The organism is Chryseobacterium sp. Leaf405 (assembly GCF_001425355.1).
In the GTDB taxonomy this organism is placed as follows: Bacteria; Bacteroidota; Bacteroidia; order Flavobacteriales; family Weeksellaceae; genus Chryseobacterium.
Window position 1 is genome coordinate 1 of record NZ_LMQN01000015.1, and the last position, 57,671, is coordinate 57,671.

The window sequence follows — 57,671 nt, forward strand, 5'->3', positions numbered from 1 at the left end:
AAATTTTAATAAATGTAGAATTCAGAACATTTGCATTTTTGACGGATGGTGCAAAGGAGGGAGAAATTTTGCTCTGAATATTTATCTACAGAAGGTTGACGAAATTGAATTTTAAAACCTAAGTTTATATCATATAGCTCCGTCCTAGCCCAGATTGAAACGGCATCCTTTTAGGCGGCGGGCGGAGCAAAGCGTAGACCGCCGCCTAAAAGACACAGTGGAAAGCTGGAAAGAGCTACTGAAAATTCATTATCATAAAATATTGCAAACTGAGATCGTTTTGCAATATCTTTGTTGCTTCGTTTTAAAACAATAATGGAATGGGCAGTTTGAAGAAATTGGAGATCAAAAAAAATATTCAGAAGGAGGAAGATAAAAATCTGTCTTTTCGGGTTTTTGATTTAAATGAAGAAAATTTAAAGGACTATTTTAAGCCTCATAAAAAAGATCATTTCTTAATCATTATTATTAAAGAAGGAACCTTACAACTTCATATTGAAGAAAAGATTAATTATCTGAAAGCCGGAAAAATTTCTGTGGTATTTCCTGAGCAGGTTCATTTTATTTCTGATTTAAGCGAAGATTTGAAAGGAAAAATCATTCTGTTTGAGGAAATATTATTCTGCTCAGATATTTTAAAAAATGAATTGAGTACTTATAATGTGAATCTTTCCACACAACTTAACTGTACCATTCTTACTCCAGAAGATTTTGAGCAAAGTTTACAATCAATTCAGATTATTCAGGGAATTTATCAAAAGCCGAGTTTAATAAAAAAAGAACAGGCGAGATTTCTTATAAAGATTTTCCTTTTAGGATTGATTGAATCCGTTCACGGGTTACATCCTATTTTACATAGAGAAACTGCCGACAAACCTATTTATGTTAAATTTAAAAAATTACTGAACGAACATTATAAACAATACAGAACCGTTCAATATTACGCCGAAGAATTGGCAATTACTCCGAAAAAATTAAATTCAATCACCAAAAAACATTGTGGAGAAACCGCAATTCAGGCGATTCACAACCGAATTTTAATGGAAATAAAGCGTCAACTGATGTTTTCTGACCTTTCACATAAGGAAATCGCTTTTGACCTGGGTTTCAATTCCCCTTCTGCGCTCAATAAATTCGTAAAATCAAAACTCAAAGAAACGCCTACGGAACTTCAGCAGGAACTGGCGCAAATGTATAACGCATAGTCTTATTTGTATAACATCATTCCTTTTGCTGTTTTTAATTTTGCATCATTAAATTAAAGAATAAAAAATGAGCAAATTATTTATTGCAGGAGAGGTTTTCCATGGTGCAGGAACTCTTTCTGAATTAGCAAATATTAAAGGTAAAAAAGCAGTAATCGTAACTGGAGGAAGCTCGATGAGAAAAAGCGGAACGTTGGATAAAGCAGTTGCTTTTCTTACTGAAGCAGGAATCGAAACTCAGATTTTCGATGGTGTGGAAGAAGATCCATCATCTGCAACGTGTATGAAAGGTGCTGAAATGATTCAAAATTTCCAACCGGACTGGATTATCGGTTTAGGAGGTTGTTCAGCAATTGATGCGGCAAAGATTATGTGGGTTTTCTACGAATATCCTGATGCGGATTTCGATGCGATGATCAAACCTTTCACTGTACCTGTTTTAAGAAACAAAGCTAAATTTATCGCTATTCCATCTACAAGCGGAACGGGAACTGAAACGACAGGTTTAGCAGTAATTACAAATCGTGAAAAAGGAGTAAAATATCCAATTGTTTCTTATGAATTGACTCCGGATATTGCGATTATCGATGGTGAAATATGTGCTTCAATGCCGGCTCACGTTACAGCCAATACAGGTCTTGATGTTTTAACTCACTGTGTTGAAGCTTATGTTTCTAATATCGACAACAATATTGCAGATGCACTTTCTAAAGGTGGTTTGGAATTGGTTTTCGATAATCTAAAAGAAGTTGTAGAAAATCCAACTAATATCGCAGCTCGTCAAAATATGCACGATGCGTCATTTATGGGAGGTTTGGCTTTCAATAATGCATGGTTGGGAATTGTTCATTCTCTGTCTCACCAGGTTGGTGCTTTGTACGGAATTCCTCACGGTGCTTCCAATGCGATTTTCTTACCGAATGTTATCCGTTTTAATGCTCAGGCGACTGAACGTTATCCTGATTTAGCAAAAGTAATCGGTAAAGAAACGGCTGAAGAATTGGCTCAGGCTATCGAAACTCTTCGTTCGGAAATTAACAATCAATCTTCTATCAAAGAATTCGGAATTTCAAGAGAAGACTGGGATAAAAACCTTGACTATATCGCCAACAATGCTTTGGTAGATCCTTGTACAGGTTTCAACCCAAGAGTTCCTACTCTGGATGAATTGAAAGCGATTTACAATGCTTGTTATGAAGGTGTCGTATATGCTGAGGAAACAGTTGTTGCAGGATAATTTTATAATTACATTTCAACATAAAAAAACAGGAAGTCAAATTGATTTCCTGTTTTTTGTTTTATTGATAGATAACAACATCATCTTTTTTAATCTGGTAACCTGTCTTTTTGTAAGGAATTAAAACATAACTTTCTTTAATATGAGTTCCGCTTTTCCAAATTTTCCCTTTTCCCTGTCTGTCGAGAATAATGCTTTTGGCACTTCCATCCGGAATGAATATTTCAGCTTTTTTCATATTCTTGCTGAAAATCACTGCTGTCATTGAAGTGGAACTTCCGGCAGGATTAACTTCTTTTAGTTTAATTTTCTGTTCGAAAACCCGTACGCAATCATTTCTAAGTTGGGAATAGGTGTACCCTGCCGAACCTCTGCAGCCGTGAACATCTTTGTCACCTCCCACCATCGGAGCTTTTTGTGCAAAAGCAAAAGCACCAATAAACAAAGCGCTGAATAAAATTGTTTTTTTCATGGTATCATTTTTTAATAATAGTTTACCCTAAGATACGAAAATGCTACTTTTCTGAATGACTTTACTTAATTTATTTTGTTCTGTTGACTTTTGGATGATATTATAAAACAGTACTTGTATATTTTGAAAAATTGATTCGTCGGTTCGAGTGTTTTTCGCAGCGGAGCGTAGAAAAATGTACCGAGAACTGTGAATGGCAAACTTTGGTTGTTTAATTAGGAAACTTCTCGATACGATTTTTTACAAAAATCTACTCGAAGTGACGAAATGAAGGAAAAATGTGAAACGGGTTATAAAACAATAAAAAAATTATTATAAACCCAACCTCAACTGATTAAAGAGGATGATTAACTAATGTATAATGAAAATCAACCGTTCAATTGAAGCAATCAACCATTACGATGAAGTATTTTAGTATTTCAACATAACAACCAACTGCTCCGTTGAAACAATCAACTACTTTGAAGAAGCAATCAACCATTCCGAAGTGCCAGTCAACCAGTCCGAAGAGGCAATCAAGTACAATTCATTAAATTTTAATACTTTACAAGAACATCTAAATCTTTTCTCAGCACTCTTTATTATTTATTAAACATAAAAAAGCCACTCTTTCGAATGGCTTTCAGAATGATTTCTTTGAATATCTTATTTTGTCCAGTTGATTTTTGAATGTTTTACTTCTTCGGAATTAGTTCCGATCATCACATCAAATTCTCCTGATTCCCAATCATACTTCAAATCTCCGTTGTAGAATTTTAAACTTTCCGGAGTAATGTCAAAAGTAATTTTCTTAGACTCACCTTTTTTCAACATCACTTTTTGGAAACCTTTCAATTCTTTTACCGGTCTCGTGATGCTTCCCACCATATCTCTGATGTACAACTGAACTACCTCAGCACCATCATAATTTCCGGAATTCGTAACCGTTACAGAAGCCTGAATCGTTTGATTTCCTTTTGGATTGGCATTAGAAACCGTAACATCAGAATAATTGAATTTTGTGTAACTCAACCCAAACCCAAACGGATATAAAGGCGTGTTACACTCATCCATATAATTGGAACGAAATCTTTGGTATTCGCATTTATCAGTTAATTCCTGACTTAAAGGACGACCTGTATTTTTCGCATTATAATAAATCGGAACCTGTCCTAAACTTCTTGGGAATGTCATCGGCAGTTTTCCTGAAGGATTTACTTTTCCGAAAAGAACATCAGAAATTGCGTTTCCAGCTTCAGAACCTGCGAACCAAACGTTTAATATGGCATCAGGCGTATCTTTTACATTCGTTAAAGCCAGAGGACGACCCGTGAAAAGTACCATTGCGATTGGCTTTCCTGTCTTTTTTAATTCGTTTAATAAATCAACCTGAGATTGAGGAATCGTAATCTCCGTTCTTGAAGAAGATTCACCACTCATTTCCGCAGATTCTCCAATTGCCAAAACAATAACATCTGCTTTGTTGGCAATGTCTACAGCTTCTTTTAACAAAACTTCTTTTGAACGGTTATCTCTGTCGGTTTTTTTACCATGCGCAGCATAAATATCTTCCAGTTTTGCATCATAATCGATGTTGGCACCTTTAGCAGAAACAAATTTCACATCTTTGCCAAAGTTTGCCTGAAGACCCTGCATTAAATTTACCGCTTTGTCATGCTGAGCAGCAACACTCCAGGTTCCCGCCATATTCAAAGAATTATTTACCAACGGTCCGATCACGGCAACGGTCCCTGATTTTTTCAAAGGAAGAACCTGATTGTCATTTTTCATTAAAACCATCGATTGTGCTGCGGCATTTCTGGCAATATTTCGGTTTTCCATGCTGTAAACCTCTTTTGCTGCCAATTTTGCATCACCGTGTTTGTAAGGATTATCGAACAAGCCTAAATCATATTTTGCTTCCAAAATTCTTTTTGCAGCCATATCGATTTCAGCCTGAGTTACTTTTCCTTCAGATAAAGATTTTTTAAGCGTTGTTAAAAATCCTTCACCCACCATATCCATATCAATTCCTGCTTTCAAGGCTAAAGCAGAAACCTGCTGAAGATCTCCCATTCCGTGATCAACCATTTCGTTGATTCCCGTGTAATCGGTCACTACGAAACCTTTAAAGTTCCATTTATTTCTTAAAACCTCAGTCTGAAGCCATCTGTTTCCTGTTGCAGGAACTCCGTCTACTTCATTGAAAGAAGCCATCACAGAAGCTACTCCTGCATCAACAGCTGCTTTGTAAGGTGGGAAATATTCATTGAACATTCTTACGTGGCTCATATCAACCGTATTGTAATCTCTCCCAGATTCACCAGCTCCGTATAATGCAAAGTGCTTTACACACGCCAAAATATTGGTTCCGTTTGCCAAGTCTTTTCCCTGGTAACCGTACACCATATTTTTAGCAATCTCACTTCCCAAATACGGATCTTCACCGGAACCTTCGGAAACCCTACCCCATCTTGGTTCGCGTGAAATATCGACCATCGGAGAATACGTCCAGTTTATTCCGTCAGACGCTGCTTCTTTTGCTGCAACTCTTGCTGACTGCTGAATTAAATTCATATCCCAGGAAGCCGCCAATCCTAATGGAATCGGGAAGGTAGTTTCGTAACCGTGAATCACATCCATCCCGAAAATCAAAGGAATTTTCAGACGGCTGTTTTCAACAGCAACTTTCTGAACTGCCTTGATTTTATCTGCACCTTTTATATTGAATAGTCCACCAACTAAACCTTGTCCAACTTTTTTTCCGATGTCGGAACTTTTAGCCAAACCTGTAGTAAAATCTCCTGAACTTGGTAAATTCAGCTGTCCGATTTTTTCATCTAAAGTCATTTTCGACAAAAGATTATCTACAAAATCTTTCTTTTTAGTCTGATACTGAGCCGTCTGATAAGACTGAACGGGTTTCGTGACCATTTCCTGCGCCGAAAACACAGGTGCCAATGCTAAAGTGGCGATTACAATTAACTTTTTCATAGGTATCTTCTTCTTATAAATTATAGTTCTATTTTTTTGTCTAATTTTTTTAACAATGAAATATTTTAACGCAAAGATCATTAAGATTTTCTTTAATAAATATTCCGTTTTTAAGATCACAAAGGCGTTTCACTTAAATAAGATCGCCAAGATTTTTCTCATTATTATTAATATTAAATGAATTATTTTTCTTTCCTTTTTGACAACATCCATTCGTATAATTTTGGATTTGAATACGTAGAATCCCAAGAGTTGTGGTTATCATTAGGAAAGATTGTTAATTCGCTGGTTGAATTTACCGGATGTAATGCCTGATAAAAATTCAATGCATTTTCAGGTAAAACTACGTCATCCATTCCGCCATGAAAAATTTTCATGTTTACATTCTTATATTGATCGATGTTCGCATACATTACTCGATCAGTCGGTGCGCAAACTGAAACTACTGCTGCGAACATCTCTGGATGCTCCATTGCCAGTTTTAATGTTCCCCAACCTCCCATTGAAAGTCCGGTAAGGTAAATTCTGGAAGCATCAACTTTATATTTTGACTGAATTTCTTTGATTAAATTATAAACCGTCACCGTATCCCACCATGTGTTTTCAGGACATTGCGGTGCCAGAATTGCAACCGGTTCTTTGATGAGATTTTTATACGTAAACGGGCTGTGCGCTTTTACAATCTCTAAATTATTTCCTCTTTCTCCCGAACCATGAAGAAACACGATCAAAGGGACATTTCCTTTGGTATTTTGAGGATAATCCAGTATATAAGAAATTTTTTCCTGTCTTTTGACTTCTTTATTTAATTCTGCTTTGATTTCCTGGGCGTTTACACTTAGGGATAATGGGAGAAGTAATAGTGGAAGGTGTTTTAGTTTTAATTTCATTTTAATATTAGGTTTTGGCTAAAGCCATTTGATTTTGGTTTTATTCAAACGAGCTAAAGCCCGTTCCTATTGATATTTATTTGATATTATATTTTTCAGATTTGAAGCTTAATTTTTTCAATCCCTGTTGAATTTCGGGAGCATTCATGAATAATTTCCATAAAAATCCGGTTCTGTAGTTTTCAATCATCGGACCAATAGTTCCCTGATCGATTGCTAAATATCTTGGCGTTGTCCAATTATTATAATTAATTGAAGTGGCATCAAAAGGTCCCGCAGAACCGATAAATTCAGGCTTTTGAGTATACATAAATCTCAGAAAATCCATGGATTCTTTTGGTGAATACGGAAAACTGCTCAATGCTGCAGTAGGAGTGATTACTCCATGGTCATTTTGCGGAAAGTGAGCGTCATAACCTACACTTCCATCCTTGTTTCTTGAATAACCTGCCGTTAATCCCCAATAATTTGGTCCGTATCCTTTCCATCCTTTTGGGTTTTCGACGCAGTATTTGTAGTCGATTAAAACCTGATTTTTATTTAAATCAAAGTAATTTTTAATTAATTTATCCGATAAATTGGTAGGATCTAAACCGATGTAAGAATATTGTGTCCAAAATAAAGGTCCGCCATATTCTTCGGCTCCGTTGTGTTTTACATACATTGGAAGTCCGTATTTTTCTTTATCTGAAAGGTAGGTTCCGTTTCTTGTCCACCCTTTGTAATAGGTTTCGGCATCAATTGAATACGTTGGAGATGAAGCGGCTAAAATATATGTAATCAAACATTCATTATAACCCTGCAGTGGAAAATTCATTTCCCATTGGTATTCCGGTGACCAATGCCAATATAATACTTTTTCGCCTCCTTTTGTGTACCAGTTCCATTGAATTCCTTTCCATAGTTCGTCGCATTTTTGAGCTAAGGCTTTTTCTTCAGCATTTCCGTTTTTAAAATATTCACGAACCATTAAAATTCCTGAAGTTAAAAATGCTGTTTCCACTAAATCTCCTCCATTATCTTTCTTTCCAAAAGGAACAGTTTTTCCTGTTTCTCCATTAATCCAGTGTGACCAGGCTCCTTTATGACGGTCTGCTTTTGCAAGGAAATCCATCATATTGGTTAATCTTTTCACCGCTTCCTTTCTTGGAACAAAACCTCTTTCGACTCCGACCAAAATAGTTGCTAAGCCAAATCCTGATCCACCTGTTGTAACAACGTGTTTATCATTATCCGGATAGATATTGTCTTCGTGATAGCGCTCTCTTCCCAACATTGAATTCGGTTCGGCATAGTCCCAGAAATATTTTAAAGCATCTTTCTGAACTTTGTCCATGAGTTGCTCATCAGTAATATTACTTTTTACCGTTTCAACTTTTGAAATTTTGTGATTGACACTCTGAGAATTTTTGCATGAAACTGCCAGTAATGATATTGCCGTAATCGATAATATTATCCTTTTCATTGTAACATTTTTTAAACGAAATACTAAAAGAAAAGGAGAACTTTCATTCTCCTTTAAGTTTTATTTATTTTTAGTAACCTGGGTTCTGCGTTAAAATACCTTTACTATCTGTAATTGCTCTTAAAGGTATCGGAAATAACTCATTTTTACCGGTCTGAAATCCTAATGGACCAAGGAAAGTAGCAGCTTGACCTGTTCTCACTAAATCTGGAAATCTATCATTTTCCATAGCCAACTCTACTCTTCTCTCTTGCCAGATTGCAGTTCTAAGAGCAGTCTGACCAGTTGCAGTTGTATTCGCAAGCTGAGCTCTGTTTCTTACTAAGTTGATATCAGTAATCGCAACCGCAGTATTTCCTAATTCGTTTGCTGCCTCAGCATTGATTAAAAGAATGTCTGCAAATCTCAAGATTCTTATGTTTTGGATTGATCCATATCCGCATGCATTATTGTTAAGTGATGAAGGAACATAAGTTTTATAATTCCAGGTATTGCCTGCTTGTGGATCTCCTTTTTTGATAAGATCACCTTCCGGTGTAGTTTGACCTTCTCTAAGAATGGTAAATTGTTTTCTGATATCACCAGGCTCAAATGCATTCTCTAATGCTAGAGTTGGCGTAAAGAAACCCCATCCGTACTGATTTCTTACCCCCTGAACTTCTGCATACTGACTCCCACCAAATTCTGGAGAACAACCACAATTAACTTCGAAAACTGACTCAGTTCCAAATTCACCTGCCGGTCTAAATAAGTGATTAAAACTAGGATCTAAAGAATATCCCATTCCTTTTACTTGAGTTGAAATGTCATAAGCCTTTTGGTAGTCTTTCATATAAAGATAAACTTTTGAAAGTAATCCCAGAGCACCACCTTTTGTTACTCTTCCTTCCTGACCTGCAGGATATGTTTGAGGTAAAATTGCAGATGCTTCAGTTAAATCCTTTACAATAAATGCATATACCTCTGCAGCAGTATTTCTTGGTTTATTAATATAATCAACTTGTATCCCATCAAAAATAGGAACCCCTCCATATATTCTTACTAAATTAAAATAAAAATAAGCTCTCAACATTTTAGCTTCTGCAACCAATCTAGTTCTAAGAGTTGCATCCATATCAATGTTCGGAACATTAGTAATAACCTGGTTTGCTCTTTGAACAGCTTGCCATTGGCCAGTCCAGTATCCATTAACTCCGTCATCACTCGTTGTAAAAGAAAAATTATCATATGCATTGATAAAAGATGCGTCACCTGGATTTGATCCTTTTTCAACGTCATCTCCAGTTACTCCGAATACAAATTGCGCAGGAAAACCAGAATTTTCCCAACTTCTTAGGAAACTGTATATAGCATTCGTCGCTTTCATAGCATCAGCTTCTGTTTTAAAGAAGTCCTCCGCTACCACTACCCCTTCAGGTTTAATATCAACAAAATCATTATTACAGCTAGCAAATATTGAAAATATTGAGATTGTTAAAAATATTTTTTTCATGATTTTTTAATTAAAATGTTAAATTCATACCCATTGTATAAATAGCAGAAATTGGATAAATATTATTATCTATACCCATTTGCACTCTATCAGTATTCATAATTTCAGGAGAGAATCCATTATATTTGAAACTTGTAAACGGGTTTTGTGCACTTAGATATATCCTCAGTTTTTTAACGGATAAAGATTGAGCAAGTGATGAAGGTAAATTATATCCTATCTGAATATTTCTAATTCTAAAATAGCTACCATCTTCTACATAAAAGCTACTTGGTAAAATAATAGATTGGTTTGAAGTAATCATAGAATTGGTGTTGGAAGTACCTGCACCTGTCCATCTGTTATTATACATATCAAGATCCCAACTTTCATTACCGTAACGTTGCTCACGGTTATAATTATAAATTTTATTACCAAATACACCTTGGAAATCTATTCCAAAATCAATTGAATGAATCGCCAAGTTTATTCCAAATCCATACGTTCCTTTAGGGATGGGGCTACCTAAGAAAGTTTTATCTCTGGTATCAATTACTCCATTTCCATCAAGATCCGTAAACTTGAACCATCCTGCTTTTGCTCCGTTCTGCCCAGATGCAGCCGCTTCGGCATCAGTTTGAAACACGCCTGCAACTTCGTATCCATAGTAAGAACCAACAGCTTGCCCAGCTTGTAATCTTACAATTGAATTACCAAATAAACTAGCTCCTGTTTCTAAAAATGAATCTTGATAAACGTTTGTGATCTCATTTTTAAGAGTTGTGAAGTTACCATAAACTCCAAGTTTAATACCTTCACTAAGATTTGCATTATAATTTACAGATACTTCAAAACCTTTATTTTTAAAAGAGTAAGCATTCGTGACATAATCATACGGATTACTAGCTCCGGAAATCGTAGCTTGATTAATTGCATAAACAATATCTTTCGATTCTTTGTTATAGTAAGTTCCTTCAACTTTTAATTTATTATTTAAAAATGCCATCTCAACACCAAAATCTGAACCTGTTGTCGTTTCCCAACCAATTGACGGATCAATCACTCTGTCAACCGTTCCTGCTGGATATCCAGTGTTACCATAATATACACCACCACCGATATTAGTTACAATTGGAGAAAAATCTCTTTTAACTTTCGGGTTACCTAATTTACCCCAGCTTGCTCTCAATTTCAACAAATCAAAAACATTCTGCTCACTCATAAAACCTTCTTTTGAAACTACCCAACCAATACTTACAGCAGGAAAAGTTTTATATCTGTCTGTTGATATTTGCGAACTAGCATCTCTACGTACAGAAGCATTTAAAAGATACTTACCCGCATAGTCATAATTTATCCTTCCAAAAAAAGATTCTATTCTTTGCTGATCTTGTGTTGCTTCTGGTCTACCATCAGTAACTGCAGCAGCAGTATCATGATAATTAAAAATATCTGTACCGTTACTAATATTTAGAGAACCATTGGTACCGTTATAATTTACATTTTTAGCAGTCCATACATCTTCTGATCTGGAATCTCTAATTCTGGAAAAACCAGCTAGCAATTCCAAATTATGATTCCCAAAATCTTTTTTCCAATTAATAGTATTATCCCAAACATAGTTTCTATATCTGTTATCTCTAGTTATTAGTGTGGATTGTTTTTGGCTACTAACAGGAACATAAAGTAATGTTGGTGTATATTCATACTGGCTCGGGCTATAATTATCGCTGGTATAACTACTTCTAAAAGTAAAGTCTTTCAAAAATTTAATTTCTGCCCAAACATTATTAAGCAATCTTTCCTGTCTTACTTGAGAACGATAAAGATCGAGCTTTGCCCTTGGATTAGGTACATTTAATAATGTAATATATTGATAATCTCCAGTCGCAGGATTAATAACATCAAATACTGGAGGTGCATTACGTGCATCTAATAAAGGATTTTGTGCTACATCAGTACGCGTTTTGGAAAAAGAAAAATTATCTCCAATCGTAATATTATCTGTAATCTTATAACTAAGGTTTAATTTGGTATTAAATCGGTTAAAACCACTTCCAGAATTAATTCCTGTACCGGCAGCTAAGTTCCCTTCATCCTGCAGATAACCTACACTACCATAATAATTAAGTTTACCTAGACTTCCTGAAGCAGAAAAATCATTTGAGTTAATAATACTTGTACGTAAAATCTCTTTAAACCAATCTGTATTACCGGAATACTGGGATTTTGTTATAAAATCTGAAGGTTCGGGATTAGGTACATCATTGCGAACTTTTTCGTTATACAATTCAATATATTGATCTCCATTTACCATTTTAGGAACATTGGTAACAGTTTTGATTCCCAAATAAGAATTAACATTGAAAACCGGTTTCCCTCTCCCTGTCTTAGTTTTGATAATTACGGCTCCATTTGCAGCTTTAGCTCCAAAAATTGCCAAACTTGAAGGATCTTTCAAGACACTCATAGATTCGATATCCTGAGGATTAAGGAAAGAAATGTCTTCCGTTAACATTCCATCAACAATGAAAACTGTATTACCAGACAAAGATCCAACCCCTCTAATATCTACCCGAGGAGATCCACCTGGTGTACCTGATGTAACAATATTTACCCCAGCCAATTTTCCTTGCACAGAGTTTAGTGGATTTGCATTAGGTTTATCTGCTAAATCTTTAGCAGTCACTATACCAATACTCCCTGTAACATTTTCCTTTTTCTGCGTACCATAGCCTACCACAATTACTTCCTCAATTTTCTGCTCTTTCGTTGCAGAGTCTTTTGGAGTAACCTGGGCATTGACATTCATACCAAAGTATAGAACAGCAATGAGACATGAATACTTTAAATCACTTTGTTTCATATAGTTTAATTTTATTCGTACAATCAGTTAATATAAGGCCTTCACAAAACCTTATTTTTAATATCTTAATGAAAGAAATAATGTATTTCTCAAAAAAAGACATTAAACCAAAAGTATAAAAATTTCTGCAACATTGTTAATGTTTCTTAAAAAATAAATAAAAAAGAAAATTCATATCTAAAAGTTTAATAATATTCAAAATTTAACTATGTTTCGCCAATATTAACTGAATTTTAAATTAAAAAATACAATTGATTCTTTATTCTATTATCATAAATATTCCCCATTTTAAGCCTCTGAGATTTTAAATTTTGTTAAATTAAATAATCATTATAAATTTGGCGTATATTTTGAAAATATAAAGAGTAATAAAAAAGTATGAAAAAATATATTATTGCTGCAGCTTTAATAATCGGGACGGGTGCCATTATTAATACGACAATGCAGTCTTGTACGACACTGGCAACTTCAGATATAGGATTATCCATCATTAAAAGACTCCTTCTAAACGGAATCGATAAAGGAATGAATGTCTACAGTAACCGAGATGCTTTCCTTCAAAACAATATGGTAGACAAGGCTCTTCCGAAACATTTGAGAGACATCAATTCTATGTTAGAAAAAGTAGCTCCGTCTTTGGTGGCAAAAGAAAGAGCATATATTGCGGATGCTGCCGTGTATACCGTAAATATTTCAAAACCAATTTTGACAAATGCAGTAAACAGCTTGAATGCACAGGATGTAACAAGGATTATTAATGGTGAAAAAGGAACTGCAACTCTTATTCTAAAAGAAAAAACAGCCCAACAATTGATTGCTGCAATCGCTCCGAAAGTTGATGAACAGTTAAATCAATATGGAATCGTTAAAAGCATTAATACTGCCTTATCAGGAAGTAATTTATTGGGAAGTCTTCTGGGTGGAAATAAAGCTACGGTAAACGCCGGTGGTTTGAGTCAACTTGCTTCTGAGCAGCTCGTAAACGGTATCTTTAATATTGTTGAAGACTACGAAATTCAAAACTCAAAGGCATTACTGGGGCCACTTGGAAAATAGAAAAAAATTCACTATATTTATTATAGATTATTTAAAAGAAGATGGACATATTACAAGGAAATCAACATTCGAATCCTGAAGAATTTTACAGTTCTTTAAAGGAGAAACTGGAAGGTCATCATGATTTTCCGGAGGATTATTTATTCAAATTTATCATTCCGACAGATCAGGCAAAATTAACGGAAATCTACAAAGTTTTCGATGGTGTAAAATTCACCCTAGGAAACCGAGAAAGCAAAAACGGGAAATACACAGCCTGCAATATCAATGCATTCGTTCTGGATGCTGATCAGGTGGTAACTATTTATAAAGAAGTAGCTAAAATAGAAGGAGTTATCCTTTTATAAAAACAGAAAAGTCAGCGATAAAGCTGACTTTTTTTATTTAAATTTTAATGTACTTATTATTTTTCGATAAAATATTTCACATTTTCAATCGGTCTTCCCAACATTGCCACAGAACCTTTAATGATAATCGGTCTTTGGATCAGTTCAGGATTTTCAGACAACACTTTTATCCATTCTTCTTCCGAGAGATCTTTACCCGCAAATTTTTCGATATACAGTTTTTCCGTTTTTCTGATGATGTGAAAAACGCTTTGGTTTAATTTCTTTAAAACCGTTTTAATTTCAAGAGCACTTAGAGGATCTTCCACAATATTAATGATCTCAAACGGCACTCCATTCTCATCCAGATATTCTAAAACCGCATTTGATTTTGAACAATTTCCATTATGTAAAACCTTAACCAACATCTATAATTATATTTAAAAATTAAACTCGTTCTTCAAATTTAGAAAGAAATCAATATACTTTAAGTTTAATTTATCCTAAATCTTTGTTAAACAAACCATTCAGTTCTGCTTCTATTTTTTCCAGAACAAATCCGAAATCCTCCGGTCTTTCAACAAAATCCAAATCATCGACTTCAATTACCAAAAGTTTTCCTTCCGTATAATTAGAAATCCATTTTTCGTATTTCTGATTCAATTTTGAAAGATACTCAATGCTGATTGATGCCTCATATTCTCTTCCTCTTTTATAGATCTTTTTAACGAGATTCGGAACATCAGATTTAAGATAAATCAATAAATCCGGTGCGGAAACAAAAGATTTCATCAGACTGAAAACGGATTCATAATTTTTAAAATCACGATCCGACAGAAGATTCATATCGTTTAAGTTCTCTGCAAAAATATGTGCATCTTCATAGATCGTACGATCCTGAATAATGTTTTTTCCACTTTCCCTAATCTCTTTAACCTGACGAAATCTGCTTCCCAAAAAATAAATCTGCAAAGCAAAACTCCACTTGCTCATGTCAGCATAAAAATCCTCCAAATAAGGGTTATGATCTACATCTTCAAATTGGGCATCCCATCCGTAGTGCTTAGAAAGCATCGTAGTTAATGTCGTTTTTCCTGCTCCGATATTTCCTGTAACTGCAATATGCATATTTCTCTTACCTATTTTTGATTTTAATAACTAAACGCCTGCCGACTCAACTTCCGAACTTTCTTCAATCAGTTTCTGCAACGAACTTTCAGCAGGATTTTTGCTTTCAATTTCCTGTGTTTTCTTTTCCAGTTTTTCTTCCTGACTGTCTGATTCCGAAGGTTTTTCTGCCGATTTTTCTACATCCTGTTCTGTAGCTTTTGGCCTAGCATCAGGCTCTGTCTGCAGTTTAGTTTCTGTATTCTTTTCTAAGCTGTAAAGATAGAGTTTGTTGTCTTTCATTTCAAAATAAGAAAGCGTATTTTTATCCACAATCTTTGCATCAGAATCCCCGAAAATCTTAACCATTTCTTTTTCCGGAATGTATTTTAAAATCGAATTATTTGTTATGACTAATATAAATTCATTTTCTCTTCTGAAACGTTTTCCATTATCGATCGGCGCTTCAAAGATTTTTTCAAATTTAAAATTATATACTCTGATAAACTTTCTCGTTAATATATACACTTTGTTTTCATACACCAAAAAATCCATAAGATCATCAAAACTATCTCCGAAAGGATAAGAATTGATCATCGTTTCGTTTCTGAAATTATACTGAATCAATCGTTTAGAACTTTCATCCAACAGCCAGATCTGCTGTAGATCTTCGGCATATACCATTTTTATAAATCCGAATTTCTGTTTAAAATCAACCTTCTGAATTTCATTCATATTTTGATCGACAAACTTTAACTCCTGAGCATTTTCAGAAAACAAAGGAACCGTTAACGGATTTTGCACAGTCTGTACTTTGAAAGGCACTGTAAACATCAGTTTACCAATCTGTTTCCCTAAAGAATCATACTTCGTAAAACTAAAATCTTTATTTTTATAGATATACAGATTTCCGTAATCGTCTGCAAACATATCTTTAACTTCCTTGAGCTTTAAAGTATCAAAAGGGAGTGTTTTCTGCGCAGATAACGAACAGAAAATCAATACAAATATAAAATATAATCGTTTCAAATTCTTTTACTAAAGATAGCGCTCCTAAGGAACGCTACCAATTTAATTAATTTATTTTTATTCAACTGAAGTTGTGACAATTTTTAATTTATTTAATGGCAACTTCGTAAATTTTGGACCAATTCTTACCGGTTACCAACATATTATCACCTTTAAAAGCAATTCCGTTTAAAACGTGTTCGGTGTCATTTTTGGTATTTTCTTCCGTAATTTTTGTAAAATCAAACTTTCCGACCGTTTCTCCGTTTGTAGGATTTATCTTTAAAATATACGGTTTGTGCCAAACATTTGCATAAATAAATCCATTATGATATTCCAGTTCGTTGATTTGACTGTAAATCTCTTTATTTCCACCAACAGCAACGGTTTTTACTACTTTTGAAGGATCATTAACATCTAAAAAATATAAGTCATTTGAACCCGTATCTGCGATAAGATTTTTCCCGTCGTAAGTCAATCCCCAACCTTCTCCAAACTCATTAGGCAAAGGAAACTCTGAGATTTTTTTCAATGTATTTTTATCGTAAACAAAACCAATCTTATTCTGATACGTTAACTGATAAATTTTGTCACCGACAATTGCACAACCTTCAGAAAAAATATCGGCAGGTTGCTTTTCTGTGATGATCGGAGTCGTACTTCCTAACGTATATTTTATTAATTGAGAAGCTTTTGCCAAACCGTCACTTTCATATATTGTATTTCCTTCGATAAGAAATCCTTCCACAAAATTATTCGGATCGTGAGGATATTCTGCTACGATTTCGTAGGCAATATTCTGTTCCTGATTTTTTGTAAAAACATTGATGGTTGCATCCTGATTGAGAATTTCGCCACCTTTTGTTTTGATATTAAAAGTAACTTCGTTATCACCAAAAGTAAAAAACTTAGGATCAATCATTAAACTGGAAGTTTCCTTGTCTCCAAAACTTATGGAAATACTTTCTGCATTATCGGTCACTTCTTTCGGAAGATTTAATTTATCTCCAAAATGATACCCTTTCTCCTCCATCGAATTGTTGTAATCCGCCAGAGCATTCAGAATATCTTCATCATTTGTACAAGATGCCAGCAACAAAATAGCTGCGAAACCTGCTATCAGATGTTTCTTCACGTTTAAATTTTAATATAAATCAAAAAATTATTTGATCGCAACTTCATAGATTTTCGACCAGTTTTTACCCGTCACCAACATATTTTCGCCTTTAAAAGCAATTCCGTTCAGTACATCATCACTTCCTTTTGTATTTTTTTTTGCAATTTCTGTAAAGTCAAATGTTCCGACAACTTCTCCGTTGGCAGGATTAATTTTCAGAATAATCGGTTTTTGCCAAACGTTTGCGTAGATAAATCCGTTATGAAATTCAAGCTCATTTAATTGATCGTAAATCTGAGAACTTCCCGCGACGGCAATATATTTAATTAACTTTGAAGGGTCATTTACATCAAGAAAATATAGTAATTTACTTCCGTCTGAAGCGATCAGGTTTTTTCCGTCATACGTTAATCCCCAACCTTCTCCCAACACATTAGGATAGGCAAATTCAGATAACAATTTTAATGAACTTTTATCATAAATGTAACCTTTTTTACTTTGCCAAGTCAGTTGATACACTTTATCACCAGCAATCGTACTTCCTTCAGAAAAATCTTCCTGAGGCTGTTTTGTTGAAGCCAGAGGAGTTGTGGTTCCCAATGTATATTTTAGAATCTGAGAAGATCCGTTTTGTCCGTCACTTTCATAAATAGTATTCCCTTCGATCTGAAAACCTTGTACGAAATTTTTAGGATCGTGAGGATATTCTGCCACAATTTCGTAGTTAATTTTCTGTTCAGGATTTTTAGCAAAAACATTGATGGTCGCATCCTGAGTTAATGTTTCACCTCCTTTTGTTTTGATATTGAAAGTAACAGCATTGTCACCTAATGTAAAGAACTTAGGATTGATAGTTAATTCAGAAGTTTCTTTGTCTCCAAAGCTGATGGAGATGCTTTCCGCATCATCTGTTACTTCTTTTGGCAACGTCAGTTTATCTCCGAAATGATACCCTTTCTCCGTCATTGAATTGTTATAATCTGCCAAAGAATCCAAAACTTTTTTATCGTTCTTACAAGCTACCAACAACAAAACTACTGCAAAACCTGCTATTATATTTTTTTTCATTGAATTTCTAAATATTTTCATCAAAATTAGGAAAATTTATTCCTCTGTACTAATTTGACCGATATGTTGACCAAATTGTAATATGTAACCAATAATAGATTTAAAATTAAATATCATTTTCCTTTTCAAGATATGATTTCAGACTTTTACCGATAATCTCATGCCAGCCTTCTTCAAAAGCTTCTTCAGAAAAACTTTCCCCTAAATCCTGTAAGTTTTCAATTTCATCATGAATTAATCTTATCAAGACTTCTTTTTCATCAGTTTGAAGTTCCCAGCTTACCAATGTTTTTCCTTTTGATAATTCGGGATAATACCATGTGTGTTTCAGTTTCTGATTCGGGATTATTTCTAAAATCTGTGCCTGATGATGATATTTTTTTTCCTCTCCCGGTTCGTAGAAATTAAATATTTCAAAAAGCCCTAATTTAAAATCAGGAATATCGAAATACCAGTTTTTCATTTCATCTTTGTCGGTTAATGCATTCCATACTTTTTCGACAGGTGCATTTACCTTGTACTGTATGATAATTGGGTCATTCATATGTGTTTTTATTAATTTTACTAATGCAAATGTAAAAATTATCCGTGGGAAAATCCGGTAATTTTTGCTTCATCAAAATCCAACTGCATTTCGATGGTTCTCATGACGTGATCGTCGAAAATCTTATCCCGTTTCATACGGTGAAGTTCGTTTCTCTGCGCCTGAATAATCTGCCTCATGACATCTTTATTTTCATTCATTGCCTTTACATAATCTCCTGTAGAAGCCATACACTGCGCTTTATCTGCCATCATCATCATTTCATTCTGCAGTTTATGTTTTTGATGCTGTACAAGACTGTTTTTTTCTGCCAACTCTGAAAAATCATTTTCCAGTTTGTTCAGAGCGGTTTCTTTTAACTTTCTCATTAAAATGACTTCCTGTTTTTCTTCTGGGAGCTCACTTCCTGCGTCATCTACTTTTAGAAATTTTAAAATTGGAGTTAATAATAATCCCTGTCCGACCAAGGTGATCAAAATAATAACGAACGTTACAAACAGGATGATATTTCGGTGTGGGAAAGCATCGCCGTTTGGTAAAAATGCCGGAATTGATAATGCCGCAGCTAAAGAAACTACTCCCCGCATGGCAGCAAAACTGATAATAAAAGGTTCTTTCCAATCGGGTTTAGGATTTTTTGCTCTCACTTTTTTCGACAAAAACCAAGGAAAGTACATGATGGCATAACTATAAAACAATCTTGTGAAAATAATAGCGCCACCAATCACAATACTATAAAAAATACCTTCTGAAATGGTGTAATCTTTCATCGCCGCAACGACAACCGGTAATTCTAATCCTATTAAAATGAAAATAATGGTATTCATTAAAAATATCAGAACACTCCAGACATTTCCTGACTGAATTCTTGACGTATGACTTAAATAACAATGCGAATTATAAGACATCAGCAAACCTCCAACCACAACTGCCAACACTCCGGAAAAATGAAAATGCTCCGCTCCGATGTACATAATGTAAGGAACAATCAGTGTAATAATGGTGTCGATATTTGAATTGGAAGGAATTAATTTTAATAATTTACCAAACAGAAGTCCAACACCCGCTCCAACTGCAATTCCTCCAATCGCCATAGTGAAAAAATCCTGTACTGCTTCTCGAAAAATGAATTGTCCGGAAATTACAGCTGCCAAAGCAAATTTAAATACAATTAAACTCGATGCATCGTTAATCAAACTTTCTCCCTCCAGAATCGTAGTAATTTTTTTCGGAATTTTCATGTGCTTCAATACTGAAGTTGCCGCAACTGCATCTGGTGGAGAATTAACTCCTCCCAACAAAAATCCCATTGCGACTGTTAAGCCCGGAATAATTGATGAAGAAAGATAAGCAACCACAATGGACGTTAAAAACACTAACCCGAAAGCCATTGAGAAAATCTGTTTTCTCCATTTATGAAAATCCTGCCATGAAGTAAACCAAGCTGCTTCAAACAAAATCGGCGGAAGGAAAATCAAGAAAACCAAATCAGGCTCTATTTCAATATTTGGCATTCCCGGAACCAGGCTTATCAATAAACCTGCAATTACAAGGAAAATCGGATAGGCAACTTTCAGTTTTTGTCCTATCATTACGAGTATCATTACAGACAACAGTACTGCAATAGATATTATAACATAACTGTGAATCATTATTATTACTTTTAAAATACTTGATTATTTAAGATTTCTTTTATTTAGTTATTAGTTGTTTAAAATCCATTAAAATGGGATTTTTTTAATTTTTTGTAAACGGAATATTATTATAAAAACCAATCTGAATCTGTCCGCGGTTTCTATTTTCCTGAATCTGATTCATATACCCCGCTTCAATTCTCATATTTTTATTAATCATATATCCTAATGCTCCGTAGACTCGGTTTCTATCGAAAGTCGGACTGTTTAAATGGAGAAAAATCTCATTATAAACAGAACCATAAAATGTTTTTGGCAACATTTCTTTGTTATTGATTGGAATATTAACGCCCAACAAATAACGAAACCTCATCCTGAAATCATCTTCTAAAAAGCGTTCCTCTAATCTGTAACGATGCTGAAGATAAAAACGCCCGAATTTCTGTTTTGTAATATACTGCTGGAAAATACGATGCTCAATGTTTTCAGTTTTTTCACCTTTTACGTAAGGCCGACTTAATATAAAACCATAACCTAATAAAATGTTGTTATTATTTTCCGTTAAATCATATCCAATTCCGGTACGGATTAAAAGTTGTTCCAAGTCTCCAATTCCATCAAAATTTCTATACTGAATTTCGTTATGAAAATTTAGTTTCTTGCTAATCTTATTGTTTCCGAAATACATATACCAAGCTCCCAAATCGTTTTCCTGAGCCTGTAAAAATGTTGCACCTAAAGTAAAAATGCTCAAAGCCACCTTCGTAAAAATCCTTTTCATAGTTTTATTAGTATTATCTATCGTTTTCAACAAATTTAATACTTTAAATCAATAATAACAAAATCTCTATATTAGAAAAATCAATCCTCTTATTTGTAAATCAGCTTTTTAGAATTATTATTAGATTTCAATTAAAAAAACCGACAGAATTCTGCCGGTTATGTAAAATTAAGGATGTTGCTCCATTTTTGCAGGATCATCGTAATTTACCATCCAGTTGATTCCGAATTTATCGGTAAACATTCCGAAGTAAGCTCCCCAAAATGTATCTTCTAACGGCATTGTAACCATACCGCCCGCAGAAAGTCCGTTGAATAACGTATCGGCTTCTTCCTTAGAATCTGTATTAATAGAAACCGCAATATTATTTCCCTGCTTGAAGTGAGAAGCCCACTCTCCGCCTGTATCGCTTCCCATTAAAACCGTTTCTTTAGAAATCGGAAGAGAAACGTGCATAATTTTGTCCTTATCATCCTCTGAAGTTTCTTTGCCTTCCATCGGAGGCATTTCACCAAAAGTTCCAATGTAAGGATATTCTCCGCCAAAAACAGATTTGTAAAAATCAAAAGCTTCTCTGCAGTTTCCGTTGAATGTTAAATAAGCGTTTACTGATGCCATAGTTTTGTTTTTATTTAAAGTTTAGTTTTAATTTTGATATCATATTATCTGTGCTGATCGATCAAAATCATATTTCCATCCGGATCTTTAAGATAAATATGCTCTGGACCGGAAGTTGATTCATCGGCACTTTTCTCTATTTCGATACCTTGCTCTTTTAATTTTTTCTGAATATCGCGCACATCATCAAAAGATTCAAGGTTCTGTGCATCCTGATCCCAGCCGGGATTGAAGGTTAACATATTCCCGTCGAACATCGCTTTGAAAAGCCCGATAATATGATCTCCGTTTTTCATGATCAGATAATTATGTTCCATATTTCCTGCCATTTGGCTGAATCCCAGTTTCTCATAAAAGTCTTTTGATTTCTGAAGATCTTTTACACTCAAACTGATTGAAAATGCACCTAATTTCATATTCTTAATCTGTAATTATTGATTTTTTATCCTTGTTTTAAAATCCAGCGTTCCGTCGTAGCTTTTCCAGTCGCCTGTTAATTCTATCTGTTGAGATTCTACTTTTTCTTCCGTTTTATTCCATTTAAAAGTATACATAAATTTCCCTTTAAAAAGTCCGGAATGTTTGCCTTTATTTTCTTCGGCTAATTCATATTCGCCATACACAACTCCTTTCTTCTTGGTATTTCTGTATTTAGTTATGGTCATTTTGCCTTCAAACTTAGTATAATTTTTATCTACAAGTGTGTATCCTGAAACGAAATATTCCTGATCATTTTTCTTATTCTGTTCCGAAAGATTAATTTTAAGTTTAATTTCCTGATTTTTATTTCCGATTGTTCCAGTGTAAGCCTTGCTGTCGTTAAGCCAAATATTCGAGATGTTGGGCATCTGGGCAAAAACGAAATTGGAAATAAGAACGAAGGCTAATAAAAGTTTTTTCATATCTGTTTTGTTTAAATATTTATACTCCGAATTGTGAAAGGTGATGATTCAGATGTTTTGCAAACATATTGTTCCATTCCTGAGCTTTTAATTTCCCGAAAGAAAAAGATTCTTTGCCTTCGAAAGCCGAAGTTCCGAGTTGCTGTGTTTTCTGAATAAACCCAACCAATCTCTTCTTTTCCTCTTCAAAATTCTTTCTGTCTGCAATAATAAACTGAGGTGCTGTCGGTCCGTTCTGGGCATACGCTTTTTCGCCCACCACTTTAGATTTCACAAATGATTTTAAAATAAATTTCGCAATGGCTCCCGGTTTTTTATGCTTTTCGGGTTCATAAACCATTTCATAAGATACATTACAGTGCGCCAACATCTGATCAACCATCATTTTGCCCCACAAACCCTGTGTTTCAGGAGTCAGTTTATTAATTCTATCAATGTAATTCTGAGCATCTTTTGTATCGAATACGTTTTCCATAGCTTATCTAAATGTTAAAAAACAAATATATCAGATAAATTTAAATTATGAATTATTAAATATCATTTAGATGTTAAATTCACATTCAAAGTTATCATTATTCACTTTTCTTAATGTCTTATTTTAACTCCAAAAAAACTCTCCAACAAGTTGAAGAGTTTTAATTTAAAAATTATAGAAGTCTCATTATTCCGAAATCTGAACATTCGTTCCTTTCGTGTGTGCATTCATCTGTGGCGCATAATAATTCTGAATTGTCGTAATTCCGTTTGAGAATTTTCCGGATGCATTGGCTACATAATCGTATTCAAAGACATATTTTCCTTTCGGCATATTTTGAATATAAAAATTGGTTGAAGCATCTTTTGTCGATTGATAATATCCCAGATTATTTTTCCACTGATAGCCAGAAAGCACATCTACAGGCTCAAATCCTGCTGCTCTCATATCTTTAATTTGAATAAATTCCATTGCCCGGTCTGTATTTAAAATCATTCGTACGGTTACTTTATCACCTACTTTCAACGGAGTTTCCAAAGATATTTTCTGTAATTCTTCTCCATTTACTGTTTTGATTTTTTTGTACAGTTCTTTCGTTACAGAAATATAATTTTCAGAAGATGTAATCTTATCTAAATCTTCATAATACTGCCAGAATAATCCTCCCTGAACAATTCCCACACCAGGTTTTGTTACGGTAACTGTCGCTAATTTTTTATCAACCACATCAGTTTTTACAGTAGATTTTACATAACCCGTTGCCTGAGTTTCAGGTTTCAATTCTTTTCCGCCCCAAATGACAATTGCCTTATCGCTGTCTGTGCTCGTCCATGATTTTCCTGAATTTAATATCGTAAAAATCACTTCCGATGTTCCTCGTGAACTTCCCCAGGAATTCACTTCTTTTTGGGTGATTAACCAGATTTTCATTTCTTCGATGAATTTCTGATCGTTTGGCTTTAATTTGTTGAAAGCCTCCAAAGCTCCTGCGTGATTCACCACTTTTGAACTGAACCAACCCCAATCATCAAGATTCTGTTTCCAATACACCCCCTGTGTTTTTGAATCTACAGAAGTTTCTTTTAAATAAGTCATCAACTTATCTGAAACATCTTTTAAGCCATAATCGCTCATCAATAAAGCCGCACGATGAAGTCCGAAGAACGTAAAATCTGTGATTCTTGCTGTTTTTGCTTTTTGTTTAACCAAAGATTTTAAAGTTGCTCCATTTCCTTTTAACGGATATTGTTTTTCCCAATAATTTCTGGTATCAAGATAGTCCAACGTCCAGTTTGTCCAGATATTTTTTTCTTTTACATCCGAATATTTATTGATTTCATTATCTACATATTTCAGCATGTTTGCAATCAATTTATTTTGTTCGGAGCTTTGATAATCCTTCACATTATCCTTTAACCAAGAATTGATTTTTCCTAAATTTTTCAAGATATATAACGAAGTCGAATACGAGCTTGGATAACCCTGATACCAAGAAAATCCACCATCCGGATTCTGCAGTTTTTTGAAATCGTCCCAATCACTCTGAGTAGTATTTCGCATATTATTAATATCAAATAGAAGCGAAAGTTTCGCCATTTGTTCTGTTTCACTTTTACTTTCCAACACCCAAGGAGTTTCATACAGCAACAATTGTTTCAGTTCCTGATTTTTTTCAAGATTTGAATTCAATAATCCTTTATTCTGATATTCCTCAAATACCGTTTTTATTTTCGGATTTGCCTTAAAAATTTCTGAAGCTAAAACATCAGCAAACCATTTGTTAAAAATAACATCCGCAGAATTATTCTGATCATTTTTAAGACTTGGAAGCGCAAACATAATTTCCCAAATCGGATTCGTGGCCAATTCCAATGTATTTGAAACATTGGAAATTGTTGTTGAATTGACATTTTTAAGATTTTCCAGTTCAAAAGTTTTGGTTTCACCTTCTTTCACAAAAATAGGAACTGCATCAGTCACCAACATTCTATTAGGTAAAATTGCCACCGCTTTTTGTTCGCCATCGGAATATTGACCGGCTTTTGCCACGACTTTTAAAATAATCGAAGAAACATTGTTCGGAACTTTTATTTTCCACGTCAAAGCTGAGTTTCCATTTTCATTTAAATCAAAATTCTGAATACTTGAGATTAAACCAAAATGAGATGAAATATCTTCGTTTGTAAAAGCATCTAATATTTGTAAGCTTGCCGAACCATTAAGTTTTTTGTTCGTTAAGTTTGATAATTTTGACTGCAAATTCAACTCATCTCCTTCTCTCAAAAATCTTGGATAATTCGGCGTTACGGAGAACTCTTTCTGCGTCACCACTTCTTTTTCCAACGTTGCTGCTCTGGCATCTTTTGTATGAGCCAAGAACATTAATTTCCACTTCGTCAATGCTTCCGGAGAAGTGAATTCGAAACTTACATTTCCTTCCGAATCGGTTTTTAATTCGGGATAGAAGAAGGCGGTTTCGTTGAGGTTTTGACGGATGGTGACTTTGCTTAAATCACTTTCCGGTAGCGGTGGGGTTTCGACTTTAGGAGCTTTTACCGGCTCGGGTACAACATTTTGAATAACTTCAATCTTATCTTCCTGTTTTGAAACTTTCATCGCCATATTCCTTTTAGCTCCTCCGATTGGAGGCGGCGGCGGAGGTGTATAGGCTGCAGCTTTCACTCCTTTTTGATTAACAAATCCTGTCGTTGTTAGAAGTGAATTACGCATAAAATACATTTCACCATCAAACCAATCAAAATTAGGAACTTCTATATATTCTTCCGGCAGATAAGGCAAACTTCTCTCATAAGATTTCTGAAGAAGATTTTGTTTTAAATCGTATGAAGTGACAATCGAATACGGAACGTATAACTGATCCCAAATAAAACTATTTTTCGCAAACTTGTCCAGAGATAAATCATACATATTCGCCAGAACTTCTGCATTAATCTTTTCCTTACTATTTCCCAATACTTTTACCGACCATTTTTCTTTTGAATTCGGTTCGATTTTATCTCTGAAAGTTACCGTTTCAATTCTTAACGGTTCTTCAGCGTCGCTTATCGGAAGATTTACTGACTGCGTCTGAATGTCATTGAAAGCAACAACCTGAAACTGAAGATTCAGATTTTTAACATTCTTATCTTTGGGAATATCTGTTGTAAATTCTACAATTCCATTTTTGAATGGATAAACTTCAAAGACCGTTTTTCCTGATCCATCCTGAATGAAAATATTCAATAAAGCATCCTGAATTGCGGAGTAAATATAAAGTGTAACCTTTTCCCCTCTTTTAAATTCCTTTTTAGGATCTAAAACCGTGAGGAATGTTTTTTGATCGGCTTCTAAATATTTTTTATTCCAGACACTGAAATTTTGGAAAGTTTTTATTGTGTCTTTACCTTCAATATTATAAAGCTCCAACTGGTAATCTCCTGCATCTAATTTCCCTAAATCGAGAGGTTCTTCATTTCGCTGCACTCCATTCAGAATGACAGCAGAAGCTTTCCGGTTTTTCACCTCATCATTTTTATCATACAAATCGTGCGGGAATTTATTAATAAATTCCTCTTTCGGGAATTTCGGTGTATCCTGAACTTCCGATCTGAAATTATTTCTAAAAATCCTGTCAGGCGATTCAAGCTTTGAAAGTTTTACCTGATACGGTTTTTTAAGAATCTGTTCGTTGTAATTTTTAGTTTCAACTTTTATTTTTACATTTTCATCGGAGAAAACATTGTCGATGCTTTCTGTTTGTATATAATGCGAGACAGATGCTACTTTCAATTCTGTGTCTGCAGTTTGTGTTTCACCGTTAATATCGGTTACAGAAGCATTCATTGAATAGTTATCAATCTGAATTCCGTCTAGTTTTGCGTCTTTTTTCAGATCCAGAAGAATAGTAAACTCTCCCTTTCCATTAGTTTTAACTTTACCTAAAATCGAATTTTCATTGTCATTATCATGTGGATACCAACTAAAATATCTCCAGCGAATATTGTGTTTTTTAATTTCATAATTTACTGTTACATTACCCAAAGGTACCCCTGAAAACATCATTGCTTTCCCTTTCACTTCAATGGTTTCTCCATATTTATATTCGTCTTTTACAGGATCGAAAATAACTTCAAACTTCGGTCTTTTATATTCCTCAACACTGAAATTTCTGTATCCCCTATTGGCATCAGTTCTTAATTCAAACCTACCATTCAGCTTACTCTTCGGAAGAATAAAACTTCCGTGATAAGAACCAAACTCGTTTGTAGTGAAAATTTGGGAAGAAACTTCCTGACCGTTTGTATCGGTTAAAGTAATTTTCTGTTTCAGTCCTGCTACCACAGATTCTATCTCTTTTTCAAGAGTTGTATTAATCACTTTAAAATAAACGGTCTGTCCCGGCCTGTAGATTGCTCTATCTGTGAATATCTGTGCTTTAGAACGAGCTTTTGTGCCTTGATCAATAGTATTGACAGAACGGTTTCCATAGAACTGCATCATTTGGAAACTATTCGTTTTTGATTGTTTTATTAAAAAAGTTCTGTAATATTCTTTATTTTCCGTCGACGGAAACTTAAAAATTCCTTTATCATACGTTTTTCCTTCTGTTTTATTGAAGGTTTTACAAGAAACCAACTCATAGAATGTAATATTTTCATTAGTAACAGGCTTACCGTTTTCACTGCTGACTAATTTTAATTCATTCGACAACTGATTTCTATCCGTCTTGGTCTGATAAATAATTTTGTTGTCTGACACCAGAAAATAAAAATCTTTTTCTACATATTCTTCTTTTTCCTTAAGTCCATTGACAGAATATTCTGCAAGATAAATTCCCGGCGGAAGAGATTTGATTTCCAAAGATGTTTTGTGAGTTTTATAATCTTTAAAATCTTCCAATATATATACTTCTTTTTTTACCAGACTTTTTTTAACCTTAGCAAACGGATTGGAATAAGAATCCATTGTATAACGCAGAAATGAAGTAAGATCTTCTTTTACTCCGTAAATACTAATTGAAAATTCTGAAACATTTTTGTATTCTGCCACAAAATGAATAGGCAGATTACTTTGTGTCTGCTGTTCATATTTTATATTTAAAGAAGGATTGATAATCTGATTTTCCTTGTTCTTGATATTCTCAATAAAAGAAGATTTCGGATATTGAGTTTTTGCTTCATTAATAATCTCGATGGCTTCTTTTTCTTTATTTTTTGAAATAAGATCTTCAATAATCTCATCCATAATTATCACCTTATAATCCCCTTCTGTATTGGATTTAAGAAGATTCTGAAGCTGAACTAATTTATCCTTACAACTATTGAAATCACAGTTATCCTGCAATTTCTTGTGCATAAAATATAATTTTACATTCCCCGTATTTTGTGCAATTAATTCATCATAAAATTCATTGACTTTTATGTGGTTTTCTTCCAGTTCATTTTTAGTAAAAAGATCGTTTTCAGTCAGAAATGCTATTTTTTTTGTCAGATACCAATCTTCCAACGTCGGGAAATAGGAAACATAATCACTGTATGAAAAAACATCTTTGTATTTCTTTAAAAAGATGTTTTTCATTTCTGCTTTCTGCTGATCGAGCTCCTGATAATTTTGATCTAAATAATTTTTGAAATCAAGTTTACTCCATGTTTCAATTTGTGAAATATCCTGAGAATTGATATTTGTTCTGCTATCAATTTCCCACGAATGTTCTTTATAATAATCCAGAAAAAAACCATTCAGTAAAACCTCATAAACAATTTTATCTTCTCCCTTTATCTTCGTACCGACATTCTGTAATTTTTTAAAAAGCATACTTACAGCATTATTTTTATCATCGTCCGAAGTCTGATTCAAGATGCTGAATTCAGCTTTTAAAGACTGAATAAGCTGTACAATATTATTATCATTCATCGCATTTTTCTGTATATCTAAAATGATAGGAAGATTAGATTTATAAGTTCCTTTCTGATAGTTTACCGAAACTTTCTTCCATTGATCGTCATAGTATTTCTGCGCCTGCATTTTGTTGAAAACTCCAAAACACAGGAGAATCATTAGAATTTTAATGTTTTTCATTAATATATTTTGGTTATTTTTTTATTTCTATTTTGTCGCCTTTTGTTCTGGCGTTCATCTGAGGTGCATAATAATTTTGTAGTGTGGCAAATCCGCTTGAAAAACTTCCAGAAGCATTGCAAATTAAATCATACTCAAAAACGTATTTTCCTTTCGGCATATAGTAGATATAGAAATTGGTAGACGCATCCTTGGTTGCCTGATAATACCCCAGATTATTTTTCCACTGATATCCGGAAAGAACGTCTACAGGCTCTAATCCAGCTGCCCGCATATCTTTCAGATGAACGTACTGCATCGGTCGGTCGGTATCCAGAATCATTCTTACGGTAATTTTATCACCAACTGTTAGCGGACTTTTTTCTTCAATTTTAACCAATTGATCGCCATTCGTTGTTTTTACTTTTTTGTAATATTCTCTTGAAATAGCAATATAAGTTTCGGTAGATTTTACATTTTCAAGGTTTTCATAATATTGCCAAAATAATCCGCCCTGCACAATTCCGGGACCTAGTTTTGTTACGGTAACGGTTCCTAAGTTTTTATCTAAAACATCAGATTTTATAGTCTGTTTCAGATATCCTGTCGTTTTTGTCTGAGGATTTACTTCTTTCCCGCCCCAGATTACAGTTGCTTTATCAGATTCAGTTCCAGTCCACGATTTTCCCGAATTCATCATAATGTAAATAACTTCTGCCGTATTTCTTGAATTTCCCCACGAATTAACTTCTTTCTGAGTTGCTAGCCAAACCTTAGCTTCTTCAATAAAATTTACATCTTTGGAATCCAGTTTATTTAAAGCTTCTATGGCTCCGGCATGATTCACTGTTTTAGAATTATACCAGCCCCAGTCATCAAAATTCTGTTTCCAGTAAACCCCTTGCGTTTCCGAAGAAGTGGAAGTTTCTTTGATATAATTAATCAGTCTGTCCGAAGGTTTTTTCAGTCCATAACTATCAAAAATCAAGGCAGCTCTGTGTAATCCATAGAAAGTAAGATCTGTAAATTTGAATTTTTCAGAACGGTTGATAATCATTGATTTTAATAATTTTCCTTTTCCGGTAAGCGGATATTGCTTTTCCCAATAACGACGGGTATCAAGATAATCCAGTGCAAAGTTACTCCATGGGCTGTTTTCGCTTTCTTTCCAGTATTTTTCCAATTCAAGATCAATATAACCGATCAGTCTTGAAACCATATTATTTTGATCCGTCTGATACACAGAAATCCCGTCTTTCAGCCACTCATTCATTTTACCTAAATTTCTCAGAATATATAATGAACTTGAATACGAACTTTCAAAACCAGGAAGCCAAGGGAAACCACCGTCTCCATTTTGATACTGCTTTAAAATCGACCAGTCTTTATTAATGGAATTCTTCATGGCATTCACATCAAAAAGCCTGGAAAGACTGTTCATTGTTTCAGTTTCAGACTGAGACTGCAAAACCCACGGAGTTTCCTCCATCAGCAATTGTTTCAGTTCCTGATTTTTTTCGAGATTACTTTTTAACTGATCTGCATTTTTATATTCATCAAAAACAGCCTGCATTCTTGGATTGGCTTTAAAAATTTCAGAACCCACTACATCTGCAAACCATGTATTGAATCTTGCATCAGAAGAGATATTAAGATTTTCGCTTAAATTCGGCAACGCAAAAATAATTTCCCAGATCGGATTGGTTTTCAATTCTAAAGTATTACTGAAATTTGCCACTGTTTTAGACGTATTGTTTTTTAAACTCTCTAAGGTAAATGTTTTCGTCTGTCCTTCTTTCACAAAAACCGGAAGCGCATCGGTCAGCAACATTCTGTTTGATAATATGGCAACAGGAATTTGTTCACCATCAGAATATTCTCCTGCTTTTGCAACGACTTTAATGATAATCGAACTTGCTTTGTTGAAAGGTGCTTTCAAATTCCAGCTTAGTACAGAATTTCCTGTCGCTTTTACTTCAAAATTCTGAACCGAGCTGACTCCGAAAAGAGACGTAATATCTTCATTGGTTTCCGCATTTAAAATCTGTAAAGAGGCCGAACCGGAAAGTGCCTGATCTTCAAGATTGGAAAGTTTCGCCTGAAAATTCAGTTCATCACCTTCTCTTAAAAATCTCGGATAATTGGGCGTTACAGAAAATTTCTTCTGAGTAATAATATCTTGCTCCAGTACTCCACTTCTGGCATCTGCCGTGTGAGCTAAAAACATCAGTTTCCACTTTGTTAATGCTTCAGGAGAGGTAAATTCAAAATTTACATTTCCATTATCATCGGTTTTTAACTGAGGATAGAAAAAAGCCGTTTCGTTAAGGTTTTTACGAGCCTGAACATTTTCCAGGTCTTCTTTCGGTTTTTCCGCCTTTTTCGGAGTATCATCTTTATCTAAAACTCCGTCTCCATCTGTACTGTCAAAAACCTCTTTTGCAACCGGGGATGCTGCTTCTGCAACAGCCATATTTCTTATGCTTGTTGAAGAGACGGGGCAACCTTTATAATATTCCAAGCCGGGAACAGTAGGACATTCGTCTTTTTCATCGTCTACTCCATCACCGTCTGTATCTTTTATCAATCCGTATTTCAGCATCAGATCAAAAAAAACATTGTTGTCAAACCATATGAACTGTGGGAGATAAACATTTTTACCTTCCAGATATTTAATTTTTTCATTCCAAGATAATACTGACGGATACGACGGAATACCAAAATTTCTTACAATATTTCTGGGTCTGTAGATATTGTTGAATACATACGTGTTTGGGATAAATTTGTCTAATGATTTATCATACATATTGGCCAAAACCTCAGCAACTACCTTTTCATTATTTCTCCCGGTGATTTTTACACTCCATTTTTCTTTTGAATTAGGCTCTAATTTATCCCGGAAAGTCGTCAGTTCAACTTTCAGCGCTTTGCTTTCATCTTTTATTCCAATATTAACAAACTGATTCTGAACATCGTTATAATGAACCACCTGAAACTGAACATTATATTTCACAATACTTTTGTCCTGAGAAATTGGCAGCTTGTAAACGAATATTCCATTATTAAACTTACCTTTTTCCATTTTTGTATTTCCGTTTCCGTCCTGTAAATACACATTCACAACAGCATCCGGAATTTTGGAATAGGCATACACCAAAGCCTGGCTTCCTCTTGTAACCTGTGATTTTGGACCAATAATTTTCAAAAACGGAAACTGACTTTTCCCTAATCCTTTTTTGCTCCAGACACTGAAATCCTGCTGTACTTTTACCGTATCTTTTCCTTCAATATTATACAGTTCAAGTCGGTATTCTCCGGGTTCCAATTTTCCAAGATTAAGATCTTTAGTATTTTCTGTACGTTCTGTAACAATTTTTTCTACTTTCCAGTTTTTCTTATCATCGGACTGATCAAAACGGTCATGCGGGAATTTTTTCACAAAATCTTCCTTCGAAAAAACAGGTAAATCCTGAATAACGCTTTTAAAATTATCCCTGAAAATACGCTGTGGTTCCCTCAGTTTTACCAATTTTACTTTATAACTTTTAGCCAAAGCAATATCGTTATAATTAAAACTTTCGACTTTTACTTTTATATCATTTTCTGCAAATTCTTCTTTAATGTCCTTTGCTTTAAGATAATGAGAAACCGAAGCCACTTTTACATCCGTTTCTGCAGATTGAGTTTCCCCGTTAACGTCGGTTAAAGAAGCATTCACATGATAATTATGAACCTGAATTCCTTCCGTATTTTCATCTTTTTTAAGATCAATTTTAATAGTAAATTCTCCTTTTTCGTTCGTTTCAGCTTTTCCTAAAATTGTATTTTCGTTGCTGGAATCAGAAGGATACCACCAAAAATATCTGTAACGGATATCTTCTCTTTTAAGATTGAAATTAACTGTTGAATTGCTCAAAGGAACTCCCGAAAAAGTAACAGCTTTCCCTTTCAATTCTATAGTTTGTCCATATTTATATTCATTTCTGATGGTATCAAAAACGATCTCAAACTTCGGACGTTTATATTCTTCTACGGAAAAAGCCACAGATCCTGACTCATAACTTCTTCTGGAACTTTTCACCTGTATCGTAAATTTTCCGTTGAGACGATCTTTAGGAAGCACAAAACTGCCACTGTAAGATCCGAATTCATTGGTTTTAAGCCTTTGTGAAGTCAGTATCTGGCGATTGGCATCGAACAGTGTAACTTCCTGTTCATCATTTTTCATTACAAAATCTGATCTTTTCTCATAGTCAGGATATGTTGTAATCGCTTTAAAATAAACAGTTTGCCCCGGTCTGTAAATTTGTCTGTCAAGAAAAATCTGAACATTTAGCTCATGGTTTTCATAATCATATTCCCTGTCATACCAACTTTTAATAATATTAAAGTCATTAGATGTCTTGTCATAAATCAAAACATCATAATCATGTCCTCTTTCATTAGTAAATTTTCCAAAATAATCAGTTTTGATAAGAATAGGAGTTTCACTCGCCTGCGAATAATCTATAAATCTGTATTGTAGAAGCTGAGTATTTGCCCTTGCAGATCCATTTTCCCTTGAAACTAAAATGTAATTTTTCTTTTCATCAAAAACTACCCTTGAAGAGGTTATCACAAATAAAAATTTAGAAATTTCCGTTCCGTTTGTATATTCCCCGATATACATTCCCTTTGGAAGAGTTTTCATTTCAAGAGACGTTGTATGCGGCTGATAATCTTTCAGATTTGGTAATGAAAATGTATCCGTACGAAATAATGTTTTATTTATATTCTTATAATAATTTTCATAACCCAAAGCCTGCAAATAACCCAATTGATTTTTAAAATCATTCACCTGATAGATCTTAATGGTAAAATTGTCCATATTTTTATGTTGTACCATTAAATGAATCGGCTTTTCCGGCTGATTATTTTCTTCGTAAAAAATCTGTATGCTGGAAGCTTTAATATTATTTTCCAAAGACTGAATATTATTGATAAATTTAGAATTCGGATATTCTGATTTTACTTTCTCTATAATTTGTATCGCTTCTCTGGATTTTTTATCATAATGCAAAAAACTGGCAAGGTCATTACATATTATAATTTTATAATCTCCTTTTTCCGGCGAATTGATGAGCTCTTTCATTTCATCTATACGTCTTTTACCGTCAACTTGGCTCTGATAACCCAATTTTTGAGACTGAAAATACAATTTCGGATTGTTATTGTTGAAATTAATCAGATCCTGATACAAAGCCAATATTGTTTTCTGATTATCTTTCAGTTCATTTTTGGTGAAAAGAAATTCATTTTTCAGGAAACCAATCATTTTATAGGTTTTCCAGTCATATAAAGTTGGAAAAAACTCGAAATACTTTTCTTTCGCAAAGGCTTCTTTATATTTTTCAAGTTGAATTTTCTTCAGTTGAGTATCTGCTTTCGTTAATTCAGCTAATTTCTCTGTATAATAATTTTTAAAATCAAGCTTTGTCCATGATTCAAGTTCGGTCACATCGCTTTTTCCACGATTCGTACGCTGTTGAATTTCCCATTGATTTGAATTCATGTATCCTTCAAAAAACTCAATTTCCAACACTTTGAAAAGCAACAATTCATCACCTTTCAGTTGATCTTCCGTTTTTTTGATTTTAGAAAAGAAAACCGAAGCATAATCATTCTTCGGATCATCCTGAGTATCTTTATAAATGGCAAATTCTGCTTTCAGAGAACGGATCAGCTGTAATGCATTTTTATCCTCAATTGCTTTTTTTTGAATATCCAGAATGATTGGAAAGCTTGATTTAAACATTCCGTTTTTATATCCTTCTGCTACTTTTTTCCATTGTTCATCGTAATAATCCTGAGCAAAAACCGTTGAGAAATTCAACAATAAAAGCAAAAGAACAAAAATCTTGGAAAATCTTTTCATAAGTGTTATTTTTGATAAATGAATTCTTTAAAAATACTGAAAAAATCTGTTATAGACAGTCAATTTTACGTATCCTTAACGGGAACTCTTTTTACAGTATTTTTCATGGAGGAACAAAATACGTTTCGCTATCCTACGGTCTTCCTAATTTTCATTACTTACTTCAGCGGGTATCTTTATACGAAATATCAAAAGACCAAACATTTCATTAAAATTTTAATCATAAACGTTATTGCCGGAATAATTTCTGCACTTTTAATTATTAATAATCATAATGAAATACGATTGATAAAATGGTTTATCATTGTCGTGCTTGGATTGTTGTATAATAGTTTTTTTCTTGATCTCTATATCCGAAAAATTCCCTTCCTAAAAGTATTTTACGTAGGGTTGGTTTGGGCGCTCATGAATTGCTGGCTTACTTTACCGGAATTTAATTTTCCTATATTCTTCATCAGTTTCTTTTTTATTACAGCACTGGTTTTACCATTTGATATACGCGATATGAAAAGTGATACCGTGAAAACTTTTCCACAGATTGTCGGAGTTCAAAACACAAAACATATTGCATATTCATTAATTTTTGTAAGCAATATCCTTTCTGTATTTTATTTAGATTTTAATTATTCGATTGCTTTTTTTCTATCAAGTATCATCACTTATATTTTGATTTACTTTTCTGAAAATGAAAGAGATGACGCTTATTTTTCTTTCGGAGTAGAAACCTGTTCTGCACTTCCCTTTTTATTTTTACTAATAATGAAGTATTTTTGACGAATGATTATTAAGAAACTTTCCCTGTACAACTTTAAAAACCATTCTGAAAAAAAATTCGAATTTTCTCCGCAAATCAACTGTTTTGTGGGAAATAATGGCGTTGGAAAAACCAATATTCTGGATGCTCTTCATTATTTATCAGTCGGGAAAAGTTTTTTAGGAAATACAGATCTTAATAACATCAAAAAAGATGAGGATTTTTTCACCATTGATGCTGAAATCCAAAACGATGACAGTGAAGATAATATTAAAATTCTTCAACCTAAAGAAGCCAAAAAAGTTATTAAAAAAAATGATAAAAGCTATGATCGAATGGCAGATCACATCGGATATTTACCGAGTGTGATGATCTCTCCTTACGACTCCAATTTGATTTCCGATTCAGGAGAAAGTAGAAGAAAATTTCTGGATTCGATGATTTCCCAAACCGATTCCCAATATCTTTTCGATTTAATTCAATATCAAAAAACGATTCAGCAGAGAAATGCCCTGTTGAAATATTTTGCTAAAAACAGAATTTGGGACAGAGATTCATTGGAGATTTATGATGATCCTATCACAAAATTCGGAACAAAAATCTTCGAAAAGAGAAGAACTTTTGTCGAAAAATTAAATCCGATTGTTCAGAATTTTTATCAGATTATTTCAGGCGGAAGAGAAACCGTTTCTGTTATTTATGAGTCTCATTTACTGGAAAATTCTTTTGAAAATTTACTAAAAGAAAGTCTGGAAAAAGACAGAATGCTTACTTATACGTCAAAAGGAATTCACAAAGATGATCTTCTGTTTGAAATGGATTCTATTTTGATAAAAAAAATTGGTTCTCAAGGACAGCAGAAATCGTTTTTAATTTCATTAAAATTAGCGCAAATGAGCCTGATAAAAGAATTAACCAACAAAACTCCGATTCTTTTGTTAGATGACATTTTTGATAAATTGGATGACAGTCGGGTTTCTCAATTGATTGAGTTGGTCAATCAGGAAAATTTCGGACAGATTTTTATTACAGATACACACAGGGAGCGTACTGAAAGCGTAGTAAAGAAGATTAATGAGGAAAGTATAATTTTTGAGATCTAAAAATGAAGAAGAGTAAAAAACGTGAATTTCAATCCTCAGAGCTTGTAAAATCGTTTGCAAGAATTCATGGTTTTGAGCATAAATTAGTGGCTTTTGAAATTAAAGATTTTCTGGAAGATTATCTTGATGAAAGCCTTTTTAACGAAATAAAAAGTGTAAATATTGAGAATAAATGCATCATTATAAAAATTAATTCGTCAATATTGAAACATGATTTTCAAATGCGTAAAAGCTTTTACTTGAAGAAGTTTCAGGATAAATTCGGCTCGGAAAAATTTACTGATCTTCAGATTTTGTAGTCATTTTACGATTCATCAACTCCTCTGCTTTATGGTCTAACCTCGAACCTAAAGGAAGGAAAAATTTCAACGGATTTTTAAGAAAATATTTAAAAATTTCTCTGTAAATATCACTTACCTGTCCCAAATTCAATTTTCTTGATCTGAAAGCTAAAAACATTGACAATGTAAAACTTACCAGAAAATTAAAAAATCCGATCAGAAAAACGGTGATAAAGGAGATCCAGAACGTATAGGCATCAACAGAAAAATCTTTTCCATACAAGCCTATCGCAAAATTCCCTGCCGCAAATGTGATGTGACGGATGTCCAAATCCAGACCGAAAAACAACCCGATCGGTGCTGTTGCTCCAAGGAAAACCCCAAACCAAAAATTAGAAACAATTCCGGGCCAGTTTTTAGCATAATATTTAGAAAGACTGATGGCTATATTTTTCCCAAAAAACTTTCTTATCGGAATATTTTTCGCAATTCTTTCCGGAATCTGGTAAAACACAGAATTATTCCCAATATTTCCTGAAATAATTCCCGAAATGAAAAGATAGAACCCCGCAATACTTGCATGAAGAATCGCTTTAGATTTGAAAGGATCGAGATCCTGCAATAATTTATCAGATCTTTCTACAGCCAAATTCTGTGAGAAAAAGACATCCAACCCATAAATAATAATTAAAGCAATTGGAAAAGACAGCAATACATTTCCAACGAACGCAATAAACTGACTTCTAAACAGTTTCGAAACAAGCTGAGCAAAATCAGCATTATTCCTTTCACCATTTCCTTCCTCTGACAAAACTTTTGTCATAGTAGCCGCAGTCATGGCAGGCTGCTTTGTTGCCAACGTAAAACTCATCAGATAAATCATGATAAATCCCATCGCATAATTCATCGAATATAAAAATGCATGAAAAAAATCACTGCCGGGGACGTATCCGTAGAGCATTTTTAAGATACACAAAGCACCGACAATGATCCCGCCACCACTGGCTTTATAGAACATTGTCATATACTGTTTGCGGGTCGATGTGATGTAATGCACACCCGTTTCTGCGGTATGATTTGTGATCAGGTGGGAAATCAATCTCGTACTGTCGTTGATGAGATCAGAAATATTATTTTTATGAGATTTATAGTTTAAAACATTAAAAATCAATCGTTTTGAATTAATTAATACATCTTCATCCTTATCAATGACCAACAATTGTACAATATCGTAAATTCGTTGCAGCTGCTGGCGAATTTTTAAAAGTGACTGATTAATTTTACCTGAAATACCGTATTTTGAGGAATTTTTAAAAGCAATATTAACAAAATCTAAACATTGTTCGATATAAATTTTAATTTGCTTATAACGACTGTCCTTAGAACTGAGTTGAATTCCGGGATCTTTTTCAAGTTGCTCAGCGAGATCCTCCAATTCATTTTGTAATGCTAAAAACGGGTTATCGAAATTTCTGTATTCCGGTGCCATTCTCACGACCTCAACCTCCATGGCTGCACCTGTTACACGCCAAGACAGGATATTCATAGAAAAAACCATTTCCTTTTTTACAGCGGGACTTATAATAAAATCATTGATCCCGAGAATTGTAAACATTTCATCAATCTCATTTTCAGGAAGATTCTGAAAGTATTGAAGGTCGGCTTTAGGTCTAAGACTTACATTATCAATGAGAAACCACACCGTTTTATCGTTAACAACAGGTGGTAAAAGTTTATTAAGAATTCTTTTTTTAAATTCAGGAATAAAAGCATTTTCGGAAAGAATATTCGCTTCCGTCAAAGACAGATTGAAAGGTCTTTCGCTAAAAACATGATGAATATAATGTTTAAAATTTTCTGATATTTCCGGATTTGTACGAAAAAAATGAAGCACATCTTTAAAATCCGCTTTTTTTATTCCCTCTAAAAACTCAGCAAGAGGGTCAAGAGAAAGCGTTTCATTCTTAAAAGAAAAATATTTTTTAAGAACAGATTCAAATGTTGCACCGGAAGTAAAGAATTTCATTAGTGCAAAGATACTATTTCAAACTCACATTCCTCATTTGTCTCATAATCCAATTATGTTTCTTTCTCAAGTATGATGATGGATTTTTGGGATCATATTTTTTAGGATTAGGCAAAACAGCAGCAATCCACGCAGCTTCTGAAGTGCTGAGACTTTTCGAAGATTTTCCGAAATAATACTGCGAAGCCGCCTCAATCCCGAAAACTCCTTGCCCCATCTCAATAGAATTCAGGTATCTTTCAAGAATAATATCTTTGCTCCAAACTTTTTCGATGATAAAGGTATAAACTGCTTCCAGCCCTTTTCTGAACCAGCTTCTACCCTGCCAAAGAAAGATATTTTTTGCTGTTTGTTGAGAAATTGTACTTCCACCTCTTATTTTTTTACCCTTTTCATTGTGTTTCATCGCTTTTTCTATTGCTGTATAATCGAAACCGTTATGCACAAAAAACTTCTGATCTTCTGATGCAATGACCGCTTTTTTTACATTATCGCCCATTTCATCATAAGAAATATAATCACGGTTCAATTTTCCATATTCGAAAAGCCCTCCGATTTGAGTAATCGTAATGGGAGGATTGAAAAATCTACCCAAAACAATAAATAGCACATTGAGTATTAAAATGATGAATATAACCTGCTTAACTTTTTTCCACATAATTTTTTGTAAAAAGGAACAACAAAAATAAACAAATAGTCTGAGTTATTGCAATTCTTTCATGTATGTTAACTGATAATCGGGCAAAAGTTCAGGATGAAAAATCTTAATATAATCTTTCAGAACAAGGTCTGATCTTACAATTCCACTTTCAAAAAAGTCATTGGCACTTTGTCTTTCTTTGCCTGAAATTCCATAAATTTTACCTTTATTGAAAACCTCCAACTTTCCGTAAAAAGGATTTCCTGTCAGCATTTCTTTTTTTGAAGTATGATTTCCTGCATTTACCCAAAACTGAACTCCATTTGATTTAGCAAAAACCTCTTCAAAACTCATGGTAACAGCTTTTTCTTCGTTACTGTCTTTTAAAATATATTCAGCATTCGCATCAGTAATAAAACGGGCAACAGAAGTTTTTCCACCCGGAAGATACCAGACATCGCCATACATTTCATTCGCTAACACAATAGGTTTTTGTTTTGATTTTAAAGCTAATTGTTTTAATTCATTATAATTTTTCTCAATTTCATGATATTGAGTTAATGCTTCCTCCTCTTTGCCTAATAATTTTCCAAAAAGTTTAATGTATGCTGTTTTCTCCAATGGTTTCTGTTCCATATATTCATTAAGAAAAACGACCTGAATTCCATTGTTTTTAAGCAATTGATACGTATTGTCGAAACTAGCAATATGATTGGTAAAAATCGCATCCGGCTTCATAGAAATAATCTTCTCAACATCATATTTCTGATCATTTCCTATATTCTGAATTTTCCCTTCTTTAAGTAAACTTTGAATCTTTTCCGAATAAATATATTCTGGACTAGAAACTCCAATGATTAAATTCTCTGCTCCTAATTCTGCAATATATCCTGCCATACTAGCATTTAACAAGATTATTTTCTTAAAAGGAATCTGATTCTGCTTAAAATCATAAGTGAAATTGCTTGATTTCAAATGAAAATTACCGCTTTGTTCATTGTATTGCACAAGATTCGAAACAGAAACAGATTCTGGAGATGAAATTTTTGATTCTCTTTTACAGGCAATTAGCGTAAAAACCGTGATTAACAGTAAAATTTTTGTTTTCATCTTTCAAAGAAAAGAAAAAAGTGCTATATTTGCAAACCTTTAAACAACAAGAAAACAACGGCCTCGTGGCGCAACTGAATAGCGCATCTGATTACGGCTCAGAAGGTTACAGGTTTGAATCCTGTCGAGGTCACAAGACCGACATTTGAAGTTTTTTCGCTTCTTTGTCGGTTTTTTTTATTTCCTAACTCCTTGTTAATCAAGGCAATATTACCAGCTAAACTGTTGATTTTTGTGGTTTGAAAATACTCGCCGTCGAATGTTAACTTTTCAGGATATATCAAACCAACAATTGCGCGTTTGTCAATTGTACTTGCGTTATTATATCTTTCAGAGATGTTTACAATGGCATTTAATGCTTGACTCAGCTTCTTTTCAATGTCATCTGTATGACCAGAATTTTTTAATGAATTTAATTTAAAGTTGATATCTTCAATTTCCACTTTATACTTCATTTTAATCCTTTTAAAATCTTCTTCATCCAATTTATCTTCAAGATACATATCTCTCGCTTTGTCAATTCTTCCTTCGATAGCATTAAGTTTATTCTGCAAAACCTTTCTTTCATCATTTAGACCATTTGAAACTATTGAAAAGTTCTGTTCTAAAATTGTTTTCAATATTTTCTCAGCACCGATGCTGAATCTAAATTTTGATAGTTCTTCGACAAAAAGATCATTAACGATTTCAGAATTATGCCTGAAACCACATGAGGTTGTGCAATGGTAATAGTAGTAATGCTTGCTTCGGCCCTTAGCACTACTGGCTGTAAGAGTTTTATTGCATTTTGGACAAAGTAATAATCCTCTTAAAGGATAACGTTCTTCATTTATTATTCTTCCTGCCGGTAAGAAATCATCTTTATTGCTTTTACGATGGAGAACCCTTTGAACTTTCATGAAAAGTTCTTCAGAGATCAGTGCCTCATGTTTTCCTTCAACAATTTTTTCCTCCTCGTCGTTGTACGCCTTTAGAAATAATTTTCCGCAGTAAGCTATATTTCTCAAACCCTCCATGAATGAATTTTTAGTCAGTTTTCTACCTTCTCTACTGTTCATTTCTTTTAGGATAACTGCGGTAGGTAGATGTCCTTTCGCAACCTGCTTGAAGGCCCATATCATATTTGTTGCTTCAGGCTCTTTAACAGCTACATATTTACGACCGTCTTCTGTACATCTGTTGATATAACCATATGGAGCGATACCCATCATTCTACCCTCTTTAATTGCTCTTCTCATCCCATAAGTTACATTCAATGCCCTCCTGTCATTTTCTACCTCAGGCGTTGATAAATATATTGCTAATAAAAGTTTATTTTCGGGTACACGTAGATCTAATGGTTGTTCAATAGCCTGAGGCGTAATACACAATTTATTAAGGTTGGATATCATCTGATAAGCCTCACTGGTATTACGGCTAAATCGATCCCATTTTGTGAAAAATAAGAATTTGTTCTGTCTAGAACCTCTTCCTTTTCTAATATTAAACAGGTATTTTTTCCATTCAGGCCTCTCAAAAGTTTTGGCAGAATGATCTTCATAAATGATTTTGTCAATTGTTATGTTCAGAGAAGAACAATGTTTGCGTAAACGCTCTTCCTGATCACGTTGTGAATACCCTTTATCTGCTTGTTCGTCAGTTGACACGCGAATATATAGATCAGCAACTTTCATAATTTTTTATTTAAAAGTGGGATAAGAGAATCTTTACAAGAATAGAATAATGTAAGATTTAAATACTTTGTAATCACTAAAGTACGAATTAATCTTCAGGTGATAAAAACTCCTTGATGGTAATTTTAACCATTGTATGAAAAAATAGTAAAATTTCAGCAGCCTCGTCATCAGAAACGATAGTGCCTGAATCCTTTAGCATTTTTATAGCTACATTTAATGGCAATTCCTGAAATTTCATAACCGACTCCAGCTCAAATTTATTTGAGCTTTCAGTAATCGGATATTTTATTATTTCCCTTTTAGCCATTGTTAATCTTTACTACATGAAATCTTTTAAACTCAATTTCAACTTACCATTATCACTGATGATTTATTAGTTTAAGAAATAGAATTGTCGGTAGTTTTATTCAATAAAAATCTATAATATTTTTGAATTAAACTATATGGATTTGGTGCGGGAGGCTATTCAAGAGCAATCTGGATTATTAAAAATAGATAAACACTGATTTTGGGCTAAAATGTATTTTTGGATCTAATAGTGAACGAATTGTGTTGTAACTATGTACTTATTTTAATCTTTTAAAATATTTTTAAAATAGCTGCATCTAAGGTTAGGAGAAGTGTTCTACAATCTGATATATCATCTTTTGTAGTGGACAGCATGAACCTCATCATAGAAGTCTTTGCAAGTAAAATCTGCTCGGCAAGTAATCATTTTTGGTTAGCCCTAACTATGTTAACTAACCACAGGACAACTCAAAAATTACTAAAAACTTAGTTAACTTTTATCGCCTTTTACCTAAATATGAATTTTGATAATTTTCGCCTTCTCTCATTATATTTAAATAATTCAATAAATTCTCAGGTTTTGAAGATGTAATTGAAGCTTCATTATCTAATTTGAAAATCATTTTGTTTTCGGCTGCTCGTTCTGATTTGAAGTCAGTCTTCGAGTTGTTGGAATTATTCTGTTTTTCAATTTTATATTTTGCTATTAGATTCTCTTTCGTTTCGGGTAGTTCTTCCAACTTTTTATCCAATTCAGAAATCTTCTCTTCAGTAGCTTTAGTTTGCTTCTCAATTTCTGCAACATTTACCCCTTTTGCAGCGAGATTTTCAATCACTTCTTGAACTTGAGCTTTATGTAAATCAATTGTCCTTTGATAAGAAGGTAACTGTGTTCTCCAGTAGTCAGAATTTACATCTTCATTTTTTGAATATCCTTCGATCCTATTGTAGGAATGTTCAGCTTTAGCTATTAATTCTTTCACTTTTAAGAAATCTTCATACTTCCTCAAAACAAAAGCACTATCTGCGAGATGCTTATTTTTCTCACTTTCGATCTTCTTTTTAATGAGTTCAATTTCAATATTGGCTCTGGTTTCGGGATTGGTAATGATGGACGTTTTAAGCTCTTGTGTACTGATGTCCGAAATATCCAAAACATCGGCTCCTTTTTTCATCGCTTCTAAATATCTTGCCTGTTTTGATTGCAGTTTTTGAAGCATAAAAACATCAATACTGTCATTGGTCAGCATAAAATTAATTCTCACATTTTCGTTGATATTTCCTTGCCTCCACGCTCGTCCTTCCACTTGTCGGAGTGAAGTAAAATTATATGGCAACGTGAGCATATATACATCCGTAGTATTTTCCTGAAGGTTCATTCCTTCCTGAATGGCTTCACTTCCGATAACCACTTTTATTTTTCCTTCATTAAAATCATTTTGAATAGAAATTCTCTGATTTTTATTGGTCGCTCCAGTAATAATTCCTATTTCTTCAGGTTTGTAACCGATTTCTTTAATGAGATATTCTTTTAGTTTTGGAAATTGAGCAACCGCCAATTCAGAATAAATGATTTGTCCGGATTCCGGAATGTCTTTTTTATTTTGATGAATTAAATCCATCGTCTGTTTCAGCTTGGGAGAATTTTCTATAAATTCTTTTACATAAGGCTCTTCTCCATCATAATATGGTGATAGGTACGGCGAAATTGCAATCAGTCGGGCGTTAAGAATATGCGTAAGAATTGCTCCCTTTTCAGTTTCGCTGAAATTTTCATTGAGCATGTCATATTGTTCTTTTGTCAGATCATTCTGCTCAATTTTATACTCTTTGTTGATTTTGTTGGGACGAATCAATTCAGGATTGTCTTCTTCTCCTTTTATATCAATGAATTCCGAAAGTAATTGCTGAAACAGCGAATTGTTTTTAAATCTCCGGACATTGGCTTTAAACCTCACATCACCTTTTGCATCAATTTCCATATCATTATCCGCTTCCATAAAGGTCTCGAAGAATGTATTCACATTAAAATATCCCGATTCTTCTAATCTTTTATTTGCTATTAAAGAAAGAATGGAATAATATTCTAAAGGCTTGTTGGTAAAGGGTGTTGCGGAAAGTAGAGTTACATTTCTGCCATCATTTTTGTCCTGAATGTATTGAGCAGCCATCCAGGTATTGATTCCTAATTTGGAGGTCTGTTGGTTTTGGCTTCTAAAATCTGAAGCAAATCTTCGATCTTCAATTTTTACTTTTCCTACTATATGATTCGCATTGTGAACTTCATCGTAAGTCAAATGGTCGAATCCAAATTCTTCCCAATCATAGATCTTTCCACGCTTCATTTTTCCCTCAATCTCCTTTTCTTTCTGAAGTTCAATTTGGAGGTCCCTTTCCGTATTGGTAACACCTTTCAGTTCGCTTGTAGAGATGTAGCTGAATTTTGAAGAAAGTTCTTCGGTTATTTCTGATGAAAACCCGATATTATTAAAACCTTCATAAGTAACGATCGTAATTTCTCCGTCTTTGTTGTCAAATTTTGAGAGATCATAATCTTTCCCCAAATTCCCTAAAACATTAACTTTAGCATTGGGAACGATTTCAAAAATGGTTTCCACCCACTGTTTCAGAATACTATCATTCGGAACTACGATGATTGGTCTTTTAGCATTTCCTCTCTCCATTGCTTCGTGCATTGAAAGGATTCCTGATAATGTTTTGCCAAAACCCACTTCGTGAGCTAAGAGCCCTACTCCTTTTGTTGTTTGTCTTCCGATTCCTGCTTTCTGAACTTCGGTCAAACGCAATTTCTGACCTTTGAAATGCAGATAGATTCTGGAAAATAATGGGAATTTAGAATAATCCGGAACGTGAATGTTATTGTAGTTTCGATTAAAGTCTTTTACAAAGCGATTTCTAATATCATCGGAAAGTTCTTCCCGAACAAACTTGTAAAACAAATCATTCGCTGCAGTTTTTCGTCTTTCACGGACTAAAGCATTTCTCTCTTTATCGCTTCCTGTAACCGTTTCATTATCTACAAAGCTTCGCACTTCCCAAGCTGAAGAACCCGCAAAGGCTTCACTTGACAAAGTGCCTACAAAATCTTTGAATCTTTCTGCAAGATTGTAATCTACAATGACTGATTCGGTACGTTTTGTAATATGATTATATTGGTCTTTTTCTACTTGACCTAACTCAAACTTGTGTACGAACTCGTGGTTAGGACTGATATAAATCTCATCTAGCGATTTCGCTTTTGGCAGGACATTCTCTAATAATGATTTTTGTTTTTCGTATTGGTCTTCTGTTCCTCCAACTGCATTTTTATCAGAAAAATCCCGCTCTAATTGTTCCAGTTTCGCGTAAATATTTCCTTCAGTGTAATAAAAATCGTGAACCCAGTTTCCATCAATGAAGTTCGCAAATTGATAGTGCTTTCCACGATTATTTAATGTGCCGTCATATGAGGTATCTCTGAATGCTTCAATTTGTTCTTTCGTAATATCAGAACTATTCTGCAAGGAAGTATTTACAATTTGATCCTGTTTGGAGAACTGATATTTTAAAACACCTTTCTTTATTTCCGGTTTTGTTTGAATTTTATACTCGTTCTGATTTTTGGCATTGTGAATAGAAATAATCCTATCACTTTTTTCAATCAATTCTTTTAATTTTTCATCAGAAAACGATGTAGGCTTTGTAATTAGATCTTCGCAAAGTTTTTCATACTTTCTTATTTCAGTCGTAATGGTGGGTGATTTAAACTTGATGTTATTGAGTCTAGAAAGTACCAGTTCAATTTTTTCTTGAACTTCATTTAAATTTAGAATTTCCTTTTCTTTGAGGCTCGTAAAAATCGTCGAACTTTCTTTTTCTACAGCTGGTTTTATTTCAGCAATAACTTTATTTTCAACTTTAGCTTCTTCCTCTAAAAACAAATCTTCAAACAGATTTCCGATCCGTTGGGTTTCTTTCCTATTTTTAAACTGTTCAATCTTAAATAAAGCTTCATCTAAATTTCCGTGAATATATTTTTCTAATCGACCAAAACGGTTGGTTTTTTCTCGGGTTTCTCCCAAAATTTTTGCTGGGTTATTATCGAAATAATTAGAAATATCAGTAGAGATATTTTGAGTGTTTTTTCTTAGAATGATAATGTCAGTTCCGATTTGGGTTCCTGCAAAAGCTCCATTGGGTAAGCGGAAACCTTCCAAAATATTGGCATTTTTCAAATTCTTTTGACGGTTCAGCCAAGCTGATGGAAGTACCATCGCCAAAACGCCGTTTGGTTTTAAAGAGTCAAGTGAACGTTTAAAGAAATAATCTTCGTATTTGGGAATTTTGGGTTCTTCACCCAAGCCTTTGTAAAGTCCACGATGTTCACCATAAGGCGGATTCCCGATGACCAAATCGTATTGCTGAGAAAAGTCTTTCTTGTTGCCTTTCTCATCAATGAATTCAGTTTCAAACGAACGAAGATTGATATCGGCTTCGGGATGTAGAATTTTGGCAATTTTTGCGGTGGTCTCGTTGATTTCAAATCCTGTAATTTTAGAATTTACAGATAATTCGTGAGTAGCATAAATAAAATTTCCGGTTCCAACACTTGGTTCTAAAACGGAAATTTCTTTTTGAGTTTTAAAATGGTCTTTAATTAAATTATGAACTGCATCAACAATTTTATCCTGCGTGTAGTATTCATCTAAAATCCCTCTTCCTTCTTTTGCCTTTCCGCCACTTTGGAATTGGTTGCAAATTTCTATTAAGTCATCAGTGATGTTAAGATTTTCCTTCAGATTAATTTTGTGATTGTCGGAAACAAAAGAAGCTGCAGAAACTACTTCTGCAACTTGATCATTATTCAGTTTTTGCCCTTTATATTTTGAAATAAGAGCATCTAACTCTACATTATTTGTTGACTCCTCACTTATCTCGGAAAGTCCTCCATCGGGTCTTCTTCTATCGGATACAGTTCTCCCGGGTACGATTCCGCCCACGGAACGTCCTTGAGTCTTCCCAACATTATTCTGTTGTGAGTCGTCATAGGATCCTCTTCCTCGGTCTCGGTTTCCAAAATTGCTCCGCTCTGTTCCTGCAAGTCCATTTCCAGCATTGTTGCTGCCCACTGCTTGTCCGCTTCCGTAACTTCCGTTTTGCTCGGATTGGATCTTAGGGCTAAGTTCTCCAGTGTTGTGTTCAGGTGTTCCGTTTCCCACTTGCTGAGAATCGGATGTTCTTCCGGATTCAATTGCATTGCTTTCATTTTCAGAAATTTTTGGTTCAATTAAATTAGTATTTTTATCTTGAAGATTGCGTTTATTGTCTAGATATTCGCTCAGGTCTTGATTCCCATTTTCAGAAATTTCATACAACGGACGAACGTCTTTAATATTTTTGCCATTAAATTCTGTGAGAATTTTCCTGGTTATTGCATTTCCCGTTCTATCCCCGGTAAGACAAAGAAACATTTTACCATCATAATTCTGGTATCTATTGAGGAACTTTTTGCTATTTGAACCTGAATTAAGGGTAATCAATGTTCTATTATTGACTTGTTTGTTCAATTGAAGAAGCTCCAAGAATGAAAGCGTATCCTTACTGTTTGTGAAAACAATAAGTTCCTTTTTATTTCCTTCAACTACAGAAATGTCATCATTTATCTCATTAAAAAAATCTTCATCTTTCACTTTTTTCTGTTTTTTATGAAATGGTTAAATTCAAAAATTTCTTTTGCTTCATTGTCCCAGTTTTTTCTTGATATTAATTGAAGCGTCACGAATATGTCCGTCTTTTTATTGTAAGAATCAATCCTTTCGAGCCTTCCGTGGTAGTCCTTTTCTGCGTGTTTGTAAATAGAGTACGGTAAAATAGTATCCGTTGGATAAATGTAAAACCGGGTGTACATCCAAGGTGAGTTGATTTCAAATCGTTTGTATTTTTTCTTAAACAAAACCGTATCACTCAGATTTTTTCTGTTTCTGTAATTGGGGATTTTTTCCTGAGAAAACAATGTTCCTCCTTTTTTCTTTTCAACCGAAAGCGGCTTTTGTTTCTTTATGATGTCTGACAGAATAATTTTGCCGGGATTTTCATTTTCAATGGTATAGCACAATGAATCTTTAATGAAATAAATCTGTTGGGTTATTTCGGGAGCATCAGCATCCGGAATCCTTTCTATAATAGAATCTCCCGAATAATTAAGGCTTGACAAATGAAAACTTTGGATTTTGTCTAGATTTTTGGAAACATCAAAATAGACATTGGAGACAACATCGATTCCTCCTTTTTCAGATTTGATTTCTTTGTGGCAGGAAGTGCTTACAAAAAGAAAAAACAAGCTGGGTAGTATTAAAAGTTTTTTCATAGATATAGGGTTTAAAAAAGCGGCAGCCAAACTAATTTGACTTACCGCTGGGAAATAAATGATTGGTTGTACGTGTTATCTATCGTTTAATACTTTGTTCTTTCACGTTATTTTTTTCGTGCTTATTGTCTTGTTCCAAACCTTCTAAAGGCTTGTTGGTATTGATTCTGTTCATATCGGAATCATACAGATTCAGGTTTTTGTATTGCGGATTCAGTACCGCTTTGCCTTCTACCACTTTATCGTCCAATTCAAATTTTACCTTGACGATATTTCCTTTTTCCAAAGATTTTATGGTACTTTCCTTCCATTCCGGCTTATCGAAAATCAGATTGGATTTTTCTACGATCTTTGCTGTGTCTACTCCATAATTTTTATAGAAATTCTGAAATTCATAGTTTCCCTTTTCGGTTTTTGGTTCATCAAATTTGAGTTTTACAAAGGCGGGTTCTAGCTGTTCGGTTTTCGGATTGTTAAATTCGATTTTTACCGTTCTGCCTTCCAAAAGATTCACTGCTTCTTTTGCAGTAAAAGTGTTTTCTCTGTTGACAGGAAAATTATGAGAAATTTCTTCACTCTTTACATTGGTTAATTTTGCATTGTAAGAATTGAGAAAAACACCGCCGTTTTCCGATTTATTGAATTTCAAGGTAAAATCTACTTTGTTGTCTGGCAAGGTTTTGTCGGAAGTGGTTTTAATTTCAAACTGTTGCTTTTTGGAATTAATGCCTTTTTCCAAATCTTTGTGAAGCTTTTCACCCTCTCCGAAACCGAGGTATTTCATTTGGTCTTTTAGGTATTGTACTTGATCGAATTCTTTTTGTGTTTCCATAATGTTTGGGTTTTGATTGTTAAATTTTATTTCGTTGATTGTTAATATTCGATTTTTTGCTAAACTATCTTCTTCCAGATAGATTTTTAAAATTTCACCGCTGATCAATATTTCATAGGATTCGCCATATTCCGGTTTTTCCAACAAGCCAAAAGCTAATGCGTATTTTTCATTTTTGGACAGGTCGTGTCCATCAAGGACATCCGGAATTTGGTCTAATTGTTTATTGGTCAAAGAATAATCTCCATTCGTTGTTCCGAATTCCATTTTTTCTGAATAAGCTTTTCTTTGGTTCGCTGTGATCTGCAAGTTCTCCAGTAAGAACTCTTTTTCTTTCATAAAGATCCTGTAATTGAGAATATCATTTTTTTCCTCTTCGGAAAGTTTCGGATAAAGATTATTTTGCACCGCTTTGGATTTTAAGTCGTTTTCGACATAGCTTTTGAATTCGTTCAAACTTTTTGGAGCATCATAAAAATCTCTCATACCTGTCCATTCTCGCCGACCGTACGGTAATGTATATTCCTGATTTTCCATATCATAGCTGTAATATCTATGACCGCTTGGACTCTTCAGCGAGCCACTTCCATCATCGTAATCGTTCCAGGTCCAGCCGTCCGGAAGATTATATGCAGGGGTTAAATTTTCTTCAAAGCCTTCATCTGAAAAAAAATCTGCATTTTCTTCCAAATCAGTCATTTCAATTTCATGAACCCCTTCTGATGATAACTTTGCAGCTTCAACTTCATAATTTCGATAATGATGAGCTTGCTTTTCATCAATTTGTGTATAGGTCAATCCGGAACTTAAATCAGTTTTTTTCTCCAATTCCTGAGCCCAGAGATCAGAGAGAAATTTCTGCTTTATTGACTCATTACTTATAGTGATTTCAGTAGACTCCCTGTTATTTTGCAAAATCAAATGTTTATTGGCTAGTTGCTGCTTTTCAATAAATCTGACTAATTCAGCGGTAGTATTAAATTTATCCTCAATAGGGAAGCCCTGATTTGAATTGAAAAATGTTTTCAATGTAAAAATTGAACCTTGAATAAATTCTCTTCCCTTAGTTTGGTGAATTGATATAAACTTTTTCTCTCTATCGGTAAACGTCCGCTCTCCGTCCCTAAAAAAATGTTCAGGTGACATACTTTCCATTTCTTTTACAAAATTTTTATAGGCCCCGGTTCTCGGAGTAATATTCCTATCTATCCAGGTTAGTTCATTTTCCATTTTTCCAGGTTCTTAATTTACCTTCTAAATCCTCTTGACTTTTGTATTTCCTCCTCCTGCTCTTGGCTTTCCTCTTCTCTCAGTCGATTGGCATCCTGATAAACATCGGGGTCATTCACATTCAGTTGTACGTTTGATTTTTCCTGTTTTTGAGAGTGATTTTGCTTTTCAGAGATTCCAGCAACCGTATTGAATTCCTTGGACACAATATTCAAATCATTCGTAATTTCTTTTGCCATTTCTGGGAACTGAACAATTTTATCTTGCAGAAAAGATTTAAGTTTTAGAAGTTCTGCTATGTAACGGTTAAGTTCTTCTGTATTTTTTTTATCTGCAATAATTGCGGTCAATTCTCTTGAATTTTTAATGAAATCAAATTCAACTACTTTTTCGGTTTCTTTGTCAAAAATGAAGGCTTTTTTTTCGAAACTCAGTTCATTTGCAGATTTAGAAACATTCTTGACATCAGTATATTGAATATTATTTTTACTGTTTTCGAGGATGTCAGAAATACTTTTATCTCTTTCCAAAAAGATGACCTTCAGTTTAGTATTATTATCAGTCAGCTGAAAAGTCGCCCTGTTTTTGTCGTGGTCTGCAACGATGGTATATCCTTGCAGAAATTTCTGAACATCCTCTATATTTAGCTTTTTAGAGAAAGAATTATCCTCATTAATAATTCCGTATTTTTTTAGTTCATCGGTAGGTAAGGTTGTGTTATTCATTGTATGTTGCTATTAAATTGTTTACTTTTATGAGGTCATTTAAAAAATGAGAAGGATTGATGTTTTGTCCGAATTCTTTTACCGAAAAATGCAGATGTGGTCCTGTGGAATTTCCGGAATTGCCACTTTTCCCAATGATAAAACCAGCTTTTACTTTTTCGCCTATCCGATAATAGATCTCTGATAAGTGCATATAGGTTGTTTCAAAACGGTTGAAATGTTTTACTTTGATGAAATTTCCACCGCCTTTAGAATCCCAGCCGGTTGCCGTAACAATTCCATCTATTACGGAATAGACATTTTCATAGTTGGCTTTAAGGTCGATCCCGTTGTGCATTTTTTTGCTTCCGAAAATGGGATGCGTTCTGGTTCCGTAAGATGATGTTACTATCAATTTATTTTTAAGTGGCATTACAATTTTTGAAAAATATTCTGTTGGTTCATCTACAAAATCATAGGTCGTAACTGCAGCCTGCTTCTTTGATGTTTCTCTATGATCTTCAGGCTGATTTTGTGTGAGCTGCGTTAAAGAAGTTTTGAGTTTTTCAATGTCATTTATCCCTTCATCCTTTACACTTCCATATTCTTTAATGAGTATTTTCAGGGAATCAATTTGATTTTTCAGATCTGATTTTGTGATGATGTTTAAAACCTCGTTCCACGTTTTTTTATTCTTTTTCTGGTTTACCGGTTCGTCAATGTTAGTTTTATCTGATACTTTTATATTTTCAGATTTTTTCGGTAATGTTGGTATAATCGTATTGAATTGTGCAGATGATAAGCTACTGTAAAACAGCGCCATCAAAGTAAATGTGTATTTTAGTTTTTTCATTTTATGCAGCTTTTATATTTTCATTCACAATGAGTTCCACTTCTTTATTAATTTTTCTAAAATTGGTCATCAACACCTCTTCTTTGCGGTTATTTCCTTTCTTATCTATAAAAGAATAATAAGAGGGCATTTTCACATAGTTTTTTTCTTCTTCTTGAATCGCTTTCATATCCAAATTAATTTTACCACTAATTGCAGACGTTTTATATTCCTCAGCATCATTTTCTTCTCCCTGTGCGATCATTCCAACCATTTCTCCAGTTTTCAGAGCCGCAATTTTTCCGGCAGGAATCATATTGTCCATTTTTTCATTAATGCTGGTGGTTGTTCCTTGCTGAGAAATGGATTGAGAGTATGATTTTTGTTTTATTTTGCCGAATAGTTTTTCCAACCAATCGAGTGTATTTTTATCTCTTGCGGACCCGGAAAGAATATTTCCAACAATGGCAGAAATCGTATCAGCAACTTCTTTTTTGTAGAACTGTCTTAGCTGCGGAATTTCCTGAAGTCCAAGCATTACAGCAACTTTATTGCTTCTTGCAGTGGCTACGATGTTATCAATTTTATGAATATAAATCGTCGGAAATTCGTCTGCGATAATTCCTCCGGGTAAGTTGTGTTTTGAGTTGATCAATCTTAAAGTCCTGTTTAATACCGAAGAATACAATGCAGAATTAATATCCTGTGTTCCCGGGTTTGATGCTAATATGATAATGGATGGATTTTCACGATCGGTAATCTTCAATTCTACTTCGTCTCCAGAAAAAACCCAGAAACTCTCTTTCGTTGCCAATCGGGAAAGGAAAATTTTGAGCGTTCCGATTTGTCCTTCCAATTGGTCAAAAGCTTTGTTATCATAAGCCGTCTTGAAGGGTGAAAGCAAAGAGAAAATTTCTTCATTGGTAAAGAGTGTATCGAAAATTTCTTTGTAACTTCGGTTCATAAAGGAAAGAATATGAGGCAGATCAGAATATTTTCCATTTTCTAATGTTGCAAAAAAATAAATGCAGGACGAAAGGAAATTGATCGCAGATTGGGTAAAAAATGCTTCAGAGCCACCTCCTGAACTCGAACCTCCTTTCTGTAAAGAGGACACCATTGATTCTGCCATTTCCTGGGCTTCTGCCAAAGTTTGGATGTATTTTTTATGAAATGGATTTACTCGTTTTGATTTTTCAACCTTATTCAGATTGATGACGTGGAAATTGTAATGATAATCTGATTCTTTACTTTTTTTCAACAAATAATGATAGTATGCAATCTGTGCTAAATCGGGGAACTTAAAATCATAAATGCAAAGACAAAAACCTTTGGCGATCATCTGTCGGATTGCAGGATTGATGACTCCGAAAGATTTTCCGCTTCCCGGTGTTCCGATGACCATCGTTCCTCGAAAAGGATTGATGTTCATCCAACCTTTATTGCTCTTGTTTTTGTAACGAAACAAGTATGGAATATTGATTGTCGTATCTGATGTTACTAATTCTTGATTTTGGTCGAAGGATTCTTCCTCTACATTCCATCGGTCTTTTCCCATTTTCTGCTGCATCAGTTTTGAAATGGAATCTGCACCCATTTGAAGAATAACGGCTCCTAGAAAAGAAAGAACAGCATAGATTACCTGATAAAGATTGAAGCCCGGAAATACTTTTGGAAGCTTCGCATTTCCTGCCTCATTTTGCCATATCAGCGAAGAGAAAATCATCAACAATCCCAAAATCATTGGAACAACAATTTCTGTAGCAATATTGAGGTCTTTCTTTTTCTTGGCTTTTGTTCCAATTGCAACTAATCCTATCAAAATCAAGGTTGCAAATTTGGCATTAATAGGCGGGTAAATAAAACTCAGCTTTGAAAAATTTTTCAATAAGTTGGATACTACCGGAACATCAGTATAAAGGTAAAAAAGCGAAGCACAATCTAATGCAACGACTGCGTACACCGCTTTTTGTAAAAAGCCGTAAATCTTGATTTGGTGTTGTTGCTCTTGCATTAAGAATAATTTTCGAAATATTGATTCAGTAATTTGTGTTCTTCCAGTAAACTATCGTGTAACTCCTGTTGCTTTTCCTGCAAATTATTATGCTTTTCCTGTATTTTAACAAGTTTGGCATTCAACAGATTCAATTGATTAATTAATTCATTTCCTCTTTTTTCGACGTTCTCGATAATGTATGAGCGACTTGCCTCTTCATTATCTTTAAACTCACTGAAATGCTTTTCCAATTTTTGGTATTCCAATTTATAGTTTTCAAGTTCCCTTTCTAATTTTCTATTTTTTCCTTTTTCAAAAATTATATCTAAAACCACTAATACAAGCATGGTAAGTAATAGGACGATATAAAAATTTTTCACATTATCAATTATGTATTCCATAATAAAAAAATTAAAAAGTATCAGCTTTAAGAATTTCAGAATAGTTCACCTTCATTTCGATGGTTCTGCCCGAGAGTTGTTCTTCAATGAGACGAATCATCATTACCTTACTGTTTGGGTAAGTGAATTTTTTGAACACATAAATATTCCTGAAATTTTTCCTGAAATGTTTTTGAGGATTCAGTTGAAAAATTGGGGTCATTTCTACACTTTGGTTGTTGGTGGCCTTATGGATTTTTTTGTCTTCTAAAGAAAATTTGAAATCCGCAATATCGTAACTCAGATTAGAGTTATTTTTGATGGTCATATCCAAAAAGATGTAGTCACTGATGACATTAACATTGTTGAGTTGAAAGCTGAGTTTAAGATTTTTCTCTTCTCTAATTGGATTCTTCTGAGATTTTTTTTGAATAATATCCATTGCAAATTTTCTCAACTCAAGATTTGAAAAAACCATTTTATCAAACTCTACAGGTTGCATTGCTTCGGGTTGAATATGGATATTGGTAATCGTATTGAGGTTGTCTTGGTCTCTGTAAACAACTTTGTACTGTGCGATGAAAGACTGCGCAACCACAGTTATTACTCCTATTTTATTACCATTGAAAAATGCAGCAGGCATTTTAATCTTTCCTTTCTCATTAGAATCGGGATGGTCTGTGATTTTTATTCTGGCAATGTTTGTAGCAGGCAAATCTCCAGTCAGTTTTTCTGTCGACAAATCCACATACTGAATGGGCTCAGGCGATATAATATGCAGGTTGATCCCTTCGGTAATTTCAATCTCCGGTAAATCGGAAATAATCTGTTCTTTGGTTGCAGTTTGAGCCGTCAAAAAATTTGACACCAATAGTAAAAGGATATATAAAGTAAGTTTCATTGTTTTATTTTTTTTGTTGGTTTTGTGAATCTTTCAGTTGTTTTTCGTCGATTAAAAAGACGTAAGAATTGTATTTCAATTTTGCTTTGTTCTCTTTGATCAGGTTGGCAATAGATTTAGATGTTGATGTAAACAGGCTGGATCCAATGCTTGAGAAAAATCCTTTTCCGCCCATATCCATCTGAGTTCCTTGTACTGAGTTACTTCCCATTTCCCTCATCATATCTCTGAAAACACTTTGCGGAACATACAATCCCTTCATACCGTCAACATCATAAATCGAAAGATTGACAGGATAGATTTCTCCTTTTGTGAATACAGATACAATATTGAGATTGACTCTCTGCATTGAAAATCCTGAGATTTGTCCGTATAATATCGAACCTATGATTATTTTTTTATTCCCGACAAAGATGTCTTCCAACAATCGGAACCTAATCCGGCTTCCTAAAAATCCTTTGTTGTTTTCGTCAATGACCGCTTTGATAAAGCTGTTTTCTTTCTCCTTATAGAAAGCATTGAAACCACTGTTGATTCCGGATTTGCTCACATTGAAAGTTGAATTAAGAAAATCTTCCATTTTCTCTTTACTGGACTTCAGTTTTTGTTCTGCTGCGAGTTTACTTTGGTACTCAGGATCACGGGATTTTTCTAAAGAATCCATAACGAGCATTTGTTCTTTCAGATATTTTACAGGGTCTGGTTGGACACTTTGTGTCTTTTCTTTTGGTGTATCAGCGTATTTATCTTCTTGGTTTCCGTAAGATTTGTCATTCAGCATTTTAATGATTTCTGAAGACCTGTTGTAATCTTTGTCATCCCTCTGTGATTGATTTGGTTTGTAATACGAGGATTGATTTTCTTTTGCCTGGTATCTGTTTTGTCTTCCGTTTTCTGCTTTTAAGGAGTCAATTTTTCTTTTTTGGTCCAGTGACAATTGGTCATCATAGTTCAATAAACTATCTTCTTCTTTGTCTAATCCACCAAGCATCGTTCTGTTATCCTCTTTTTTGAAAAAAGCATCATACGCATCATTTTTGGTCATAATGGAATCCTGCGTATCGCCCAGTGAAAGAGACAATTCTTTTGGTTTATCTTTTTCAGACGTGTCTTCTTTGACAAACTGCGCTCCTACATAACCGAAAAGAAAAAGAAACGGTAAAGCCAGAAGTGGCAAAACATATTTTTTTTCTTTAAAATTTATTTTTTTAATGTCCATATTTTAATTTTTGGTATTGGTTAAACAGGTAGTCAATTCGTAAGCTGTCTTCTTTTTTCAGAGTGTTTTGGTCTCTTTTTACTTTTAAAGCTTTCAGTTCGTTCACTATTTTCTCCATCTCTTTATCATTGTTGACGGATAAATTT

42 protein-coding genes and 1 tRNA gene (1 of these 43 running past the window's edge) are annotated in these 57,671 nt (G+C 34.0%); 8 read left to right on the plus strand and 35 right to left on the minus strand.

Features of this window, described 5'->3' with window-relative positions; genetic code table 11:
- The first annotated feature begins 320 nt into the window (after nt 1–320).
- Both ASG22_RS09870 and ASG22_RS09875 read left to right on the plus strand, forming a co-directional pair.
- On the plus strand, nt 321–1,205 hold the full coding sequence (locus tag ASG22_RS09870) for an AraC family transcriptional regulator (RefSeq protein ID WP_055983587.1): 885 nt from the start codon (nt 321–323) through the stop codon (nt 1,203–1,205).
- A 67-nt stretch (nt 1,206–1,272) separates the two neighbouring features.
- Complete coding sequence (locus tag ASG22_RS09875; RefSeq protein WP_055983589.1) at nt 1,273–2,442, plus strand: iron-containing alcohol dehydrogenase; 1,170 nt, start codon at nt 1,273–1,275, stop codon at nt 2,440–2,442.
- 61 nt (nt 2,443–2,503) lie between these two features.
- Here the strand turns inward: ASG22_RS09875 and ASG22_RS09880 are convergent, their stop codons facing one another.
- The 6 genes from ASG22_RS09880 to ASG22_RS09905 form a co-directional block, all read right to left on the minus strand.
- Complete coding sequence (locus tag ASG22_RS09880; protein ID WP_055983591.1) at nt 2,504–2,914, minus strand: hypothetical protein; 411 nt, start codon at nt 2,912–2,914, stop codon at nt 2,504–2,506.
- Nucleotides 2,915–3,559: 645 nt separating this feature from the next.
- On the minus strand, nt 3,560–5,887 hold the full coding sequence (gene bglX, locus ASG22_RS09885; RefSeq protein ID WP_055983593.1) for a beta-glucosidase BglX: 2,328 nt from the start codon (nt 5,885–5,887) through the stop codon (nt 3,560–3,562).
- A 182-nt stretch (nt 5,888–6,069) separates the two neighbouring features.
- Nucleotides 6,070–6,777 carry a prolyl oligopeptidase family serine peptidase gene (locus ASG22_RS09890; RefSeq protein ID WP_055983595.1) on the minus strand — a complete coding sequence of 236 codons (708 nt, stop codon included), beginning with the start codon at nt 6,775–6,777 and terminating at the stop codon, nt 6,070–6,072.
- 76 nt (nt 6,778–6,853) lie between these two features.
- Complete coding sequence (locus tag ASG22_RS09895; protein ID WP_055983597.1) at nt 6,854–8,242, minus strand: glucoamylase family protein; 1,389 nt, start codon at nt 8,240–8,242, stop codon at nt 6,854–6,856.
- 70 nt (nt 8,243–8,312) lie between these two features.
- Nucleotides 8,313–9,734: a RagB/SusD family nutrient uptake outer membrane protein gene (locus ASG22_RS09900; RefSeq protein ID WP_055983599.1), complete on the minus strand. Its 1,422-nt coding sequence runs from the start codon at nt 9,732–9,734 to the stop codon at nt 8,313–8,315.
- A gap of 10 nt (nt 9,735–9,744) precedes the next feature.
- Nucleotides 9,745–12,579, minus strand: a complete 2,835-nt coding sequence (locus ASG22_RS09905) for a SusC/RagA family TonB-linked outer membrane protein (protein WP_082504992.1) — start codon at nt 12,577–12,579, stop codon at nt 9,745–9,747.
- A 378-nt stretch (nt 12,580–12,957) separates the two neighbouring features.
- Between ASG22_RS09905 and ASG22_RS09910 the strand changes: the two genes are divergently transcribed.
- Together ASG22_RS09910 and ASG22_RS09915 are read left to right on the plus strand one after the other, a co-directional pair.
- Entirely contained in the window at nt 12,958–13,635 is a 678-nt protein-coding gene (locus tag ASG22_RS09910; RefSeq protein ID WP_055983604.1) for a DUF4197 family protein, read from the plus strand.
- Nucleotides 13,636–13,676: 41 nt separating this feature from the next.
- On the plus strand, nt 13,677–13,982 hold the full coding sequence (locus ASG22_RS09915; protein WP_055983606.1) for a DUF493 family protein: 306 nt from the start codon (nt 13,677–13,679) through the stop codon (nt 13,980–13,982).
- A 56-nt stretch (nt 13,983–14,038) separates the two neighbouring features.
- On the opposite strand, the gene ASG22_RS09920 is transcribed toward ASG22_RS09915, so the two are convergent.
- From ASG22_RS09920 to ASG22_RS09985, 14 genes are all read right to left on the minus strand, one after another.
- Nucleotides 14,039–14,389, minus strand: coding sequence for an ArsC/Spx/MgsR family protein (locus tag ASG22_RS09920; RefSeq protein ID WP_055983607.1), 351 nt, complete (start codon nt 14,387–14,389; stop codon nt 14,039–14,041).
- Nucleotides 14,390–14,459: 70 nt separating this feature from the next.
- Nucleotides 14,460–15,089: a deoxynucleoside kinase gene (locus ASG22_RS09925; RefSeq protein WP_055983609.1), complete on the minus strand. Its 630-nt coding sequence runs from the start codon at nt 15,087–15,089 to the stop codon at nt 14,460–14,462.
- A gap of 30 nt (nt 15,090–15,119) precedes the next feature.
- Nucleotides 15,120–16,097, minus strand: coding sequence for a hypothetical protein (locus ASG22_RS09930; protein WP_055983611.1), 978 nt, complete (start codon nt 16,095–16,097; stop codon nt 15,120–15,122).
- Nucleotides 16,098–16,185: 88 nt separating this feature from the next.
- On the minus strand, nt 16,186–17,211 hold the full coding sequence (locus ASG22_RS09935) for a glutaminyl-peptide cyclotransferase (RefSeq protein WP_055983613.1): 1,026 nt from the start codon (nt 17,209–17,211) through the stop codon (nt 16,186–16,188).
- Between the two features lie 27 nt (nt 17,212–17,238).
- Nucleotides 17,239–18,261 (minus strand): glutaminyl-peptide cyclotransferase, encoded by a 1,023-nt coding sequence (locus ASG22_RS09940; protein WP_055983615.1) that lies wholly within the window; start codon nt 18,259–18,261, stop codon nt 17,239–17,241.
- Nucleotides 18,262–18,367: 106 nt separating this feature from the next.
- Nucleotides 18,368–18,805 carry an SRPBCC family protein gene (locus ASG22_RS09945; RefSeq protein ID WP_055983616.1) on the minus strand — a complete coding sequence of 146 codons (438 nt, stop codon included), beginning with the start codon at nt 18,803–18,805 and terminating at the stop codon, nt 18,368–18,370.
- A 38-nt stretch (nt 18,806–18,843) separates the two neighbouring features.
- Nucleotides 18,844–20,457 (minus strand): Na+/H+ antiporter, encoded by a 1,614-nt coding sequence (locus ASG22_RS09950; protein ID WP_055983618.1) that lies wholly within the window; start codon nt 20,455–20,457, stop codon nt 18,844–18,846.
- A gap of 85 nt (nt 20,458–20,542) precedes the next feature.
- Nucleotides 20,543–21,220, minus strand: coding sequence for a DUF2490 domain-containing protein (locus ASG22_RS09955; RefSeq protein ID WP_055983620.1), 678 nt, complete (start codon nt 21,218–21,220; stop codon nt 20,543–20,545).
- A 168-nt stretch (nt 21,221–21,388) separates the two neighbouring features.
- Nucleotides 21,389–21,838, minus strand: a complete 450-nt coding sequence (locus ASG22_RS09960; RefSeq protein ID WP_055983622.1) for a VOC family protein — start codon at nt 21,836–21,838, stop codon at nt 21,389–21,391.
- Between the two features lie 44 nt (nt 21,839–21,882).
- A complete protein-coding gene (locus tag ASG22_RS09965; RefSeq protein ID WP_055983624.1) occupies nt 21,883–22,254 on the minus strand; it encodes a VOC family protein in 372 nt (123 codons plus the stop codon).
- A gap of 15 nt (nt 22,255–22,269) precedes the next feature.
- Nucleotides 22,270–22,740, minus strand: coding sequence for a hypothetical protein (locus tag ASG22_RS09970; RefSeq protein WP_055983626.1), 471 nt, complete (start codon nt 22,738–22,740; stop codon nt 22,270–22,272).
- 19 nt (nt 22,741–22,759) lie between these two features.
- On the minus strand, nt 22,760–23,215 hold the full coding sequence (locus ASG22_RS09975; protein WP_055983628.1) for a DUF1569 domain-containing protein: 456 nt from the start codon (nt 23,213–23,215) through the stop codon (nt 22,760–22,762).
- Nucleotides 23,216–23,401: 186 nt separating this feature from the next.
- Nucleotides 23,402–29,293, minus strand: a complete 5,892-nt coding sequence (locus ASG22_RS09980) for an alpha-2-macroglobulin family protein (RefSeq protein ID WP_055983630.1) — start codon at nt 29,291–29,293, stop codon at nt 23,402–23,404.
- Nucleotides 29,294–29,306: 13 nt separating this feature from the next.
- Nucleotides 29,307–35,186, minus strand: a complete 5,880-nt coding sequence (locus ASG22_RS09985; protein WP_055983632.1) for an alpha-2-macroglobulin family protein — start codon at nt 35,184–35,186, stop codon at nt 29,307–29,309.
- An 18-nt stretch (nt 35,187–35,204) separates the two neighbouring features.
- Between ASG22_RS09985 and ASG22_RS09990 the strand changes: the two genes are divergently transcribed.
- From ASG22_RS09990 to ASG22_RS10000, 3 genes are read left to right on the plus strand one after another with little or no spacing between them, the layout of a single operon-like run.
- Entirely contained in the window at nt 35,205–35,960 is a 756-nt protein-coding gene (locus ASG22_RS09990; RefSeq protein WP_055983633.1) for a hypothetical protein, read from the plus strand.
- Nucleotides 35,961–35,963: 3 nt separating this feature from the next.
- On the plus strand, nt 35,964–37,043 hold the full coding sequence (gene recF, locus ASG22_RS09995; RefSeq protein ID WP_055983636.1) for a DNA replication/repair protein RecF: 1,080 nt from the start codon (nt 35,964–35,966) through the stop codon (nt 37,041–37,043).
- 2 nt (nt 37,044–37,045) lie between these two features.
- A complete protein-coding gene (locus tag ASG22_RS10000; RefSeq protein ID WP_055983638.1) occupies nt 37,046–37,342 on the plus strand; it encodes a hypothetical protein in 297 nt (98 codons plus the stop codon).
- On the opposite strand, the gene ASG22_RS10005 is transcribed toward ASG22_RS10000, so the two are convergent.
- The 3 genes from ASG22_RS10005 to ASG22_RS10015 are packed head-to-tail and all read right to left on the minus strand — an operon-like array spanning nt 37,320 to nt 41,100.
- Complete coding sequence (locus tag ASG22_RS10005; RefSeq protein ID WP_055983640.1) at nt 37,320–39,350, minus strand: recombinase; 2,031 nt, start codon at nt 39,348–39,350, stop codon at nt 37,320–37,322. The two genes, ASG22_RS10000 and ASG22_RS10005, sit on opposite strands and share 23 nt — an antisense overlap.
- Nucleotides 39,351–39,363: 13 nt before the next feature.
- Complete coding sequence (gene mtgA / locus ASG22_RS10010; protein ID WP_055983642.1) at nt 39,364–40,008, minus strand: monofunctional biosynthetic peptidoglycan transglycosylase; 645 nt, start codon at nt 40,006–40,008, stop codon at nt 39,364–39,366.
- A 45-nt stretch (nt 40,009–40,053) separates the two neighbouring features.
- Nucleotides 40,054–41,100, minus strand: a complete 1,047-nt coding sequence (locus ASG22_RS10015; protein WP_055983644.1) for an ABC transporter substrate-binding protein — start codon at nt 41,098–41,100, stop codon at nt 40,054–40,056.
- A 59-nt stretch (nt 41,101–41,159) separates the two neighbouring features.
- Between ASG22_RS10015 and ASG22_RS10020 the strand changes: the two genes are divergently transcribed.
- Nucleotides 41,160–41,233: transfer RNA gene (locus ASG22_RS10020), tRNA-Arg, on the plus strand.
- Here ASG22_RS10020 and ASG22_RS20745 read toward each other — a convergent pair.
- From ASG22_RS20745 to ASG22_RS10075, 12 genes are all read right to left on the minus strand, one after another.
- On the minus strand, nt 41,199–42,773 hold the full coding sequence (locus ASG22_RS20745; RefSeq protein WP_082504993.1) for a recombinase family protein: 1,575 nt from the start codon (nt 42,771–42,773) through the stop codon (nt 41,199–41,201). The two genes, ASG22_RS10020 and ASG22_RS20745, sit on opposite strands and share 35 nt — an antisense overlap.
- Before the next feature lie 88 nt (nt 42,774–42,861).
- Nucleotides 42,862–43,083 carry a hypothetical protein gene (locus tag ASG22_RS10025; protein WP_055983646.1) on the minus strand — a complete coding sequence of 74 codons (222 nt, stop codon included), beginning with the start codon at nt 43,081–43,083 and terminating at the stop codon, nt 42,862–42,864.
- Nucleotides 43,084–43,561: 478 nt separating this feature from the next.
- Nucleotides 43,562–48,754, minus strand: coding sequence for an Eco57I restriction-modification methylase domain-containing protein (locus tag ASG22_RS10030; RefSeq protein ID WP_055983648.1), 5,193 nt, complete (start codon nt 48,752–48,754; stop codon nt 43,562–43,564).
- Entirely contained in the window at nt 48,751–49,431 is a 681-nt protein-coding gene (locus tag ASG22_RS10035; protein ID WP_055983650.1) for a hypothetical protein, read from the minus strand. The genes ASG22_RS10030 and ASG22_RS10035 overlap by 4 nt, the downstream gene beginning before the upstream one ends.
- A 79-nt stretch (nt 49,432–49,510) precedes the next feature.
- Nucleotides 49,511–51,493 (minus strand): hypothetical protein, encoded by a 1,983-nt coding sequence (locus tag ASG22_RS10040; protein WP_055983652.1) that lies wholly within the window; start codon nt 51,491–51,493, stop codon nt 49,511–49,513.
- Between the two features lie 17 nt (nt 51,494–51,510).
- Nucleotides 51,511–52,218: a hypothetical protein gene (locus tag ASG22_RS10045; protein ID WP_055983654.1), complete on the minus strand. Its 708-nt coding sequence runs from the start codon at nt 52,216–52,218 to the stop codon at nt 51,511–51,513.
- Nucleotides 52,211–53,050 carry a M23 family metallopeptidase gene (locus ASG22_RS10050; RefSeq protein ID WP_055983657.1) on the minus strand — a complete coding sequence of 280 codons (840 nt, stop codon included), beginning with the start codon at nt 53,048–53,050 and terminating at the stop codon, nt 52,211–52,213. Before ASG22_RS10050 ends, ASG22_RS10045 begins: the two co-directional genes overlap by 8 nt.
- A gap of 1 nt (nt 53,051) precedes the next feature.
- Complete coding sequence (locus ASG22_RS10055) at nt 53,052–55,043, minus strand: type IV secretion system DNA-binding domain-containing protein (RefSeq protein ID WP_055983659.1); 1,992 nt, start codon at nt 55,041–55,043, stop codon at nt 53,052–53,054.
- Nucleotides 55,043–55,426 (minus strand): hypothetical protein, encoded by a 384-nt coding sequence (locus ASG22_RS10060; RefSeq protein WP_131726181.1) that lies wholly within the window; start codon nt 55,424–55,426, stop codon nt 55,043–55,045. Before ASG22_RS10060 ends, ASG22_RS10055 begins: the two co-directional genes overlap by 1 nt.
- A 10-nt stretch (nt 55,427–55,436) precedes the next feature.
- Nucleotides 55,437–56,306: a DUF4138 domain-containing protein gene (locus tag ASG22_RS10065; protein ID WP_055983662.1), complete on the minus strand. Its 870-nt coding sequence runs from the start codon at nt 56,304–56,306 to the stop codon at nt 55,437–55,439.
- Nucleotides 56,307–56,310: 4 nt separating this feature from the next.
- The gene (traM, locus tag ASG22_RS10070) at nt 56,311–57,519 is read right to left on the minus strand and encodes a conjugative transposon protein TraM (protein WP_055986730.1); all 1,209 of its coding nucleotides are present in this window, start codon (nt 57,517–57,519) and stop codon (nt 56,311–56,313) included.
- Nucleotides 57,515–57,671, minus strand: the final stretch of a protein-coding gene (locus ASG22_RS10075; protein WP_055983664.1) for a hypothetical protein. Its footprint extends 197 nt past the window's final position; 157 of the gene's 354 nt are visible here — the last part of the coding sequence; its start codon lies off the right edge, out of view; it ends in the stop codon at nt 57,515–57,517. The genes traM and ASG22_RS10075 overlap by 5 nt, the downstream gene beginning before the upstream one ends.

Bases quoted from the DNA above. Each gene is read 5' to 3' on its own strand.
- ASG22_RS09920 (WP_055983607.1), bottom strand. From the start codon at position 14,389: ATGTTGGTTAAGGTTTTACATAATGGAAATTGTTCAAAATCAAATGCG.
- ASG22_RS09965 (WP_055983624.1), bottom strand. From the start codon at position 22,254: ATGAAATTAGGTGCATTTTCAATCAGTTTGAGTGTAAAAGATCTTCAG.
- ASG22_RS09985 (WP_055983632.1), bottom strand. From the start codon at position 35,186: ATGAAAAGATTTTCCAAGATTTTTGTTCTTTTGCTTTTATTGTTGAAT.
- ASG22_RS09900 (WP_055983599.1), bottom strand. From the start codon at position 9,734: ATGAAAAAAATATTTTTAACAATCTCAATATTTTCAATATTTGCTAGC.
- ASG22_RS09960 (WP_055983622.1), bottom strand. From the start codon at position 21,838: ATGGCATCAGTAAACGCTTATTTAACATTCAACGGAAACTGCAGAGAA.
- bglX (WP_055983593.1), bottom strand. From the start codon at position 5,887: ATGAAAAAGTTAATTGTAATCGCCACTTTAGCATTGGCACCTGTGTTT.
- ASG22_RS10025 (WP_055983646.1), bottom strand. From the start codon at position 43,083: ATGGCTAAAAGGGAAATAATAAAATATCCGATTACTGAAAGCTCAAAT.
- ASG22_RS09875 (WP_055983589.1), top strand. From the start codon at position 1,273: ATGAGCAAATTATTTATTGCAGGAGAGGTTTTCCATGGTGCAGGAACT.
- ASG22_RS10055 (WP_055983659.1), bottom strand. From the start codon at position 55,043: ATGCAAGAGCAACAACACCAAATCAAGATTTACGGCTTTTTACAAAAA.
- recF (WP_055983636.1), top strand. From the start codon at position 35,964: ATGATTATTAAGAAACTTTCCCTGTACAACTTTAAAAACCATTCTGAA.
- ASG22_RS09890 (WP_055983595.1), bottom strand. From the start codon at position 6,777: ATGAAATTAAAACTAAAACACCTTCCACTATTACTTCTCCCATTATCC.
- ASG22_RS10045 (WP_055983654.1), bottom strand. From the start codon at position 52,218: ATGAATAACACAACCTTACCTACCGATGAACTAAAAAAATACGGAATT.
- ASG22_RS09955 (WP_055983620.1), bottom strand. From the start codon at position 21,220: ATGAAAAGGATTTTTACGAAGGTGGCTTTGAGCATTTTTACTTTAGGT.
- ASG22_RS09940 (WP_055983615.1), bottom strand. From the start codon at position 18,261: ATGAAAAAAAATATAATAGCAGGTTTTGCAGTAGTTTTGTTGTTGGTA.
- ASG22_RS10015 (WP_055983644.1), bottom strand. From the start codon at position 41,100: ATGAAAACAAAAATTTTACTGTTAATCACGGTTTTTACGCTAATTGCC.
- ASG22_RS10005 (WP_055983640.1), bottom strand. From the start codon at position 39,350: ATGAAATTCTTTACTTCCGGTGCAACATTTGAATCTGTTCTTAAAAAA.
- ASG22_RS09975 (WP_055983628.1), bottom strand. From the start codon at position 23,215: ATGGAAAACGTATTCGATACAAAAGATGCTCAGAATTACATTGATAGA.
- ASG22_RS09910 (WP_055983604.1), top strand. From the start codon at position 12,958: ATGAAAAAATATATTATTGCTGCAGCTTTAATAATCGGGACGGGTGCC.
- ASG22_RS10060 (WP_131726181.1), bottom strand. From the start codon at position 55,426: ATGGAATACATAATTGATAATGTGAAAAATTTTTATATCGTCCTATTA.
- ASG22_RS10000 (WP_055983638.1), top strand. From the start codon at position 37,046: ATGAAGAAGAGTAAAAAACGTGAATTTCAATCCTCAGAGCTTGTAAAA.
- ASG22_RS09980 (WP_055983630.1), bottom strand. From the start codon at position 29,293: ATGAAAAACATTAAAATTCTAATGATTCTCCTGTGTTTTGGAGTTTTC.
- ASG22_RS10040 (WP_055983652.1), bottom strand. From the start codon at position 51,493: ATGGAAAATGAACTAACCTGGATAGATAGGAATATTACTCCGAGAACC.
- ASG22_RS09950 (WP_055983618.1), bottom strand. From the start codon at position 20,457: ATGATTCACAGTTATGTTATAATATCTATTGCAGTACTGTTGTCTGTA.
- ASG22_RS09905 (WP_082504992.1), bottom strand. From the start codon at position 12,579: ATGAAACAAAGTGATTTAAAGTATTCATGTCTCATTGCTGTTCTATAC.
- ASG22_RS10050 (WP_055983657.1), bottom strand. From the start codon at position 53,050: ATGAAAAAACTAAAATACACATTTACTTTGATGGCGCTGTTTTACAGT.
- ASG22_RS09970 (WP_055983626.1), bottom strand. From the start codon at position 22,740: ATGAAAAAACTTTTATTAGCCTTCGTTCTTATTTCCAATTTCGTTTTT.
- ASG22_RS10035 (WP_055983650.1), bottom strand. From the start codon at position 49,431: ATGAAAAAACTTTTAATACTACCCAGCTTGTTTTTTCTTTTTGTAAGC.
- ASG22_RS09925 (WP_055983609.1), bottom strand. From the start codon at position 15,089: ATGCATATTGCAGTTACAGGAAATATCGGAGCAGGAAAAACGACATTA.
- ASG22_RS09880 (WP_055983591.1), bottom strand. From the start codon at position 2,914: ATGAAAAAAACAATTTTATTCAGCGCTTTGTTTATTGGTGCTTTTGCT.
- ASG22_RS09895 (WP_055983597.1), bottom strand. From the start codon at position 8,242: ATGAAAAGGATAATATTATCGATTACGGCAATATCATTACTGGCAGTT.
- ASG22_RS09870 (WP_055983587.1), top strand. From the start codon at position 321: ATGGGCAGTTTGAAGAAATTGGAGATCAAAAAAAATATTCAGAAGGAG.
- ASG22_RS09945 (WP_055983616.1), bottom strand. From the start codon at position 18,805: ATGAATGACCCAATTATCATACAGTACAAGGTAAATGCACCTGTCGAA.
- ASG22_RS10065 (WP_055983662.1), bottom strand. From the start codon at position 56,306: ATGAAACTTACTTTATATATCCTTTTACTATTGGTGTCAAATTTTTTG.
- mtgA (WP_055983642.1), bottom strand. From the start codon at position 40,008: ATGTGGAAAAAAGTTAAGCAGGTTATATTCATCATTTTAATACTCAAT.
- ASG22_RS20745 (WP_082504993.1), bottom strand. From the start codon at position 42,773: ATGAAAGTTGCTGATCTATATATTCGCGTGTCAACTGACGAACAAGCA.
- ASG22_RS09990 (WP_055983633.1), top strand. From the start codon at position 35,205: ATGAATTCTTTAAAAATACTGAAAAAATCTGTTATAGACAGTCAATTT.
- ASG22_RS09915 (WP_055983606.1), top strand. From the start codon at position 13,677: ATGGACATATTACAAGGAAATCAACATTCGAATCCTGAAGAATTTTAC.